This window comes from Kitasatospora sp. P5_F3 (assembly GCF_054049135.1).
In genome coordinates, this window is sequence record NZ_JBFUMY010000037.1 from 1 (window position 1) to 57671 (window position 57671).

At 71.4% G+C, this 57671-nt stretch carries 26 protein-coding genes and 5 pseudogenes; 21 read left to right on the forward strand and 10 right to left on the reverse strand.

What is annotated here, in order from left to right; translation table 11 throughout:
- Window positions 1-303, reverse strand: a pseudogene (locus ACXJMZ_RS22745) (AraC family transcriptional regulator); the annotation flags it as partial.
- Between the two features lie 52 nt (window positions 304-355).
- Between ACXJMZ_RS22745 and ACXJMZ_RS22750 the strand changes: the two are divergent.
- Window positions 356-754 carry a cupin domain-containing protein gene (locus tag ACXJMZ_RS22750; protein WP_457031904.1) on the forward strand — a complete coding sequence of 133 codons (399 nt, stop codon included), beginning with the start codon at window positions 356-358 and terminating at the stop codon, window positions 752-754.
- 53 nt (window positions 755-807) lie between these two features.
- Window positions 808-1872, forward strand: coding sequence for a cobalamin-independent methionine synthase II family protein (locus ACXJMZ_RS22755; protein WP_457031905.1), 1065 nt, complete (start codon window positions 808-810; stop codon window positions 1870-1872).
- Window positions 1873-1926: 54 nt separating this feature from the next.
- Here the strand turns inward: ACXJMZ_RS22755 and ACXJMZ_RS22760 are convergent.
- From ACXJMZ_RS22760 to ACXJMZ_RS22770, 3 genes and pseudogenes are all read right to left on the reverse strand, one after another.
- Window positions 1927-2940 (reverse strand): annotated as a pseudogene (locus ACXJMZ_RS22760) (aminotransferase class I/II-fold pyridoxal phosphate-dependent enzyme); the annotation flags it as partial.
- Window positions 2937-3584 carry a helix-turn-helix transcriptional regulator gene (locus ACXJMZ_RS22765; protein WP_457031906.1) on the reverse strand — a complete coding sequence of 216 codons (648 nt, stop codon included), beginning with the start codon at window positions 3582-3584 and terminating at the stop codon, window positions 2937-2939. The pseudogene ACXJMZ_RS22760 and the gene ACXJMZ_RS22765, both read right to left, overlap by 4 nt.
- The gene (locus ACXJMZ_RS22770) at window positions 3581-4225 is read right to left on the reverse strand and encodes a DUF2306 domain-containing protein (RefSeq protein ID WP_457031907.1); all 645 of its coding nucleotides are present in this window, start codon (window positions 4223-4225) and stop codon (window positions 3581-3583) included. Before ACXJMZ_RS22770 ends, ACXJMZ_RS22765 begins: the two co-directional genes overlap by 4 nt.
- A gap of 110 nt (window positions 4226-4335) precedes the next feature.
- Between ACXJMZ_RS22770 and ACXJMZ_RS22775 the strand changes: the two genes are divergently transcribed.
- Together ACXJMZ_RS22775 and ACXJMZ_RS22780 are read left to right on the forward strand one after the other, a co-directional pair.
- A complete protein-coding gene (locus tag ACXJMZ_RS22775; protein ID WP_457031908.1) occupies window positions 4336-5457 on the forward strand; it encodes a sensor histidine kinase in 1122 nt (373 codons plus the stop codon).
- The gene (locus tag ACXJMZ_RS22780; RefSeq protein ID WP_457031909.1) at window positions 5454-6146 is read left to right on the forward strand and encodes a response regulator; all 693 of its coding nucleotides are present in this window, start codon (window positions 5454-5456) and stop codon (window positions 6144-6146) included. Before ACXJMZ_RS22775 ends, ACXJMZ_RS22780 begins: the two co-directional genes overlap by 4 nt.
- On the opposite strand, the gene ligA is transcribed toward ACXJMZ_RS22780, so the two are convergent.
- Complete coding sequence (gene ligA / locus ACXJMZ_RS22785) at window positions 6143-8164, reverse strand: NAD-dependent DNA ligase LigA (RefSeq protein WP_457031910.1); 2022 nt, start codon at window positions 8162-8164, stop codon at window positions 6143-6145. The genes ACXJMZ_RS22780 and ligA overlap by 4 nt on opposite strands.
- Before the next feature lie 186 nt (window positions 8165-8350).
- Between ligA and ACXJMZ_RS22790 the strand changes: the two genes are divergently transcribed.
- On the forward strand, window positions 8351-8971 hold the full coding sequence (locus ACXJMZ_RS22790) for a TetR/AcrR family transcriptional regulator (RefSeq protein ID WP_057230104.1): 621 nt from the start codon (window positions 8351-8353) through the stop codon (window positions 8969-8971).
- Between the two features lie 120 nt (window positions 8972-9091).
- On the opposite strand, the gene ACXJMZ_RS22795 is transcribed toward ACXJMZ_RS22790, so the two are convergent.
- Entirely contained in the window at window positions 9092-10126 is a 1035-nt protein-coding gene (locus ACXJMZ_RS22795; protein WP_457031911.1) for an SMP-30/gluconolactonase/LRE family protein, read from the reverse strand.
- Between the two features lie 196 nt (window positions 10127-10322).
- Window positions 10323-11600, reverse strand: coding sequence for a cytochrome P450 (locus ACXJMZ_RS22800; protein ID WP_457031912.1), 1278 nt, complete (start codon window positions 11598-11600; stop codon window positions 10323-10325).
- Between the two features lie 297 nt (window positions 11601-11897).
- On the opposite strand from ACXJMZ_RS22800, the gene ACXJMZ_RS22805 reads away from it, so the two are divergent.
- Genes ACXJMZ_RS22805 through ACXJMZ_RS22815 form a run of 3 tightly spaced genes read left to right on the forward strand, consistent with a single transcriptional unit; the run spans window position 11898 to window position 14459 of the window.
- Window positions 11898-13439 carry an acyl-CoA carboxylase subunit beta gene (locus ACXJMZ_RS22805; protein ID WP_457031952.1) on the forward strand — a complete coding sequence of 514 codons (1542 nt, stop codon included), beginning with the start codon at window positions 11898-11900 and terminating at the stop codon, window positions 13437-13439.
- A 2-nt stretch (window positions 13440-13441) separates the two neighbouring features.
- Window positions 13442-13663: an acyl-CoA carboxylase epsilon subunit gene (locus ACXJMZ_RS22810; protein WP_457031913.1), complete on the forward strand. Its 222-nt coding sequence runs from the start codon at window positions 13442-13444 to the stop codon at window positions 13661-13663.
- 46 nt (window positions 13664-13709) lie between these two features.
- Window positions 13710-14459: a thioesterase II family protein gene (locus ACXJMZ_RS22815; RefSeq protein WP_457031914.1), complete on the forward strand. Its 750-nt coding sequence runs from the start codon at window positions 13710-13712 to the stop codon at window positions 14457-14459.
- Here the strand turns inward: ACXJMZ_RS22815 and ACXJMZ_RS22820 are convergent.
- Together ACXJMZ_RS22820 and ACXJMZ_RS22825 are read right to left on the reverse strand one after the other, a co-directional pair.
- Window positions 14399-16081, reverse strand: a complete 1683-nt coding sequence (locus tag ACXJMZ_RS22820; protein ID WP_457031915.1) for an MFS transporter — start codon at window positions 16079-16081, stop codon at window positions 14399-14401. The two genes, ACXJMZ_RS22815 and ACXJMZ_RS22820, sit on opposite strands and share 61 nt — an antisense overlap.
- 179 nt (window positions 16082-16260) lie before the next feature.
- Window positions 16261-17109: a mycofactocin-coupled SDR family oxidoreductase gene (locus ACXJMZ_RS22825; RefSeq protein WP_057230109.1), complete on the reverse strand. Its 849-nt coding sequence runs from the start codon at window positions 17107-17109 to the stop codon at window positions 16261-16263.
- Between the two features lie 435 nt (window positions 17110-17544).
- Here ACXJMZ_RS22825 and ACXJMZ_RS22830 point away from each other — a divergent pair.
- The 12 genes and pseudogenes from ACXJMZ_RS22830 to ACXJMZ_RS22885 all read left to right on the forward strand — a co-directional run.
- A pseudogene (locus tag ACXJMZ_RS22830) lies at window positions 17545-23547 on the forward strand (type I polyketide synthase); the annotation flags it as partial.
- A gap of 264 nt (window positions 23548-23811) precedes the next feature.
- Entirely contained in the window at window positions 23812-25077 is a 1266-nt protein-coding gene (locus tag ACXJMZ_RS22835; protein ID WP_457031916.1) for an LLM class flavin-dependent oxidoreductase, read from the forward strand.
- Between the two features lie 273 nt (window positions 25078-25350).
- Complete coding sequence (locus ACXJMZ_RS22840; RefSeq protein WP_057230111.1) at window positions 25351-25803, forward strand: SRPBCC family protein; 453 nt, start codon at window positions 25351-25353, stop codon at window positions 25801-25803.
- Window positions 25800-27209: an FAD-dependent oxidoreductase gene (locus tag ACXJMZ_RS22845; protein WP_457031917.1), complete on the forward strand. Its 1410-nt coding sequence runs from the start codon at window positions 25800-25802 to the stop codon at window positions 27207-27209. The genes ACXJMZ_RS22840 and ACXJMZ_RS22845 overlap by 4 nt, the downstream gene beginning before the upstream one ends.
- A 96-nt stretch (window positions 27210-27305) precedes the next feature.
- Window positions 27306-30524 (forward strand): annotated as a pseudogene (locus ACXJMZ_RS22850) (type I polyketide synthase); the annotation flags it as partial.
- Window positions 30525-30588: 64 nt separating this feature from the next.
- Entirely contained in the window at window positions 30589-35400 is a 4812-nt protein-coding gene (locus ACXJMZ_RS22855; protein WP_457031918.1) for a type I polyketide synthase, read from the forward strand.
- The gene (locus ACXJMZ_RS22860; RefSeq protein WP_457031919.1) at window positions 35375-47194 is read left to right on the forward strand and encodes an SDR family NAD(P)-dependent oxidoreductase; all 11820 of its coding nucleotides are present in this window, start codon (window positions 35375-35377) and stop codon (window positions 47192-47194) included. Before ACXJMZ_RS22855 ends, ACXJMZ_RS22860 begins: the two co-directional genes overlap by 26 nt.
- Before the next feature lie 61 nt (window positions 47195-47255).
- Window positions 47256-50849 (forward strand): annotated as a pseudogene (locus tag ACXJMZ_RS22865) (SDR family NAD(P)-dependent oxidoreductase); the annotation flags it as partial.
- A 62-nt stretch (window positions 50850-50911) separates the two neighbouring features.
- A complete protein-coding gene (locus ACXJMZ_RS22870) occupies window positions 50912-51811 on the forward strand; it encodes a proline iminopeptidase-family hydrolase (protein ID WP_457031920.1) in 900 nt (299 codons plus the stop codon).
- Between the two features lie 205 nt (window positions 51812-52016).
- Window positions 52017-53336: a KamA family radical SAM protein gene (locus ACXJMZ_RS22875; RefSeq protein WP_457031921.1), complete on the forward strand. Its 1320-nt coding sequence runs from the start codon at window positions 52017-52019 to the stop codon at window positions 53334-53336.
- Window positions 53337-53424: 88 nt separating this feature from the next.
- A complete protein-coding gene (locus ACXJMZ_RS22880; protein WP_457031922.1) occupies window positions 53425-54681 on the forward strand; it encodes a pyridoxal phosphate-dependent aminotransferase in 1257 nt (418 codons plus the stop codon).
- 33 nt (window positions 54682-54714) lie between these two features.
- Window positions 54715-55659 (forward strand): ACP S-malonyltransferase, encoded by a 945-nt coding sequence (locus tag ACXJMZ_RS22885; RefSeq protein WP_457031923.1) that lies wholly within the window; start codon window positions 54715-54717, stop codon window positions 55657-55659.
- A gap of 62 nt (window positions 55660-55721) precedes the next feature.
- On the opposite strand, the gene ACXJMZ_RS22890 is transcribed toward ACXJMZ_RS22885, so the two are convergent.
- Entirely contained in the window at window positions 55722-55970 is a 249-nt protein-coding gene (locus ACXJMZ_RS22890) for an acyl carrier protein (protein WP_057230120.1), read from the reverse strand.
- A gap of 121 nt (window positions 55971-56091) precedes the next feature.
- Here ACXJMZ_RS22890 and ACXJMZ_RS22895 point away from each other — a divergent pair, with 121 nt between their 5' ends.
- Window positions 56092-57669 (forward strand): AMP-binding protein, encoded by a 1578-nt coding sequence (locus tag ACXJMZ_RS22895; RefSeq protein WP_457031924.1) that lies wholly within the window; start codon window positions 56092-56094, stop codon window positions 57667-57669.
- The last annotated feature ends 2 nt before the right edge of the window (window positions 57670-57671 follow it).

Genomic DNA, 57671 nt, shown 5'->3' on the forward strand with positions numbered 1-57671 from the left:
GCGGACGGCGCCGAGCACGGCCGGGCGGCGCGGCGCGTCGGTGTCCGGCCGGTTGGGGACGATCAGGGTGTCCGCCGTCTCGGCGGCCGCCAGGTCGGCCACGCCGGTGAGGGTGAAGAAGCCGTCCCGCATCAGCGTCTCGGGTGCGGGCGAGCAGAGCCTGAACTCGTAGAGGTCGCGCCCGATTTCGGGGCGTCGGAGGCCGAACACCTCGGTGGCGCAGCCGAGCTCGAAGGGGTTGGAGTTCTCGTCCACGATCACGACCACGCGGTGCGGCCCGGTCTGCGGGGATTCTTGCGGCATGTGCGATTCCTAGCACTCACGGTGCCGGTCGGCCAAGGGCCAGGATCAGCTCATGACCGCCACACCGATCGCTCTCGACACCGCGCTGGCCTCCTTCGACGCTCTCTGGAGCCCCCGGATCGTCACCCGCGTCAACGACTACGACGTCCGGATCGCCAAGGTGCACGGCGAGCACATCTGGCACGCCCACGACGACACCGACGAGTTCTTCCTGGTCCTGGAGGGGGAGTTGCACATCTCGCTGCGCGAGCCCGCCGGGGAGCGCACCGTGGTGCTGCCGAAGGGCGCCGTCTTCACCGTCCCCCGGGGCACCGAGCACCGGCCGTCCGCCCCCTCGGGTGCCGCGATCCTGATGTTCGAGCCCAGCGGCACCGCCACGGTCGGCGACCGCCACGACGAGATCCCCGACCATGTGGACGCCACCACGGGACACCCGCTCACGTCCTGGTGAACTTGGCCGTGCGCGGTTGCGCCGAAGTGGTGGCACTTCCTACGGTCGTCACTATGAGTATTCCAACGGAAGCTATCGGTAGCATCCCGCGACCGCGCGCCCTGCAAGAGGCCCTGGCCGATCACGCCGAAGGGCGGCTGAGCGCAGCAGATCTGACGAAGCTGCAGGAGCAGGCGACGGCCGAGACCCTGGCCGCCCTGGAGGAGTTGGGCTGCACCGTCCTGGTGGACGGGGAGCAGGCCAAGCCCAGCTCTGTCACCTATCCCCTGGCGGGGTTGGCCACGCTCGCCCCGGACGGTGCGGTCATCCCGTACGCCGACGGCCACACCCGGCAACTGCCCAAGCTCACCGCCGGGCCGTTCCGCTACCAGGTCCGCGCGGAGAGCTATCTGCGGGACGCCCGGCGGCACACCCGACGTCCGGTCAAGCAGGCGGTGATCGCACCGTCCGCGCTCAGCCTGCTCTACCCCGGCGATCCGATCGACGGCTACCCGCGGGACGCGTTCCTGCGTGATCTGGCGAACGAGGCCGAGGCCGATATCCGCGGCTGCCTGGACGCGGGTGCGCACGCGGTCCAACTGGACTTCACCGAAGGCCGGTTGTCCCTGAAGCTCGACCCGTCCGGATCCGTGCTGGACGACTTCATCGCGCTCAACAACGAGGTGCTCGGCCGGTTCGACGCCGAGCAGCGGTCGCGCCTCGGCGTGCACACCTGCCCGGGCGGTGACCACGACTCCACCCACAGCCTGGACGTCGACTACGCGGGGCTGCTGCCCAAGCTGTTCCAGCTGAAGGTCGGCAACTTCTACGTCCAGCTGGCCAGCGAGTCGGACCCCGACCGGGTACTCGGCATCATCGCCGACCAACTCCGTCCGGGTATTCGGGTATTCGTCGGGGTGACCGACCCGATCGACCCCGTCGTGGAGACTCCGGAGCAGGTCCGTGACCGGGTGCTGACGGCGGCCCGGTACATCCCGGTGGACCAGTTGGGCACCACCGACGACTGCGGCTTCGCGCCGTTCGCCGACGACGTCTCGACCTCGCGCGACCTGGCCTTCGCCAAGATCGCGGCCCGGGTGCGGGGCACGGCGATGGCGGCGCAGAAGCTCGGTCTCTGAACCCTCGGCGGTGGCCTGCCCGAGCGGGCAGGYCAGCTCGGAGCGGTAGATGCTCGCGGGCAGCAGCAGCACCCCTGCCTCCTCGACCAGCCGGGCGCAGAAGGTCTCCACGCCCTCGGCGCCCAGGTAGCGCGGGTAGGCGACGCAACCGCCGTCGGGCGCCTGCCAGTCGAAGAGCTCGGCGAAGTCGGCGAAGAACGCGTCGAAGAGCGGGAGGTTCGCCGCCAGCAGTGCCCGGTTGCGGCCGAGGATGGTGTCACGGGCCTTGAGGGCGATCCGGGCCAATACCTCGCTGGGGGCCGAGTTGCAGATCGTGGTGTAGTGCTTGGCCCGCTCCAGCCGGGACCGCAACTCGCGGTCGCGGCAGGCGATCCAGCCGATCCGCAGACCCGGCAGGCCGAGCGCCTTCGAGGTGACGTTCAGTGAGAGGGCGCCCGGCGAGAGGTCGGCGGCCTGCGGCAGCGTACGGGCGGGGTCGCGCTCCAGGCCGCGGTAGACCTCGTCGCTGAACAGGTGGATGCCGCGCTCCTCGCAGAGCTGCACCAGGGCGGCGAAGTCGGCGGCGTCGATCACCTTGCCGGTGGGGTTGTTGGGGAAGTTGACCGACAGCACCCGGGTGTTCGGGCGTAGCGCGGCCCGCACCCGGTCCAGGTCCAACGCCCAGTCCCGGTCAGGGTCCAGGGCCACGCCGGTGACCTCGCAGAGGGCGAGCGGGATGGTCTCGGCGGCCTGGTAGTTCGGGGTGACCACCACGGCGTGGTCGCCGGGGCCGAGCAGCACGTTCATCGCCAGGTAGAGCGCCTCCTCGGCGCCGGCGAAGCAGATCACGTCGTCCGGCCCTGCCAGCTCGTACGTCGCGGCGATCGCCTCGCGCAGGCCCGGGTCGCCGAAGGTCTCGGTGTAGCCGAGCGGGAGGTGCTCGAAGGCTTCGCGGTCCCCGTCGTCGGCCAGCGCGAGCAGCTCGCCCAGGGTCATGGTCTGGGCGTCGGAGGCGGTGAGATGGTGACGAGCGGTGAACTCCCAGCGGGAGAAGTAGGTTTCGAGCCGGAAGTCGGGCAGTCGGGTCATGGTGCCAGTCCTTCGGAGGGAGTCGCCCTGAGCTCGGTCAGCAGGGCGTAGACGGTGGACCGGGACACCTGCAGGGCCTCGGCGACGGCGGGTGCGGCCCGGCGGACCGCGAACACCCCGGCCTGCTCCAGCTCGGCCAGCACGGCCAGCCGGTCCTGCCGGGTGAGCCGCTCGACCGGGCGGCCGTGCTCGCGGACGTAGCCGCCGACCGCGTGCTGGATGCGCTCGGACCAGTCCTGCTCGAACAGCGGCTCCGGGCGCCGCACGGTCGGCGCCCCGAAGGCGGACAGCACGGCGGCGGCCCGCTCGAGCGGCGTCCGGTCGAGGTTGACGCAGAGCACCGCCGCCGCTCGGCCGTCCCCGTCGCGCAGGACGGCGCTGACCGAGGACAGCCGGCGGCCGTCCGCGAGCAGCTTCTCGTACGGCCCGTAGACGTCCCGGGCTGCCGGGTCCAGCGCGTCCAGCTCACCGAGCAGCGAGGGGTCGCCCGCCCGGCGGGAGGTCAGCGGGTGCCAGATCCGCAGCACCCGGTCGGTGTCTGGATCGTGCAGCACCACCTCGGCGTACGGGCCGAGCAGCAGCGCCACGGCCTCGCACACCGGGCCCCACATCCGCACCCGGGGGTCCTCCGCGCTCTTCGTCATGTCTGGACTGTACGTCCGGATTGGACGGAGAGTCCAGCGGCGCGCCGGGTGATCAGGCGCTCGGCCACCAGCAGGTTGATCAGCCAGGCCGACCAGGCCCCACTGGTGTACGCCTGCTCGAACGGGACCCCGGCCGCCGCCCCGACCGTCAGCCAGAGCCGGAAGGTCACCCCGGTGAAGATCAGCGCGTACGAGCGGATCATCCAGACCTGGTGCCGGGCCACCCGACCTCGCCGGATCGAGCCGAACGCCGCCCCGGTGGTGAGCAGCACGGCGACGCCGAGCGCGGCGAACCCGGCTGGGGCGACCGGACCGAACAGGCCCTTCGGCACCAGCAGCAGCCCGCCGACCGCCGTCGCCAGCGCACTCACCAGGTAGACCCGACCGACGAACCGGTGCACGGCGGGGCGGCGGGCGCGCAGCCGGGGCAGGAACTGCCAGGGCCCCAGCAGCAGGGCCAGCACCGCCCCGCCGACGTGCAGGGTGAGCGGGGCGAGCGAGGCCAGGTAGGTGGCCCGCTGCTCCGGCAGGAAGGTCTCCGGGTCGAGCGTGAGGTAGCGGGCGGACAGCAGGGCGATCGCGGTGGCCAGGAACGTGACGGTGAGCCAGCCGGAACGGCGGAGCAGCGCAGCGGAGTTCATGGCCAGGAGGCTAGGGAGCAGGCGCCGCCCGGGGCGTCCCCCCGGTGAGGTGGACCGAGTACCCCCACAGGGCGATGTGCCGGGCCCGCCGCCTCGCTACCGTTCGGCTCATGACGGCCCTGACCCGAAGGCTCACCCTCGCCGGCAGCTGGCGCAAGCCGACCGCTCCGGTCCTGGACGGCCTGCCGGCGCTCGCCTTCCTGCTCGCGATGCTGACTGAACGGCTGCTCACCACACCGGAGTTGCCTGCCCTGCTGCTGAGCGTAGTGATCGCCGGGGCACTGGCCTGGCGGCGCCGGGCCCCGCTGACGGCGTATCTGCTCGGCACCGCCGCGCTGGCGGTGGAGGCGCAGACCGTGCTGCCGGGTCCGATGTCGCCGTACGCCAACCTGATCGGCCTGTACGCGCTCGGCCGGTACGCGACCCGGAGCCGGGCCCGGTCCGGGCCGGTGATCGTGCTGGTCGGCATGGCCGGGTACTTCGGTGACCTCGTGGTGCCCGCCGGGGTGCTGCTGGTCTGGCTGCTGGCCTGGGCGCTCGGCTATGCCGCCGCGCTGCGGCAGGAGGAGCGCACGGTCGCCCGGCGGCAGCTCCGGCGGCGGGTGGCGGAGGAGGAACGGGCCCGGATCGCCCGGGAGTTGCACGACATCGTCGGCCACACGCTGAACCTGATGCTGGTCCAGGCCGGGGCCGCCCGGCGGGTCCTGCCGCGCGATCCGGAGCAGACGGTCGAGCTGCTGTCGGGTCTTGAGCACACCGGCCGGGAGGCGCTCGACGAACTGGACCGGGTGCTCGGCCTGTTGCGCCGCAACGGGCCGTCGGACGGCCCGAGCCTGCAACCGGGCCTGGCCGATCTGCCCCGGCTGGTCGGGCGGTTGGAGCAGGCCGGGCTCCGGGCCACCGTCCGGATCGACGCCGGGGCCGGCCGACTGCCGCGCACCATCGACGTGTCGGCGTACCGGATCGTGCAGGAGGCGCTGACCAACACGGTCAAGCACGGGCGGGCCGAGACCGTGGAGATCACGGTCGGCCGGAGCTCGGAGGTGCTGGACATCCTGGTGCTGGACGGCGGACGGGGCGCGCCCGGCGGGTACGTCCCGGGCCGGGGGCTGCTGGGCATCGCCGAGCGGGTCGCCATGTTCGGCGGCAGCGTCGAGCACGGCAGCGTGTCGCAGCCCGGTGGGGGTGAAGGGGGCGGGTTCCGGCTGCGGGTGACGCTTCCGGTCGGGTGAGCATCCGGGTGCTGCTGGCCGACGACGACGCCCTGCTGCGGGCCGGGATCGCGCTGGTGCTCGGCACCGAGGACGGTATCGAGGTGGTCGGCCAGGCCGCCGACGGGTTGCAGGCGGTCGAGCTGTGCGCGGCGCTGACCCCGGACGTGGTGCTGATGGACGTCCGGATGCCCGGGATCGACGGCGTCGAGGCGACCCGGCGGATCGTCGCGGCCGGGCTGCCCGTCAGGGTGCTGGTGCTGACGACGTTTCACCATGACGAGTACGTCTGGGGCGCGCTGCTGGCCGGTGCCGACGGGTTCCTGCTCAAACGGGCCTCACCGGAGCGGCTGGTGGACGCCGTGCAGACGGTGGCCGCCGGTCAGGCCCTGCTGGACCCGGCGGTCACCCGGGACCTGGTCGCCCACCTGGTCGCCCGGGCGCCCGCCCCGCCACCGTCGGCTGCCGACCGTCGGCTGGAACGGCTGACCGCCCGGGAGCGGCAGGTGCTGCGGGAGGCGGCCGAGGGACACTCGAACGCGGAGATTGCGGAGCTGCTGGTCCTCGCCGAGTCCACCGTGAAGACCCACATGAAGCGGGTGGTCGCCAAGACCGGCGCCCGGGACCGCGCCCAGGCGGTCGCCATCGCCCACCGGAGCGGGCTGATGGCGACCCCTGGCCCGGACGGCCAATGGCGAGACAGGCCCTAGAGCTGCTCGGCGACCATGGTGGCGAACTCGTCCGGGGTGATGATCCGGATGCCCAGCTCCTCGGCCTTGGTGCGCTTGGAGCCGGCCTTCTCGCCCGCGACCAGCAGGGTGGTGCGCTTGGAGACCGAGGAGGAGGCCTTGCCGCCCGCGCGCTCGATCAGCTCGTTCATCTCGTTGCGGGAGAGCTCGCCCAGGGCGCCGGTCATCGAGCCGGTGACCACCACGGCCTGGCCGGAGAGCGGGCCCTCCTGGACGTCCTCGGTGGAGGTGACGACCGCGGTCGGTTCGGTCTCCGCGATACCGACGTTCTGGGCGATCAACTTGTCCAGCAGCGGCGCCAGTTCGGTGAGCTCGGCGACGATCACCCGGGCCTTCTCGGTGCCGATGCCGGGCACCCCGGCCAGGGTGTCCTGGTCGGCGGCCCGGATGGCGGCCATGCTGCCGAAGTGCGCGGCGATCCGGCGCGACATGGTCCGGCCGGTGCCCCGGACGCCGAGCGCGCAGAACACCCGGCCCAGCGGCTGGTGGCGGGCGGTCTCCAGGGCGGCGAGCAGGTTGTCTGCGCTGGTCTCGCCCATCCGCTCCAGGGTGAGCAGCTGATCCCTGGTCAGGGTGAACAGGTCGGCGAGGTCGGCGACCAGGCCGGAGTCGACCAGCTGGACCGCCCGGGTGCCGCCGAGGCCCGCGATGTCGAGCTGGTCGCGCGCGGCGGCGTACCGGATCGAGGCGACCGCCTGGCAGCCGCGCCCCTGCACGCAGCGCCAGCGCTGCTCGGAGGTGTCGATGTCACCGCCGCAGCGCGGGCAGACCTCCGGGAAGACGATCGGCTGCTCGGCGCCGGTGCGCTGCTCGACCAGCGGCGCCTCCACCCGGGGGATCACGTCGCCGGCCCGGTAGACGAAGACCTGATCGCCCGTCATCAGCCCGCGCCGGGTGATGTCGGCGGGGTTGTGCAGGGTCGCGTAGGTGACCGTGACGCCGTCGATCACGACCGGCTCCAGCACCGCGCGGGGCGCGATGATGCCGGTACGGCCGACGTTCCACTCCACCTCCAGCAGGCGGGTGACCTTGTGCTGGGCGGGCAGCTTGCGGGCCACCGCCCAGCGCGGGGCCCGGGAGCCCGCCCCGGCCTGCTGCTGGTCGGCGGCGGAGTCCGCCTTGACCACCACACCGTCGATGCCGAACGGCAGCACCGGCCGGAGCGCGGCGATCTCGTCGATCCGCTGCTGCACCTCCTCGACCGTGGCGCAGCGCCGGGGCTCGGCCGCCGTACCGGCGGCGGTGTGCGCGCCCAGCTCGGCGATCCGCTCCAGCAGCTCGCTGTGGCCGAGGCCCTCAAGACCGACGGCGTCGTACGCGAACAGCGTCAGCTCGACCCGGTACGGGCGGTCCTTGGCCCGCAGGGTGCCGGCCGCGCCGCTGCGCGGGTGGGCGAACGGGGCGGCGCCGTGTGCGGTGCGGGTCTCGTTGGCCAGCTCGAACTGCTCGTGGGTGAGCAGGACTTCACCGCGCAGCTCCAGATCGACCGGCTCGGTCAGGGTGGCGGGCAGGCCGAGCACGGCGTCGGCGGAGTGCGTGATGTCCTCGCCCGCCAGACCGTCGCCCCGGGTGAGCACCTGGACCAGCCGACCGGCGCGGTACCGGGCGGCAACCGCCAGGCCGTCCAGCTTCGGCTCCACGCACCAGCCGTCCACCGGCCGCCCGAGCCGACGCTCCAGGCCGGCCGCCCAGGCGGTGAACTCCTCGGCCGAGAAGACGTTGTCCAACGAGAGCATCGGCACCGAGTGCGGGACGTCGCCGTCGGCTGCGCCGCCCGCCACCTTGCCGGTCGGGGAGTGCTCCAACACCTCGGCCGGGTGGGCGAGTTCGTACGCCTCGATGGCCCGCACCAGGGCGTCGTACTCGTCGTCACCCAGCGGGGTCGAGCCGTCGTCGTAGTAGGCCGCGGCTGCCCGGACGGCGGTTTCCACGGCGTCGGAGTAGGCGGCAAGGGAGGCGAGAGTGGCTGCGTCCGTCATACCCACATCATCTCGTCCGGCACTGACATCGCCATGGATCCCGGGCCCGCCGCTGGTGACTCTGGGTAGTGAAAGAGGAGGCGGAGCCCCCCTCTTTCGAGTGCTCGGCGAAGTGGAATCCCAGCTATTGGTCAAAGGTCGGTCAAGTGTATTAATGATCCCTTTTTCGTCCGGTACAGTTTCCGTATGGGACATCGTGAGGATCTGCTGGAGGGCGCCAAGCGGTGCCTTATCGAAAAAGGTTACGGCCGTACGACCACCAGAGACATCGTCGCGGCTTCCGGAGCCAACCTGGCGTCCATCGGCTATCACTACGGATCGAAGGAGGCGCTGCTCAACGCCGCCCTCCTGGAGGCACTGGACGACACCGGCGGGGAGTACCAGCCGACCTCGGTCGAGGACCCGCGGCCCGGCGCCGACCCGCTGGAGCGGTTCGAGGCGGCCTGGGCTCAGATCGTCGAGAAGTACACCACTCGCCGACAGTTGCTGCTGGCCAGTTTCGAGGTGTTCGCGCAGGTGGACAGGGTTCCCGAGCTGCGAGCGGCGTTGGCCGACGGGATCCAGCAGGGGCGCGAGTCGATGGCCGAGCTGTTCCAGAGCATCGCCGGCGACAGCGCCGAGCCGCTCGACGAGGAGCGGCAGAACGCGATCGGTTCGTTCTACCAGGCGCTGGCCACCGGAGTGATGGCGCAACTGCTGGTGGACCCGGACCGGGCCCCGACCGCACGTGATCTGACCCTTGCCCTGCGGACGATGGTGAACTGGCAGCCGGCTCTTCTTCCGGAGCCCGAGCCCGTTCAGATCTGACCTGGATCCGACGCGGATCCGGGTTTCGGAAAACAATTCGGAGAATGCCGAAATGACCGGCGGTCGAGGAATTCCTCGACCGCCGGTTCACGTTTTCCGGCGCTGTTCCCAGAGGGTTCGTCAGATACGGTGCAGAACGAAATCGTCGGTGGTCTCACCCTTGAAAAGCAGGTCGGGACGGCCACTCAGCGTGTAGTCGCCGTGCGGGGTGACCAGCACGTCGGTGGGCAGCCGCTCGGGCCACGGCTGGACGCGCTGGATCTCGTGCGCGGCGGACCAGCTGCGGTCGGTCGGGCGGAGCACGATGACCGCGTCCACGCCGGCCGGGTTCGCCAGGTCGTTGCTGACCACGAGCAGGGTGCCGTCCGGGCGCAGCGCGATCGAGTCGCCGCCGACGATCGGACGGTCCAGCGTGACCGGGTGGGCCTGCTCCGGAGCGTCCAGCGGGATCCGGACCAGCTGGCCGGTGCTGTACTGCAGGGTCAGCAGGAAGCCGGCCGGGTGCAGCAGCAGACCGATCACACCGGCGCCGGTGCCCAGCTCCCAGCCGGGAGAGATCACCGAGGTGTCGGCCAGCACCGAGGCCTGACCGTCGGTGGTGACCTTGTAGATCTTGTTGGCGGCGGGGTCGCTGACGTAGGCGGTGCCGTCCTTGTCGATGGCGACCCGGTCGGCGGCGTGCATCGGCTCCTCGCCGAGGCTGAGGTCCACCAGGAACAGCTGACGGCCGGTGCTCAGCTCGAAGACGCCGAGCCCGGACTCCTTGAGGTAGGTCTCCGGGGTGGACCGGGTGCCGAGGCCCAGGTCGTGGTAGCCGAGCAGCAGTCGGTCACGGTGGACGTCGACGGCTATCCCGACGGACGAGACGATCTTCGGGTCGGGGTCGCTGACCAACGGGGTCACCGAGCCGTCGGAGTTCAGGATCGAGGCGGTGCCGTGCCGGGTCGAGCTCAGCAGGATGGCCTTGCGCCGGGGGTCCCAGGTCATGCCCTCCGGGTGCAGGGAGTCGGCGTGGCCGGTGATGACTCCGGGGTAGGGGCAGGACGAGGCCGTCTCGGTGGCGGCCTCGGCCGAGGGTGTCAGACCGGCCGTGGCAGCGGCGGCGACCACTGCGGCCCCGAGCACGCCGCGGCGGCTGATCTCAGTGTCGGTCATGTTCTTCGTCTCCTGGTGGGACAGGCGTGCACGGACCACGAGCGCCCGACGGCGAGACGGGAAACTTGGGCAGGATCGACGACGCCGCCGCACTGGGTTCGTCCGGGAACGGGTGCCCCCAGCATCGAACTTGGCACGAAACTAGTCCCGCGAAGGTTCCGCCCCCACCCCTATCCGCCCCCTGTCCGACCGGCGCCTACCGGACGTGGACCGGGAGCGACTCGACGCCGTACACGATCGACAGCTTGCGGAACGCCAGCTCCTCCGGGGGCACCGCCAGCCGGAGTTCGGGGAACCGCCGGACCAGGGCGGGGAAGGCGGCGCGCAGCTCCATCTTGGCCAGCTCGGCGCCGATGCAGCGGTGCATGCCGTACCCGAAGGCCAGGTGCGAGGGGCCCTGGCGGTCGCCGTCGAAGCTCTCCGGGTCGGCGCCGAAGACGGCGTCCCGGTTGGCGCCGCTGAGCGAGCAGAGCACCACGTCGCCCGCCGCGATCCGGGTGCCGGCGATCTCCATGTCCTCCCGGGCGAAGCGCGGGAAGGCCATCTGAACGACCGTCAGGTAGCGCAGCAGCTCGTCGACGAACGGGGCGGTCGCGGCGTCGTCGTCCCGGATCCTGGCGAAGGCCACCGGGTCCTGCAGCAGCACCAGCGAACCGAGCGCCAGCATGCTCGCGGTGGTCTCGAAGCCACCGGTCAGCACCCCGTCGGCGAGACCGGCCAGCTCCTGGTCGTCGATGTCGTCGCCGTACTCCTTGATCAGCATGCCGAGCAGCCCGTCGCCCGGCTCCACCCGCTGGCGCTGCACGACCTCCTGGAGGTAGGCCAGCGACTCGGTGATCGCGCCGAACGTGCCGCCCGCCCCGGCGAACAGGTCGAACCTGGCGGTGCCGAGCCGCTGGAAGTCCTCGCGGTCCTCGTACGGTATGCCGAGCAGCTCGCAGATGGTCAGCGAGGGGATCGGCAGCGCGTAGTGCTCCACCAGGTCGACCGGGCCGGGTCCGGCGGCGGCCATCTGGTTGAGCTGCTCGGTGACCAGGGCGTCGATCCGGGGGCCGAGCCGGCTGAGCCTGCGCATGGTGAACTCGGGGGTCAGCCGGCGCCGCAGCCGGGTGTGCACCGGCGGGTCGCTGAAGCCCAGGCCCCCCGGGTTCTGACCCTCGGTCAACCCGGCGTTCCCGATCAGGTTGGCGAAGTCGCTGCTGAAACCGGTCGGCCGGCCCAGCACCTGCTTGACCTCCTCGTAGCCGGTCACCAGCCAGGCGTTGAAGCCGAACGGCAGCGGCACCCGGCTGATCGGCGCGGCCGCCCGGGTGGTGGCCATCGCCGGGACCGGGTCCAGTCCGTCCCGTTTGAGTGGCATCAGGACCGATTCGGGCAGGAATGAGATATCGGAGAGGTCGAAGCCGTTCCGTGCGGTCCGGGCGAGGTAGCGGCGCCCGATCCAACTGGTCGCACGTGAACGGAGTTTGGTCATCAGCACTGGGTGCTCCAATCCGGGCAGGAGGCCGACTGGCCATGGGGTCGTCGAGCGGCCGTGCGCGGCGGCGGGCCTCAGCGTATCCAGAGACGGTCGTACGTATGACAGCCGGATGGCCGTTAGGGGTTCCACCGGAGCTCTCAGGGGGGTGAGTCGGCTGGTGACGCCGTCCGGGCCCGATTTGAATGAATCGTTCGACCGCTTTCTGAATCACCCGACCGGTTGGAGAGGTGGAGCGTGACTACTGTTGAGGAGGCCCTGGCGGTGCGGCAGGACGTCGTAGGACGTCCTGACATGCGGGCCAGGGTCGACGAGTTGCTGGCGACCAAGGACGAGGTGGCGCAGGGTGCGCCGCAGGCGACCCTGAACCAGCGGGCCAAGGGGAAGCTGACGGTCCGTGAACGGATCGACCTGCTCTTCGACGAGGGGACCTTCCGCGAGATCGAACAGCTCCGCCGGCACCGGGCGACCGGTTTCGGGCTGGAGAACCGGCGCCCGCACACCGACGGTGTGATCACCGGGTGGGGCAAGGTCTGGGGCCGGACGGTCTTCGTCTACGCCCACGACTTCCGGATCTTCGGCGGCTCGCTCGGCGAGGCGCACGCGGAGAAGATCCACAAGGTGATGGACCTGGCCGAGGCGGCCGGTGCGCCGCTGGTCAGTCTCAGCGACGGGGCCGGGGCCCGGATCCAGGAGGGCGTCACCGCGCTGGCCGGGTACGGCGGTATCTTCCGCCGCAACGTGCTGGCCTCCGGGGTGATCCCCCAGATCTCGGTGATGCTCGGCCCCTGCGCGGGCGGTGCGACCTACTCGCCCGCGCTGACCGACTTCGTCTTCATGGTCCGGGACATCTCGCAGATGTACATCACCGGACCCGACGTGGTGAAGTCCGTGACCGGCGAGACGATCAGTCACGACGGGCTCGGCGGCGCCGAGGTGCACGCGGCGGTCTCCGGCGCGGCCGGCTTCCTGCACGACAACGAGGCCGACTGCATCGAGGACGTCCGGCACCTGCTCTCGCTGCTGCCGTCCAACAACCGTGAACTGCCGCCCGTGGAGCTCTCCGAGGACCCGCCGGACCGGCGCAACGAGGCGCTGCTCGACCTGGTGCCGGCCGACCCCAACCGGGCCTACGACATGCGCAAGGTGATCGAGGAGATCGTCGACGACGCCGACTTCTTCGAGGTGCACGCGTCCTGGGCCACCAACATCCTGTGCGGGCTGGCCCGGCTTGACGGGCATGTGGTCGGCATCGTGGCCAACCAACCCGCTTCGTTCGCCGGGGTGTTGGACATCAACGCGAGCGAGAAGGCCGCGCGCTTCGTGCAGCTCTGCGACGCGTTCAGCATCCCGCTGGTGACCCTGGTCGACGTGCCCGGCTTCCTGCCGGGCCGGGACCAGGAGCACGAGGGCATCATCCGGCACGGCGCCAAGCTGCTCTACGCGTACTGCAACGCGACCGTGCCGCGGATCCAGCTGATCCTGCGCAAGGCCTACGGCGGCGCGTACATCGTGATGGACTCCCGCTCGATCGGCACCGACATCTCCTACGCCTGGCCCACCAACGAGATCGCCGTGATGGGCGCCGAGGGTGCGGCCAACGTGGTGTTCCGCCGGGAGATAGCGGCCGCCGACGATCCCGAGGCGGCCCGGCAGCAGCGGATCAAGGAGTACCAGGAGGAGTTGATGCACCCGTACTACGCGGCCGAGCGCGGCCTGGTCGACGATGTCATCGACCCGGCGCTGACCCGGTCCACCCTGATCGACGCGCTGGCGATGCTGCGCGCCAAGCACACCCGGCTGCCGGCCCGCAAGCACGGAAACCCGCCGGTGTAGTGATGACGCAGACGACACAGGAGTTGTCGCGGATCACCGTGGTCCGGGGTGCCCCGGACCCGGAGGAGCTCGCCGCCGCCGTGGTGGCGCTGCTCGCCCTGGCCCGGCGGCGGKCCTCCGCCSCCGGGCCGGGCGGCCGTCCGCGCCTGGGCGCCGGTTGGGAGCCGGAGGGCTTCGGTGCGCCCGGGGCCTGGAACGGCGGCTCTAGGACCACCCGGCCGTGAGCACGGCAGTTGTCCGCGAAGTTGTGAGAGAGGAAGCTCAACCACCATGTCAGTGACGTCCGTTGAGAGCGGGGCCTGGACCCGAAGGTTCCATCCGGCGCCGGAGGCCCCGACCAGGCTGGTCTGCTTCCCGCACGCCGGCGGGTCGGCCACCTACTACTTCCCCGTCTCCCGGGCGCTGTCGCCCGGTCTTGACGTGGTCTCGATCCAGTACCCCGGCCGGCAGGACCGGCGCCACGAGCCCGGTGTCGACTCGGTGGACCGGCTCGCCGACCTGGTGGTCGAGGAGCTGGGGGACTGGCTGGACCGCCCGCTGGCGCTGTTCGGCCACAGCCTGGGCGCCACGCTGGCGTTCGAGGTGGCCAAGCGGCTCGAGCGGCGCGGCGTGGTGCCGGTGGCGCTGTTCGCGTCCGGCCGCCGGGCGCCGTCCCGGCACCGTCCGGGGCGGGTCCACCTGTACGGGGACGCCGAGTTGATCGCCAACCTGAAGAAGATGAGCGGGACGGACGCCCAGGTGCTGGGCGACGACGAGATGCTGCAGATGATCATGCCCGCGATCCGCAGCGACTACAAGGCCGCCGAGACCTACCAGTACCGCCCGGGGCCGAAGTTGAGCTGCCCGATCATCGCGCTGACCGGCGACGAGGACCCGGAGGTGAACCTGGAGGAGGCCCGGGCGTGGTCCGAGCACACCACGGCCGGCTTCGAGATGCAGGTCTTCCAGGGCGGGCACTTCTACCTCAACCAGCACGCCCCGGCGGTGCTGCGGGCGATCACCACCCAACTGGGCGGCTGACCGCGGGAACAGCAAAGGACGGCGGGCCGGGGTGTGAACCCGGTCGGGGTGCCCTCGCCGTCCTCGCCCTCCACCGGGGCGATGTCCTTCGGCAGCTTGCCGAGGACGACCGCGGAGAGGATCGCGCCGAAGATCATGACGCCACCGGCGGTGATCGCCGCCGCGTGCATGCCGTCGGTGAACGCCACCCGGGCGATCCGGACGACGGTGTCGCGGACATCGGCCGGGAGCTGGTTGGCCACCGCGACGGCGTCGCCCAGCGCCTCCCGGGCGTGCTGCGCGACGTTGGCCGGCAGGTCGGCCGGCAGCTTGTCGGCCAGGTTGCCGCGGTAGACGGCGAAGCCGACGCTGCCCAGGACTGCCATACCGGCAGCACCACCGAACTGCTGGGTGGTCTCCAGCATGGCGGACGCCGAGCCGGACTTGGCCTTCGGAACGGTGGACAGCGCCAGGTCACCGACCAGGACCATGGCCATCATCAGACCGACGTTCGCCACGCCGACACCGGTGAGCAGCACCCACAGCGGGGAGTCGTACTCGGCGGTCAGGACGAAGGCGTAGCCGAAGATGGAGACCGTGAAGCCGGCGCTGATGACGTAGGCGCGGTGCATCTTCTGGGACAGCACGGCCGCGACCGGGCCGGCCACCGCGACCGCGAAGGACGGGATCAGGCACCACAGACCGGCGCTCAGCGCGCTGAGCCCGAGCACCGACTGCAGGTACTGGGTGGAGAAGATGCCGAAGCCGACGATCGCGAACATCGCCGTGGTGTTGATCGCCGCCGAGCCGCCGAAGCCGCGGCTGAGCAGCAGCTTGGTGTCGATCATCGGGGTCTCGAGGGCGCGCTGACGGCAGATGAACAGCACACCGACCACGATGCCGGCCCCGAGCGCGATGCCCGAGCCCAGGTTGAACTTGTCGGCGGCCAGCGTCTGCATGGCGTAGATGACCGGGAGGATGGCGCCGAGCGAGAGGACCGCGCTGGGCAGGTCGAAGCGGCCCGGGTTGGGGTCCTTGGACTCCGGCAGCAGGATCGGTGCCAGCACCAGCATCAGGATCATCGCCGGGATGTTGAGCAGGAAGACCGAGCCCCACCAGAAGTGGTCCAGCAGCAGGCCGCTGACCACCGGGCCGATGGCGACGCCGAGGCCGGTACCGGCGGTCCAGATGCCCACCGCGGCGGTGCGCTCCTTCTCGTCCCGGAAGATGTTCAGGATCAGGGCCCGGGTCGAGGGCATCAGGGTCGCGCCGCCGATGCCCAACAGGGCTCGGGCGATGATGAGTTCGTTGGCGGTGCCGGCGTAGGCGGCGCCCACCGAGGCGAGACCGAAGCCGAGGATGCCGATGATCAGCAGCTTGCGGCGGCCGATCCGGTCGGCCAGCGAGCCCATGGTGACCAGCAGGCCCGCCAGGATGAAGCCGTAGATGTCGAAGATCCACAGCTGCTGGTCGGTGGTCGGAAGCAGGTCGGCACTGAGGAAGGGCACCGCGAAGTACAACACCGAGGTGTCCATCGAGACGATGACCAGGGGCAGCACAAGCACGCCGAGGCCGAGCCACTCCTTCGCGCCGGCCTTGGGCGCCGCGTGGGCGCCGGAGGTGGTGCTCTGTTGGTTCGTCATTTCTAGGCTCTCTCCAGCCTTGTGGTGATTCGGTCGGACCAGTGGGTCGGACTAGGGGTCAGGTGGTTCGGACTAGTTGTGTCCTGGCCATGTCATGTCTTGGACAGTCGGGTCGGCCCCGGGACGGGCTTGCTGCGCCCGCCCCCGGGCCGTGCGTACTGCGGTCTGGTCAGTGCTGCTTACTTGCCGGCTTTGACGACGGCGCCGCCGTCGACCTTGAGCTGAAGGCCGGTCACGTAACGGGACTCGTCGGAGGCCAGGTAGGTGACCGCGTGCGAGACGTCGAGCGGCTCCACGTACGGGATCGGCATGCCCTGGACCACCGGGAACGCCAGCTCGGCGTCCTCGCGGGTCGGCTGCTCGACGTCCGGGCGGAAGACCTTGTACATCGCCTGGTTGTGCAGCATGACGGTGTTGGCGTTGGTCGGGTGAACCACGTTGAGGCGTCGGCCGGTCGGCGCCAGGTACGGCGCGAACCAGTTGACGTAGTCGTTCAGGACGGTCTTGGCGAAGGAGTAGCCGATGCCGCCGGGGCCCATCGGACCCGGGGCGCCCGCCTCGGCTATGTAGGCCGCGGCCGAGCCGATCAGGATGATCGACGCGCCCTCGCCCAGGTGCGGCAGTGCGGCGTGCACGGTGTTGAGCGCGCCGCTCAGGTTGACGTCCACCGCGTCGGTGAACGCGTTCAGCGGACGGTCGGCACCGACCGGGCCGATGGCCGCGTTGGCGACCACGACGTCCAGCCGGCCCAGCTCGGCCACGCCCTCGTCGATCGCGGCCTTGAGTGCGGCGCGGTCGCGGACGTCGGCCACCTTGGTGACGATGCGTCGGCCGGTCTTCTCGACCAGTCTGGCGGTCTCCTGGAGTTCCTCGGCGGTGGCCAGGGGGTACTCGACGACGTCGATGTCCTCGCAGATGTCGATCGCGATGATGTCGGCGCCCTCCTCGGCAAGTCGTATCGCGTGGCTGCGGCCCTGACCGCGACCCGCACCGGTGATGACGACGACCTTGCCTTCAACGCGGCCCATAAGGCCCTCCCGATCATGTGTCGTTGAATTATTTATACCCAAGGAAACCTCCCCTCCGATGGGCTCGGTACCCCCTAATCGCCCCTGCCGAAACAGGACAGGGGTGGCACTAGGGGTGGGTAAGGGGCTTGACAGGACAGGGCAGTTGGGGCCGTCGTCGTTCACCTTGAGACTACCGGGACCCCCTGACAACGCGTCAGGGTAGCGGGTGGCGCGCGAGCCCGCTAAGGGGTTTTCTAGGGGTTCCGTGCGAGCGCCGTCTCATTACGGTGGAGGAGCCTGGGCCGGGTGTCCAGCAAAAACGTCGCGCGCATATGCGAATACGGGACGGGGGTTCGGTGGCGACCCGCCATTTCACATTCCCCGCCTCCCGATTCCTCGTCCGAAATCGTCGGCGCTCACACGGGAAGCGGGATCACTGAAATGGCCAACCTCAACTCCGACGAACGGCTTGTCGAAGCACTTCGGGCGTCGCTGAAGGAGACCGAGCGGCTGCGCGGGCAGAACCGGAAGCTCTCGGCGGCCATCCGGGAACCCATCGCGATCGTGGGGATGGCCTGCCGATACCCCGGTGGCGTGACCTCGCCGGAGGACCTGTGGCGGTTGGTGGCCGGTGGGGTCGATGCGGTGTCCGAGTTCCCGGACAACCGTGGTTGGGATCTCGAAGGCGTGTACGACCCGACCGGCGAGCGGCCCAACACCACCTACACCCGGGAGGGCGGATTCCTGCACGACGCGGGGGAGTTCGATCCCGCGTTCTTCGGAATCGCACCCAATGACACGCCGTACGTCGACCCGCAGCAGCGGCTGCTGCTGGAGGTCAGCTGGGAGGCGTTCGAGCGGGCCGGGATCGACCCGGCCACCCTGAAGGGAAGCTCGACCGGCGTGTTCGCCGGACTGATGTACCACGACTACCCGTTCAGCAGCGCGGCCGGCTCGATCGTCTCCGGGCGGGTGTCCTACACCCTGGGCCTGGAGGGCCCGGCCGTGACGGTGGACACCGCCTGCTCCTCCTCGCTGGTCGCGCTCAACCTGGCTGTCCAGGCGCTCCGTTCGGGCGAGTGCTCGCTGGCACTGGCGGGCGGAGTGGCCGTGATGGCCACCCCCGAGACCCTGGTGGAGTTCAGCCGGCAGAAGGGTCTGGCCAGGGACGGGCGCTGCAAGGCGTTCGGCGCCGGCGCCGACGGCACCGGCTGGTCGGAAGGGGCAGGCGTCCTGCTGGTCGAGCGCCTGTCGGACGCGCGGCGCAACGGCCACCCGGTGCTGGCCATCGTGCGCGGTACCGCGATCAACCAGGACGGCGCGTCGAACGGTCTGACGGCGCCCAACGGACCGGCCCAACAGCGGGTCATCCGAGCCGCGTTGGCCAATGCCCAGCTGACTCCCGCGGACGTGGACGCGGTCGAGGCGCACGGGACCGGTACGACGCTGGGTGACCCGATCGAGGCGCAGGCCCTGCTCAACACCTACGGCCAGGGCCGGGCGGAGGCCGGGCCGCTCTGGCTGGGCTCGCTGAAGTCGAACCTGGGGCACACCCAGGCGGCGGCGGGTGTCGGCGGCATCATCAAGATGGTGATGGCGATGCAGCACGGTGTGCTGCCGCGTACGTTGCACGTCGAGCAGCCGTCCGCGCAGATCGACTGGGAGGCCGGTGCGGTCGAGCTCCTGACGGAGGCTCGGGACTGGCCGGAGACGGGACGGGTGCGGCGGGCGGCCGTCTCCTCCTTCGGCATCAGCGGCACCAACGCGCACGTGATCATCGAGCAGGCCCCGGCGGAGGCGGAGCAGCCCCCGGCGGCTGTCACCGGACTGCCGGTGGTGCCGTTGGTGGTCTCGGCGAAGAGCGCGGAGGCGCTGCGGGCGCAGGCGGCCGTGCTGCTCGAACGGCTCTCCGGTGAGGGTGAGTTGGAGCCGGTCGACGTCGGGTACTCGTTGGCCACCACGCGGGCGGTGCTGGAGCACCGGGGCGTGGCGGTCGGAGCGGACCGTGCGGAGCTGGTGGCGGGGCTGCGGGCGTTGGCCGAGGGCGGGGGTGTGTCCGGTCAGGCGAAGGGGGGCCGGACGGCGTTCCTGTTCACGGGGCAGGGGTCGCAGCGGTTGGGGATGGGGCGTGAGCTGCACGGTGCGTTCCCGGTGTTCGCGGCTGTCTTCGACGAGGTGTTGGCGGAGCTGGGCGGGTCGCTGCGGGACGTGGTGTGGGGTGAGGACGCCGATGAACTGAACCGCACAGTGAATACCCAGAGTGCGCTGTTCGCATTCGAGGTGGCGCTGTTCCGGTTGGTGGAGTCGTGGGGTGTGCGGCCGGACTTCCTGGCCGGGCACTCGGTGGGTGAGATCGCGGCTGCGCACGTGGCGGGGGTGTTGTCGCTGGCGGACGCGGCGAAGCTGGTGTCGGCGCGTGGGCGTCTGATGCAGGAACTGCCCGCCGGTGGTGCCATGGTGGCGATCGAGGCCACTGAGGCGGAGGTTCTGCCGCTGCTGACCGCTGAGGTGAGCATCGCGGCGGTGAACGGCCCGCGCTCGGTGGTGGTGTCGGGTGACGAGGCGACGGTGCTGGCGATTGCTTCAGGGTTCGAGCGGACGAAGCGGCTGAGCGTGTCGCACGCGTTCCACTCCCCGCTGATGGACCCGATGCTGGATGAATTCCGTGCAGTGGTCCGGAAGTTGACCTTTGCGGAGCCGTCGATCGCGGTGGTGGCGTCGGGTTCGTTCACCGACCCCGAGTACTGGGTGCGGCACGTCCGGGACGCGGTCCGGTTTGCCGACAACGTACGGGAGTTGGAGTCCTCGGGTGTCTCGCGGTTCCTGGAGATCGGCCCCGACGGCATCCTGACCGGGCTGGCCCAGCAGAGCGTCGAGTCCGAGGATGCCGTCCTCGTGGCGACGGTGCGCCGGGACCGCCCGGAGGCTGCCACGCTGGTGGCCGCGCTGGGCCGACTGCACGTCGTCGGTGGCGCGGTGAAGTGGCCGGCGTTCTTCGCCGACTCGGGTGCGCGGCGGGTGGACCTGCCGACCTACGCCTTCCAGCGGAAGCACTACTGGCTCGATGCCGCGTCGGTCACCGGCGGGGATGCGTCGAGCATCGGCCTGCTGCCCGCCGACCACCCCCTGCTCGGTGCCGTCGTGGTGTCCCCGGACGGCGAGGGTGTGGTGCTGACCGGCCGGCTGGCCCTCGGTACGCAGCGCTGGATCGCCGACCACGGTGTGCTGGGCAACGTCCTGCTGCCGGGCACCGCGTTCGTGGAGCTGGCGGTGCGGGCGGGTGACCAGGTCGGGTGCGATGTGCTGGAGGAGCTGACGCTCCAGGCGCCGCTGATCCTGCCGCCCGGCGGCTCGGTGCAGGTCCAGGTCACGGTGGGTGAGGCGGACGGTGAGGGCGACCGGCCGGTCACCGTGCACTCGCGCCCCGAGGGCGACGAGGGCGGCGCCTGGACGCTGCACGCGGACGGCGTGCTGACGTCCGGAGCTGCGGCACCGTCGTTCGACCTCGCGCAGTGGCCGCCGACCGGCGCCACCGAACTGAAGCTGGACGGCGTCTACGACCGGCTGCTCGCTCAGGGCTATGGCTACGGGCCGGTGTTCCAGGGCCTGAAGGCCGCGTGGAAGCGTGGTGACGACCTGTTCGCCGAGGTGGCGCTGCCCGAGGTGGCCCATGCGGAGGCGGCCCGGTTCGGGCTGCACCCTGCCCTGCTGGACGCCGCGATGCACGTGGCCCTGGTGGACGACGGCGAGGGCAAGGACGGCGAGCCGGTCCTGCCGTTCGTCTGGAGTGGTGTCACGCTGCACGCGGCCGGCGCCTCGTCCCTGCGGGTCCGCATCTCGCCCGACGGGCCGGAGAGCGTGAACGTCGTGGTGGCCGATGGTGTGGGTGTGCCGGTGCTGTCGGTGCGGTCGGTGGTGGGTCGGCCGGTGTCGTCGGAGCAGTTGTCGGCGGGTCGTGGTGTGGAGTCGTTGTTCCGGGTGGAGTGGCCGGTGGTTTCCGTGGGCTCCGGGGCGGGTGCGCTGCCCGGGTGGGAGACGCTCTCAGCTGACGGTGTGGTGCCTGAGGCGGTGGTGTTGGAGTGTGTGACGCCTTTGGGTGAGGTCCCGGGAGCTGTGCGGGAGTTGGCCGGGCGGGTGCTGGGCGTGGTGGGGGAGTGGCTCGGTGATGAGCGGTTCGAGGCGTCGCGGTTGGTGGTGCTGACGCGCGGTGGCGTGGTGGCGGCTGACGGTGATGTGGTGGATGTGGTGCAGGCTCCGGTGTGGGGTCTGTTGCGGGCCGCGATAGCGGAGAATCCGGGCCGGTTCGTGGTGGTGGACTGGGACGGTCTGCCGGAGTCGCGTGCGGTGCTGGGTGCGGTGGTGGCGTCGGGTGAGGTCGAGGCCGCGGTCCGGGCCGGTGTGGTGCGGGTGCCGCGCCTGGCGAAGGTCGGTGCGGTCGAGGGCACGGTGCCGGCAGTTGACGGCACGGTCCTGGTGACGGGTGGCACGGGTGGTCTGGGTGCGGTGGTGGCCCGGCATCTGGTGGTGGAGCACGGTGTCACGAGTCTGGTGCTGACGAGCCGTCGGGGTCTTGGGGCCCCGGGGGCTGCGGAGTTGGTGGCCGAGCTCGAGGCGTTGGGTGCGAGCGCCCGGGTGGTGGCGTGTGATGTGGCGGATCGTGAGGCGGTGCGGGAGCTCCTGTCGTCGCTGGAGCGTCCGTTGGTGGGTGTGGTGCATGTCGCCGGTGTGATGGACAACGGCGTGATCACGTCGGTGACGCCGGAGCGCCTGGACGCGGTGCTGGCGCCGAAGGTGGACGCGGCCTGGCACCTGCACGAGCTGACCTCTGACAGTGAGTTGGCGTTCTTCGTGATGTTCTCCTCGGCCGGTGGCATGGTGCTGGCGGCGGGTCAGGCGAACTACGCGGCGGCGAACGTCTTCCTGGACGCGCTCGCGGTCCAGCGGCGGGCGGCCGGTCTGCCGGCCACCTCGATGGCCTTCGGTCTCTGGGGTGTCACCACCGGCATGACGCAGCAGACCCACTCCCTGGCGGAGGCGGAGCAGCGGATGGCCCGCCTCGGCCTCCCCGCGCTGCCGCAGGCCGAGGCACTGGCCCTCTTCGATGCCTCGATAGCAACGGGCGAAGCGGTCCTGGTGCCGATCCGGATCGACCCCAAGGCCCTGCGCACGCAAGGCGATTCACTGCCCGCACTGCTGCGCGGACAGGTGACCGTCCGACGCCGGGCGGCGGTCGGCAAGGCCGAGGCGGACTCGCTGCGGCAGCGGCTGGCCGGGCTGGACGAGAGCGAGCGGGAGCGGGCGCTGCTCGCCGTGGTGCTCGGGTACGCGGCCAACCTTCTCGGCCACAGCGGACCGGAGGCGGTGGAGCCCGAACGGGACTTCCTGGAGGCCGGGTTCGACTCCCTGAGCGCGATGGAGCTGCGCAATCTGCTCAACAAGGCGACCGGTCTCCGCCTGCCCCCGCTGGTGGTCTTCGACAGCAAGACCCCGGCCGCGCTGGCCCGGTTGATGCGGACGGAGCTCACCCTGGAGCCGGCCTCCGCGGCCCCCGGCGGCGAGGTGTCACCGGGTACCGGCGGTCAACTGTCGGTCCCGGACGACGAGATCGGCCGCGACACGCTCAGCCAGCTGTTCCGGGAGGCCGTGCTGTCCGGCCCGATGGCGCAGGCGTTCGGTCTGCTCGGTGCGGTCGCCCGGACCAGGCCGAGCTACTCCTCGCTGGCCGATCTCGGCGCGGTCCCGCAGCCGGTGCGGCTGGCGGACGGTCCCGGCCGTCCCCGGCTGATCTGCGTGAGCACCCCGATGGCGACCGGCGGTGCGTACCAACTCGCCCGGCTGGCCTCGCACTTCGGTGACGTACGGCCGGTCTCGGCGGTGCCGCTGTCCGGGTTCGTGCCCGGCGAGAAGCTGGCCGAGTCGGCGGAGGCCGCGATCGAGGTGCTGGCGGCGAGTGTGCTGGAGGCCGCCGAGGGTGAGCCGTTCGTGCTGGTCGGCTACTCGGCGGGCGGTCTGCTGGCCCATGTGACGGCCGGCTACCTGGAGTCGGTGCTCGGGATCGGCGCGGAGGGCCTGGTGCTGCTGGACACCTACCGCTCGGACAGCGAGAGCCGGGACGACGTGGACCGCGGCATGGTGCTCAGCATGCTGGAGAAGGAGCGGATGTTCGGCCGCTTCGACAGTGCCCGGCTGGCGACCATGGGCCGCTACGTCGAGCTGGTGCCCAAGATCGTGCCCGGCAGGATCGAGGCGCCGGTGCTGTTCGTGCAGTGCCTGGAGGAGTTCTCGGGCCCGGGCCAGACGCCGGCTCAGGTGACGGAGTCGGACGACTGGATGGCCCACCCGTGGGACTCCACGCAGGACGTCCGACAGGTCCGGGCCAACCACTTCAGCATGCTGGAGTCCGAGGCGGCCGCGACCGCCGGGGCGATCGAGGACTGGCTCGCCGAGCGCGGCTGATCCACTGCTGACCCACCGTCACCAGATGCGGCCGGCGCCGTGTACGGACTCCGTGCACGGCGTCGGCCGTACTCCGTGCACGGGGAAGGCTGATGGGGGCTGCTAAGGGCGCGGATAGGGGCTCGTAGGGGATCCTGCGAACACCCGTTCCTCCTAGGGTTGATTTTGGCTGATACGGCAGCGAATTGACGGTCAGTCACCACAATCCCTGAACTTCTCAGTCTCCGGCAGCGGCGAGCCACCTGCCGATGAAAAGGAGCGAGCATGCGCTTCGGACTGCTCTACCTGCAGCAAGTTCCCCGGCCGTGGGCCGAGGACAGCGAGGAGAACGTCCTGCACGAGGCACTGGAGCAGATCGAACTGGCCGACCGGCTGGGCTTCGACTACGTCTGGGCCTCCGAGCACCACTTCCTCGACGAGTACTCCCACTCCTCCGCCCCCGAGGTGTTCCTGGCCGCTGCGGCCGCCCGTACGAAGCGCATTCGGCTCGCGCACGGCATCGTCTCGCTGCCGCCGGCCGTCAACCACCCGGCGCGCGTTGCCGAGCGGCTGGCGACCCTGGACCTGATCTCCAAGGGCCGGGTCGACTTCGGCTCGGGCCAGGGCAGCACGCAGCACGAGCTGGGTGCCTTCAACATCGACCGGACGACCAAGCGCGAGCAGTGGCGCGAGGCCATCGGTGTGATCACCCGGATGCTCACCGAGGTCCCGTTCACCGGCCACAAGGGCCAGTGGATCGACGTGCCGCCGCGCAACGTGCTGCCGAAGCCGAACCAGAAGCCGCACCCGCCGCTCTGGGTCGCCTGCAGCTCGCCGGAGACCGTCGAGACCGCCGCCCGCAACGGTGTCGGTGCGCTCTCCTTCGCCTTCATGACCGAGGACGAGGCCAAGGAGCGGGTCGCCGCCTACTACGACCTGATCGGTTCCGAGGAGTGCGTGCCGGTCGGCAAGGCCGTCAACGCCAACTTCGCGGTTGCCCTTCCCTTCCTCTGTCACGAGGACGAGGAGACCGCCTACGAGCGGGCCATGGGCGGCGTGAACTTCTACGTCAACTCGTTCATGCACTTCTACCTGCAGGGTGAGCACCGCCCCGGCACCACCGTGCTGTCGGAGGAGTTCGGCAAGAAGGCCCCGCTGCCCAAGGAGAACCAGGACCGGATGGACCTGGTGGTCCGCCGCGGCATCGGCACCCCCGAGAAGCTGCGGGAGATGATCCGGGCCCAGGAGGCGGCCGGCGTCGACCAGATCATCTTCCAGGTGCAGCTGGGTGCCAACAAGCACGAGCACATCCTGGAGTCCCTGGAGCTGTTCGCCCGCGAGGTCATGCCGGAGTTCGTCGAGCGCCGCGAGGCGCAGGACCTGGCCAAGGCCGAGCGCCTCGCCGTCCCGGTCAAGGAGGCCCTGGGCCGGATCGAGACCAGCACGGTGGACGTCTCCGACTACCTGATCCGCACCGACATGGAGCTCTTCGGTCCTCCTCAGCAGCCGGCCCCCGACGCCACCCCCACAGCGGCGGAGAACGGCAGCTGATTCCCCCGGTCCCCGACGGCCGCCGCTCAACGGCGCGCGGCGGCCGTCGGGGACGCACCATCGGCCTCAGGGCCTGTCYGGCMATTCCCGTCGGGTCCGGCCCGCCCGGCACGCACGMTCGCCGCACGGCCGAAACGCCCAAGTAGCTCCGCTACGAGGGCGTCCCGGCCGCACGCCGATCGCACGCACCGAACGACCCGGCCTGATCCGACGCGAATGGCCAGACAGGCCCTCGGGCCGCCCCTGCGCCACTCACAGCTGAGAGGTATTCAGATGTTGCACGCCTTCGACGAGTCGGCGACCATAGCCGGCGATCTCGACGCGATCTGGCGGACGGTGTCCGACGTCGCAGGATGGTCCACCTGGGATCCGCACGTCCTGGAGAGCGGCACCGACACGCCGTTCGAGGTCGGCGGCGGTGGCTGGACCATCTCGCGCATCGTGAAGGGCCGTCGTAGCTACTTCAAGCTGGTCGAGGTCGACCCCGGCCGCGGCTACACCACCGAGTCCCCGATGCCGCTCGGCAAGATGCTGATCATCAACAAGTACGAGCAGGCCGGCCCCGGCCTGGTGAAGCTCAGCCGTCGGGTCGAGGTGCACGGCGGCTTCGCGCCGGTCTACGGCTTCTTCTGGGCGAAGGCGTTCCAGGCCGACACCCGCGCCACCTTCGAGGAGCTGGGCCGCGAGATCAAGCTGCGTGCCACCCGAGCGGAGACGAGCCGATGACCAGAGCGATAGTGATCGGCGGCGGCCTCTCGGGCGTGCTCGCCGCCACGGCCCTCTCCCACCACGTGGACGAGGTCACCGTCATCGAGAGCGACAGGTACCCGGAGCAGCCCGCCCCCCGGCGCGGTATGCCGCAGGGCCGGCAGAACCACATGCTGACCGCGGGCGGCGCGCACGCCCTGGACCAGCTGCTGCCCGGCACCACCGACCTGCTGTTCGCGGCCGGTGCGCACAAGCTGGCGATGGGCCGCAACATCCTCACGCTGTCCTCCGAGGGCTGGTTCCGCCGGGTCGACGACGACGCCTTCTTCATCGCCTGCAGCCGCAACCTGCTGGACCACATCGTCCGTCAGCAGGCGCTCACCAACCCGGTCATCACGGTTCTTCAGGAGACCAAGGCCACCGGCCTGGTCGGCACCGCGAGCCGGGTCACCGGCATCCGGTACGAGCAGGGCACCGAGCCCGAGCAGACCCTCACCGCCGACCTCGTGGTCGATGCCACCGGCAGCCGCTCCAAGACCCCGCAGTGGCTCGCCGAGCTCGGTGTCGCCGAGCTGTACGAGGAGTTCCTGGACGCCGGTCTGGCCTACGCGGGCCGCCTGTACGAGGCCCCCGCCGATGCCGCCGCTGACTTCCCCGGCGTGCTGATCCAGACCGTCCCGAACACCGGTAAGCCCGGTGCCGGTGCGGCCTTCATGCCGCAGGAGGACGGCCGTTGGATCGTCTCCCTGATCGGCACCGCCGGCGGCCAGCCGCCGACCGGTGAGGAAGGCTTCATGGAGTTCGCCCGCAGCGTGGGCAACCCGATCGTCGGCGAGCTGATGGCCCGCGCCACCCCGATCGGCGAGATCAAGGGCTCGCGCGGACTGGCCAACCGCCGCCGCTACTTCGAGCGCCTGACCCTCCCCGAGGGTTTCCTGGCGCTCGGTGACGCGGTCACCGTGCTCAGCCCGAACTACGCCTCCGGCATGTCGATGGCCGCCTTCGGTGCGCTCGCGCTGCGCAACCAGCTCAAGTCGCACGGCCTGGAGCCGGGCCTGGGCAAGAAGGTCCAGCTGGACATCGCCAACAAGGTGGCCGGGCCCTGGAAGTCGGCCACCAGCACCGACCGTTGGTTCCCGGGTGTCCGGACCAACATCAAGCTCGGCAAGGGCACGGTCGAGCAGAAGCTCGCCGTCCGCTGGTCGAGGGTGGCCGCCGAGCACCCCGGCCTGCTGAAGGCCACCTACCAGGTCGCCACCCTGCAGACGCCGCAGAACAAGGTGATGACCCTGCCGCTGATGGGCGCCCTGCTGCGCGGACCGCAGCAGGCCCCGCTCACCCCGGCCGAGGCGCTCGCGCAGTTCCCGCAGATCGGGAAGCTGCTCAGCTCCGCGCCGGCCGACCTCTCCAAGGTCGAGCACTGACGGAGCGTCCCCTCGGACCCTCCGCTTCGCACCACCCGGCTGCACAGATCTTCCGACCACGGACCGCACTAAAGGGGATGGCCTTCGGTGAGCACGAGCAACGAGCAGAGGCTTGTCGAGTACCTCAAGCGAACCCTTGCCGAGCTCCGCGATGCCCGTCGGTGCCTCGACGAGGCGGCGCGCAAGCCCGACGACGAGTCGATCGCGATCGTCGGCATGGGATGCCGGTACCCCGGTGGCGTGACGTCGCCCGAGGGACTGTGGCAGCTGGTGTCAGAAGGGGTCGACGCGGTGTCGGAGTTCCCGGCCGACCGTGGCTGGGACCTCGACGTGTACGACCCGGAGCCCGGAAAGCCGGGGAAGACCTACTCGCGTGAGGGTGGATTCCTCCACGACGCGGGCGAGTTCGACCCCGGCTTCTTCGGGATCTCCCCGAACGAGGCCCTCGCGATGGACTCCCAGCAGCGGCTGCTGCTGGAAGCCTCGTGGGAGGCGATCGAGAGCGCAGGCGTCGACCCGCTGTCGCTGAAGGGCACCCGGACGGGCGTCTTCGGCGGCGTGATGTACCACGACTACGCGCAGGGCCGGGAGCCCGGGACCTCGGCCGCGGGCAGCCTGGTGACCGGCCGGGTGTCCTACACCCTCGGCCTGGAGGGCCCGTCCCTCTCGGTGGACACAGCGTGCTCGTCCTCGCTGGTGGCGCTGCACCTCGCGGTGCAGGCGCTGCGGCGCGGTGACTGCACGCTGGCGCTGGCCGGTGGCGTGACGGTGATGTCCAACCCGGAGATGTTCGTCTTCTTCAGCACTCAGGGCGGCCTGTCGAAGGACGGCCGCTGCCGGTCCTTCGCCGAGGCCACCAACGGCATGACCTGCTCCGAGGGCGCCGGCGTGCTCTTCCTGGAGCGGCTGTCTGACGCCCGGCGCAACGGCCACCCGGTGCTGGCCATCGTGCGCGGCTCGGCCGTCAACCAGGACGGCGCCTCCAGCGGCTTCAGCGCCCCGAACGGCCCCGCGCAGCAGCGGGTGATCCGGCAGGCACTGTCCGGCTCCGGCCTCACCTCCGCCGACGTGGACGTGGTCGAGGGCCACGGCACCGGCACCGTGCTGGGTGACCCGATCGAGGCGCAGGCGCTGCTGGAGACGTACGGCCAGGGCCGGGCGGAGAACCTGCCGCTGTGGCTCGGCTCGCTCAAGTCCAACATGGGCCACACCCAGGCGGCGGCCGGGGTCGGCGGCATCATCAAGATGGTCATGGCGATGAAGCACGGTGTGCTGCCGCGCACCCTGCACGTCGACCGGCCGACCACCAAGGTCGACTGGACCTCGGGCGCGGTCCGGCTGCTGACGGAGGCTCAGGAGTGGCCGGACGCCGGGCGGGTTCGGCGGGCCGGGATCTCCTCGTTCGGGCTGAGCGGCACCAACGCGCACGTCATCATCGAGCAGGTTCCCGAGCCCGACCCGGAGCCGTCGGAGACCGAGCCCGTGCCGCTGCCGGCCGTGCCGGTGGTGGTCACCGCGAAGACCGCCGGTGCACTGCGGGCCCAGGCGGCCCGGCTGGTGCAGCACCTGGAGGCGCGGCCCGAGATCGCGGTGCCTGACCTCGGACTGTCGCTGCTGACGACGCGTTCGGTGCTGGAGCACCGGGGGCTGGTGGTCGCGGCGGACCGTGCGGAGCTGCTGGACGGACTGCGGGCGCTGGCCGAGGGCGGGGGTGTCTCCGGCCAGGCGAAGGACGGCCGGACGGCGTTCCTGTTCACTGGGCAGGGGGCGCAACGGTTGGGGATGGGGCGTGAACTGCACGCCGCCTTCCCGGTGTTCGCCACTGCTTTTGACGAGGTGTCGGCGGCACTTGGTGGTTCGTTGCGGGACGTGGTCTGGGGCGACGACGCTGATGAGCTGAACCGCACGGTGAACACGCAGCGTGCACTGTTTGCCTTTGAGGTGGCGTTGTTCAGGCTGGTGGAGTCGTGGGGTGTGCGGCCGGACTTCCTGGCCGGGCATTCGGTGGGCGAGATCGCTGCTGCGCACGTCGCCGGGGTGCTGTCGCTGGCGGATGCGGCGACGTTGGTGTCGGCGCGTGGTCGCCTGATGCAGGAACTGCCCGCCGGTGGTGCGATGGTGGCGATCGAGGCGACCGAGGACGAGGTGCTGCCGCTGCTGACCGACCTGGTGAGCATCGCGGCGGTGAACGGGCCGCGTTCGGTGGTGGTCTCGGGTGACGAGGCGACGGTGCTGCGGATCGCGGAGGGCTTCGAGCGGACGAAGCGGCTGAGCGTCTCGCACGCGTTCCACTCCCCGCTGATGGACCCGATGCTGGATGAATTCCGCGCTGTCGTCGGCAAGTTGACCTTCGCGGAGCCGTCGATTCCGGTGGTGGCGTCGGGTTCGTTCACCGACCCCGAGTACTGGGTGCGGCACGTCCGTGACGCGGTCCGGTTTGCCGACGCGGTAAGGGAGTTGGAGTCCTCGGGTGTCTCGCGGTTCGTGGAGATCGGTCCGGACGGGATTCTGACCGGGCTGGCTCAGCAGAGCGTCGAGTCCGAGGACGCGGTCCTCATCGCGACGCTGCGCCGGGACCGCCCGGAGGCCGCCACGCTGGTGGCCGCGCTGGGCCAACTGCACGTCTCCGGTGGGGCCGTGAAGTGGCCGGCGTTCTTCGCCGACTCTGGTGCGCGGCGGGTGGATCTGCCGACGTACGCCTTCCAGCACAAGCGCTACTGGCTGGAGGCCACCACCGGGGCCAGTGACTTCTCCGGCCGCGAGGTGGAGCCGGAGGAGGACCCGTTCGAGGTTCTGATCCTGCGGCAGCGGCTCGACGGCCTGCCGGAGGGTGACCGGGAGCGGGTGCTGCTGGAGGAGGTCCGCATTCATGTGGCGGCGGTCCTCGGGCATGCCTCGCACGAGGAGATCGGGCCCGACCTGGCGTTCCAGGAACTCGGCTTCGACTCGCTGGCGGCGGTGGAGCTGCGAAAGCGGCTGAGCCGGGTCACCGGCGTCCCGCTGCCCGCCACGCTGGTCTTCGACTACCCGAACTCCCGGGCGGTGGCGGAGTTCGTCAACGCCGAGATCGACCCGGCCGGCGGCGCCGCGGTGGCTCCGCTGCTGGGCGAGCTGGACCGCCTCTCGGAGGCGCTCTCGGTGGTCGCCCCGGCGGCCGGTGAGCGCGCCAGGATCACCGCACGTCTGGAAGCCATCCTCCGCAAGTGGAACGACACGCAGGGCAGTTCGGTCGCCGACGAGGCCGACGACCTGCTGGACGCAGCCACCGATGACGAGTTGTTCGCGGTCCTGGACAGCGAACTCGGGATCTCCTGACCCGCACACACGCACGCACGACAGCCGGCCGGTTCACGAACAGCTTGAGACCGATTGAGGGCAGATGGGTACCGACGAGAAGCTCCGTGAATATCTGAAGCGCGCCACCGCAGACCTGCAGCAGACCAAGCGGCACCTGCGCGAGGTGGAGGCCAAGCAGCACGAGCCGATCGCCATCGTGGCGATGAGCTGCCGCTACCCGGGCGGGATCAGCTCGCCCGAGCAGCTGTGGGACCTGGTGGCCTCGGGCACCGACGGGATCTCGCTGTTCCCGACCAACCGTGGCTGGAACACCGACGAGCTCTACCACCCGGACCCGGCCACGCCGGGCAAGACGTACTGCCGGGAGGGCGGATTCCTGCACGACGCGGGGGAGTTCGACGCCGACTTCTTCCGGATCAGCCCGCGCGAGGCCCGCGAGACGGACCCGCAGCAGCGCCTGATGCTGGAGACCGCCTGGGAGGCCTTCGAGCGCGCGGGCATCGACCCGCTCTCCCTGAAGGGCAGCCGGACCGGCGTCTTCGCCGGGGTGGTCTACCACGACTACTCGGCGGACAGCGGCACCGGCGGCCTCGCCAGCGTCGCCTCCGGCCGGGTCGCGTACGTGCTCGGCCTGGAGGGCCCGGCGATCACCGTCGACACCGCCTGCTCCTCCTCGCTGATCGCCCTGCACTTCGCCATCCAGTCGCTCCGCAACGGCGACTGCACGATGGCGCTCGCGGGCGGGGTCACCGTGATGGCCACGCCGGTCTCCTTCGTCGGCTTCAGCCAGGACCGGGGCCTGGCCCCGGACGGTCGCTGCAAGTCCTTCGCCGGTGCCGCCGACGGCACCACCTGGTCGGAGGGCGTCGGAATGCTGCTGGTCGAGCGGCTGTCGGACGCCCGGCGCAACGGGCACCCGGTGCTCGCGGTGATCCGGGGCTCGGCGGTCAACTCGGACGGTGCCTCGAACGGCCTGACCGCGCCAAACGGCCCGTCCCAGCAGCGCGTCATCCGCGCCGCCCTCGCCGACGCCCAGCTCTCGGCCGACGAGGTCGACACCGTCGAGGCGCACGGCACCGGTACGACGCTCGGCGACCCGATCGAGGCGCAGGCGCTGCTGGCCACCTACGGGCAGGGCCGTCCGGCCGAACGGCCGCTCTGGCTCGGCTCGTTCAAGTCGAACATCGGCCACACCCAGGCGGCGTCCGGGGTCGGCGGCGTCATCAAGATGGTCGAGGCGATGCAGCACGGCATCCTGCCGAAGACCCTGCACGTCGACCAGCCGTCGCCGAACGTCGACTGGTCGGCCGGCAACATCGAACTGCTCACCGAGGCCCGGGCCTGGCCGGACCACGGCCACCCCCGCCGGGCGGGCATCTCCTCCTTCGGGCTCAGCGGCACCAACGCGCACGTCATCGTGGAGGAGCCCCCGGCTGCCGCCGAGAGCGAGCCGGCGGCCCCCGAGGCGGTGCTGCCGACCGGGCTGGTACCGGTGCGGGTCTCCGGCCGCAGTGCGCAGGCGCTGCGCGGCCAGGCCGCCCGGCTGGTGGAGCACCTGGAGGCCCGGCCCGAGGCGGGCCTGCTGGACCTCGGCTACTCCCTCGCCACCTCGCGGGCCGCCCTGGAGCACCGGGGCGTGGTGATCGCGGCGGACCGTACGGAGCTGCTGGCCGGGCTGCGGGCGCTGGCCGAGGGCGAGAAGCCGGCGGGTGTCGTGCAGGGCGTTGCGCAGACCGATGGCCGGACGGCGTTCCTGTTCACGGGTCAGGGGTCGCAGCGGTTGGGGATGGGGCGTGAACTGCACGCTGCTTTCCCGGTGTTCGCGTCGGCGTTTGACGAGGTTTTGGCTGAGCTGGGCGGGTCGCTGCGGGAGGTGGTGTGGGGCTCTGATGCTGATGAGCTGAACCGCACCGTGAACACCCAGAGTGCGCTGTTCGCCTTCGAGGTCGCGCTGTTCCGTCTGGTGCAGTCGTGGGGGGTGCGGCCGGACTTCCTGGCCGGGCACTCGGTGGGCGAGATCGCGGCTGCGCACGTGGCCGGGGTGTTGTCGCTCGCGGATGCGGTGAAGCTGGTGTCGGCGCGTGGGCGGCTGATGCAGGAACTGCCTTCGGGTGGTGCGATGGTGGCGATTCAGGCGACCGAGGAGGAGATCCTTCCGCTGCTGACCGACCAGGTGAGCATTGCGGCCGTCAACGGCCCGCGTTCGGTGGTGGTTTCGGGTGACGAGGCCACGGTGCTGGAGATCGCCTCGGGTTTCGAGCGGACGAAGCGGCTGAGCGTCTCGCACGCGTTCCACTCGCCGTTGATGGATCCGATGCTGGACGAGTTCCGCACGGTGGTCGGTGGGTTGACGTTCAGTGAGCCGAAGATCGCGGTGGTGGCGTCGGGTTCGTTCACCGACCCCGAGTACTGGGTGAGCCACGTCCGCGACGCGGTGCGCTTCGCCGACAACATCGGCCAGTTGGAGTCGCGCGGCGTCACCACCTTCGTGGAGATCGGCCCCGACGCCGTCCTCACCGCAGCCGGCGCTGACTGCGTCGGCGAGGGCTCCGAGGCGGTGTTCGTCTCGACGCTGCGCCGCGAGCGAGGCGAGGAGCGTGAGCTGCTGACCGGTCTGTCCCGCGCCCACGCGCAGGGTGTGGCCGTCGACTGGGCGGCGTACTTCGCCGGTCGGGGTGCCGCGCGGATCGACCTGCCGACATACGCCTTCCAGCGCCGTCACTACTGGGCCGACAGCCAGCCCGCCGAGTCCGCTGCCCCGGCCAGGGCTGCGGACCCGCTGGAGTCGGCGTTCTGGGATGCCGTCGAAGGCAGGGAACTGCCGGTCTTCGCCGACCAGTTGGGCATCGACTCGGCGGATCTCGGCAAGGTGCTGCCCGCGATGGCCGCCTGGCGCCGGAGCCACCGGGAGCAGGCGCAGGTCGACTCCTGGCGGTACCGGGTGGAGTGGCAGCCGGTCGGCGAGCTGTCGGGCGGACCGCTGTTCGGTGCCTGGATGGTGGCCGTCCCGGCGGGCCGGCTGACGGACGACCTGGTGGTCGGTGTGCTGGCCGCGATCGGCGAACGCGGCGCCCACGCCGTGCCGTTCGAGGTCGCCGACGAGGACCGGGCGGCGCTGGCCGGACGACTGGCCGGCGGTGAGCCGGTGCTCGGGGTGCTCTCCCTGCTCGCGCTGGACGACGCCCCGCACGCCGTACACCCCGAGCTCTCCCGTGGTCTGGTCGCGAGCATCACGTTCGCTCAGGCGCTCGGCGACGCGGCGCTCGGTGTGCCGCTCTGGGCGGTCACGGCCGGTGCCGTCGCGGTGGACGGTGCGCTGGAGGCCGCGGCGCCGTCACAGACGGCGGTCTGGGGTCTCGGCGCCAGCCTCTCGCTCGACCACCCGGACACCTGGGGCGGTCTGGTGGACCTGTCGCCTACCGCCGATCAGCACTCGTTCTCCCAGCTGCTGGACGCCGTCACGGCGACCGGTGGCGAGGACCAGCTGGCGATCCGTCAGGGCAAGGTGCTCGGCCGCCGGATGGTCCGTTCGCCGCTCGACGACCAGCCGGCCGGGCAGGAGGTCTGGCAGCCGCACGGCACGGTCCTGATCACGGGTGGCACCGGTGGTCTCGGTGCCCATGTGGCACGGGAGTTGGCGGCCGAGGGGGCCGAGCACCTGGTGCTCACCAGCCGTCGCGGCCGGGAGGCCGCCGGGGTGGAGCAGTTGGTCGGTGAACTGACCGTGCTCGGCGCCGAGGTGACGGTGGCGGCCTGCGACGTGGCCGACCGGGCCGCGCTCGCCGCCCTACTGGCCGCGATCCCCGAGGACCGGCCGCTGACCGCCGTGGTGCACGCCGCCGGGGTTGCTCAGCGGATCGCCCCACTGGGCGAGTTGACCGTGGCGGAGTTCGCCGAGGTCGGCCGGGCCAAGGTGCTCGGCGCCGTGCATCTGGACGAGCTGCTGGGCGACCGGAAGCTCGATGCCTTTGTGCTCTTCTCCTCGGGCTCCGCCGTCTGGGGTAGCGGCAACCAGGCCGCGTACGGCAGCGCCAACGCCTTCCTGGACGGCCTGGCCCAGCGACGCACCGCTCAGGGCCGCCCGGCCACCGCGATCGCCTGGGGCTCCTGGGACGGCGGCATGGTCGATGCGGAGCTCAGCTCCCTGATGCGCCGGATCGGCGCGCCCGCGATGGCGCCGGAGCTGGCGATCACCGCGCTGCGGCGTGCGGTCGCCCAGAACGAGAGCAATGTCGTGGTGGCCGACTTCGACTGGTCGCGGTTCGCCCCGACCTTCGCGATCGCGCGGCCCCGTCCGCTGCTGGACGCCATCCCGGAGGTCCGCACCGCGCTGGCCGGTCCGGAGGAGACCGGCGACCAGGCGGGCGGCACGTCGGGCCTGGTGGAGCAGCTCGGCGCGCTGTCCGAGCCGGAGCAGAGCCGGACCCTGCTCGACCTGGTCCGAAAGCACGTCGGCGGCCTGCTCGGCTACGACGACCCGGCGACGCTGGAGGCCGGGCGTTCCTTCGAGGACCTCGGCTTCGACTCGGTCGCGGCGGTCGACCTGCGGGAGTCGCTCAGCGCGGCCACCGGCCGGAAGCTGCCCACCTCGATGGTGTTCGACCACTCGACGCCGCTGGCACTCGCCGAGTACCTGCGCAAGGAGCTCTGCCCGGTCGGCGGGACCCCCGCGGTGCCGCTGCTGGCCGAACTCGACCGCTTCGAGGAGGTCGTGAACGGCCTCTCCGGCGAGGAGATCGAGGCCAGCCGCCTCACCTCCCGGCTGCAGGCCCTGCTCACCCGGCTGAACGAGAGCCTCGGGGCCGGCCACGGACCGGACGTCGGCGGGCAGTTGGAGAGCGCCTCCGCCGACGACGTATTCGACTTCATTGACAAGGAACTCGGCCTCGCCTGAGCGGGCAACGGGCTTTAGGACCAAAGGACTCGGTGGGACTGAGATGGCGAACGACGACAAGCTCCTCGATTACCTCAAGCGCGTCACTGCCGATCTGCACCAGACCCGGCAGCGGCTCCAGCAGATCGAGAGCGAGGACCTGGAGCCGATCGCGATCGTCGCGATGAGCTGCCGGTACCCCGGTGGGGTGACCTCGCCGGAGGAGCTCTGGCAGCTGGTCTCGGAGGGCCGGGACGCGGTGACGCAGTTCCCGGCCGACCGTGGCTGGGTCATCGACCACGACACCGACGCCGACCGGTCCGGGACCAGCTACGTCCGCGAGGGCGGGTTCGTCCACGACGTCGCCGACTTCGACCCCGGCTTCTTCGGCATCAGCCCGCGCGAGGCCCTGACCATGGACCCGCAGCAGCGCCTGATGCTGGAGATCAGCTGGGAGGCGTTCGAGCGCGCGGGTATCAGCCCGGACAGCGTGCGCGGTGCGGGTGTGGGTGTCTTCACCGGTTCGGGCATCCAGGACTACGAGGACCTGCTGGACGCCGCGCCCGAGGTGGCCGAGGCCTACATGACCACGGCCAGCGCGTCGTCGGTGATCTCGGGCCGGGTCTCCTACGTGCTCGGCCTGGAGGGCCCGTCCCTCTCGGTCGACACGGCCTGCTCCTCCTCGCTGATCGCCCTGCACCTGGCCGCCGAGGCGCTGCGCCGCAAGGAGTGCACGCTCGCGCTGGCCGGTGGCGTGATGGTGATGTCCACGCCGTCGCCGTTCATCGCCTTCAGCCGCCAGCGCGGCCTGGCCCCCGACGGCCGCTGCAAGGCGTTCTCGGAGTCGGCCGACGGCACCGGCTGGTCCGAGGGCGCCGGCGTGCTGCTGCTGGAGCGGCTGTCGGACGCGCGGCGCAACGGGCACCCGGTGCTCGCGGTGATCCGTGGTTCGGCGATCAACCAGGACGGTGCCTCGAACGGGCTGACCGCGCCCAACGGCCTTGCCCAGCAGCGGGTGATCCGGCAGGCGCTGGCCAACGCCCGGGTGCCCGCCGGTCAGGTCGACCTGGTCGAGGGCCACGGCACCGGGACCACGCTCGGCGACCCGATCGAGGCGCAGGCGCTGCTCGCCACGTACGGCCAGGCCCGGCCCGAGGACCGGCCGCTCTGGCTCGGCTCGATCAAGTCCAACATCGGCCACGCCCAGGCGGCAGCCGGTGTCGGCGGTGTGATGAAGATGGTCATGGCGATCCGGCACGGCCTGATGCCCGAGACCCTGCACGTCACCGAGCCGTCCTCGCACGTGGACTGGTCGGCGGGCAACGTCAAGCTGCTGACGGAGGCCCAGGAGTGGCCGGACCACGGCTACCCGCGCCGGGCCGGCGTCTCGGCCTTCGGCGTGAGCGGTACCAACGCGCACGTCATCATCGAGCAGGCTCCCGAGGCGGAGCCCGCCGCCGAGCCGGTGCTGCGCCCCGAGCCGACGGCCGGCGTCCCGGTGCCCTGGCTGCTGTCCGCGCGCAGCGCCGACGCGCTGCGGGCACAGGCGGCCCGGCTGACCGAACACCTCGGTGCGGCGGACGAGTTCGACCCGCGTGACGTGGCGTACTCGCTGGCCACCTCGCGCGCGGCGCTCGAGCACCGCGCGGTGGTCCTCGCGGGCGACGCTGCGGCGGCGCTGCGCGGACTGGCCGCCGTCGCGGAGGGCGGGCCGGGCGCCGGTGTCGTCAAGGGCTTCGCCGGGGACGGCCGGACGGCGTTCCTGTTCACGGGGCAGGGGTCGCAGCGGTTGGGGATGGGGCGTGAACTGCACGCTGCCTTCCCGGTGTTCGCCGCTGCTTTCGACGAGGTGTTGGCCGAGCTGGGCGGGTCACTTCGTGAGGTGATCTGGGGCGACGATGCCGATGAGCTGAACCGCACGGTGAACACGCAGAGTGCGCTGTTCGCCTTCGAGGTCGCCCTGTTCCGGCTGGTGGAGTCGTGGGGCGTGCGGCCGGAGCTGCTGGCCGGGCACTCGGTGGGCGAGATCGCGGCTGCGCACGTCGCCGGGGTGCTGTCGCTCGCGGATGCGGCGAAGCTGGTGTCGGCACGTGGGCGGCTGATGCAGGAACTGCCTTCGGGTGGTGCCATGGTGGCGATCGAGGCCACCGAGGCGGAGATCCTGCCGCTGCTGACCGACCTGGTGAGCATCGCGGCGGTGAACGGCCCGCGCTCGGTGGTGGTCTCGGGTGACGAGGCCACCGTGCTGGAGATCGCCTCCGGCTTCGAGCGGACCAAGCGGCTGAGCGTCTCGCACGCGTTCCACTCGCCGCTGATGGACCCGATGCTGGACGAATTCCGCGCTGTGGTGCGCACGTTGATGTTCACCGAGCCGTCGATCCCGGTCGTGGCCAGTGGCAGCGTCACCGATCCCGAGTACTGGGTGAGCCATGTCCGCGACGCGGTCCGGTTCTCCGAGAGCGTCCAGTACCTGGAGTCGGTCGGGGTCTCGCGGTTCGTCGAGATCGGCCCCGACGGGATCCTGACCGGGGTGGCCCCGCAGTCCACCCAGGCCGAGAGCGCGGTGTTCGTGGCGCTGTCGCGCCGGGACCGCTCCGAGGCCGACTCGCTGCTGACCGGGCTGGCCCGGCTGCACACCGCCGGTGTCGGCATCAACTGGTCGGCGTACTTCGCCGGTTCCGGCGCCGAGCGGATCGACCTGCCGACCTACGCCTTCCAGCACGCCCGCTACTGGATCGACGCCCAGCCCACCCTGGGCGACGTGACCTCGGCGGGCCTGGACTCGGCCGACCACCCGCTGCTCGGCGCGGCCGTGACATTGGCCGACAGCGACGGTGTGGTGCTGACCGGCCGGCTCTCGGTGGGCTCGCAGAAGTGGCTGGCCGACCACGTGGTCGGCGGCTCGGTGCTGTTCCCCGGCACCGGCTTCGTCGAGCTCGCGATCCGGGCCGGTGACCAGGTCAACTGCGACCTGCTGGACGAGCTGACGCTGGAGGCGCCGCTGGTGCTGCCCGAGAGCGGCGCCGTGCAGGTGCAGGTGGTGGTCGGCGCCGCCGACGACACCGAGGCCCGCAGCGTGACCTTCCACTCGCGCCGACAGGGCGCGGAGGCCGATCTGCCGTGGACCCGGCACGCGACCGGGGTGCTGGTCCCCGGCGCCCGGCGGTCCGGCGAGGAGCTGACGCAGTGGCCGCCGACCGGAGCCGTTCCGGTCGAACTGGCCGGTCTGTACGAGGGGTTCACGGCGGCCGGGATGGCCTACGGGCCGGTGTTCCAGGGCCTGAGGGCCGTCTGGAAGGCCGGCGACCAGGTGTTCGCCGAGGTCGCCCTGCCCGAGCAGGCGAAGTCCGACGCCGAGCGGCTGGCGCTGCACCCGGCACTGCTGGACGCCTGCCTGCACGCGGCCGTGTTCACCGGTGCGATCGGTGAACAGGGCGCGCTGCCGTTCGCCTGGTCCGGCGTCTCGCTGCACGCGGCCGGAGCCGCAGTGGCGCGGGTCCGGCTGACCCCGACCGGCACCGGTGGCGGCCTCGCGCTCGCCGTCGCGGACGGCGAGGGCCGCCCGGTCGCGTCCGTCGACTCGCTGGTGCTGCGGCCGATCTCCGGCGAGCAGCTGGCTGCCGCCAGGACCGGAGCGCAGGACTCGCTGTTCCGCCAGGACTGGGCGCCGGTCACCCTGGACGGCCCGGCCGCGCCGGTGGAGTACGCCGCCTGGGAGCGGGTGGTCGACGGCGGTGCGGTCGCCCCGGTGGTGACCCTGGAGATCACGGGTGGTTCGGACGCCGAGGCGGTCCGCACCGCCACGTACCGGACCCTCGAGGTGGTGCAGCGCTGGCTCGCCGAGGACCGCTTCGCGGACGCCCGCCTGCTGGTGGTCACCCGAGGCGCCGTCGCCCTGGCGGGCGAGGACGTCACCGATCTGGCCGCCGCCGCAGCCGCGGGCCTGGTGCGCTCGGCCCAGTCCGAGAGCCCCGAGCGCATCCAGCTCGCGGACCTGGACGGGCCGTTGGACGCGGCGACGGTCGCCGCGATCGCCGCAAGCAACGAGCCGCAGGTCGTGGTGCGCCAGGGCGTGCTGCGTGCGGCCCGGCTGGCCCGGGTCACCTCGGCCGCCGACCGGAGTGTCGCACTGGACGGTGAGGGCACGGTCCTGGTCAGCGGCGCCACCGGCGCGCTGGGCGGACTATTCGTCCGGCACCTGGCCGCCGAGTACGGCGTGCGCAGGCTGCTGCTGGTCAGCCGACGTGGGGCCGACGCCCCGGGTGCGGCCGAACTTCGCTCCGAGCTCAACGAGTTGGGTGCCGAGGTCGAGTACGCCGCAGTGGACCTGGCGGACCGTCAGGCCACCGCCGAGCTGCTGCGGGACGTCCCGCTGATCGCGGTGGTGCACATCGCCGGTGTGCTGGACGACGGTGTGGTCGGCTCGCTCACCCCCGAGCGGATCGACGCCGTACTGCGCCCCAAGGTGGACGCCGCACTCAACCTCCACGAGCTCACGGCAGACCGGGAGTTGGCCGCATTCGTGCTGTTCTCCTCGGCCGCCGGTCTGCTCGGCGCACCTGGCCAGGGCAACTACGCGGCCGCCAACTCCTTCCTGGACGCGCTGGCCGCCCACCGCCGAGCGAACGGTCTCAACGCCCACTCGCTTGCCTGGGGTCTGTGGGACCAGGCCGGAGGCATGGCCGGGAAGCTGGCCAGTGCGGACCGCTCCCGGATCTCCCAGGGCGGGATGTTCGCCCTGTCGGCGGAGGAGGGCGTGCAGGCCTTCGACGCCGCGCTGCTCACCGACGAGGCGATCACCGTCCCCACACGCTTCGACCTGGCCTCGCTGCGTGCACAGGGCGAGAACCTCGCCGAGGTCTTCCGGGGCCTGGCCCCGGCGACCCGGCGCCGCAAGGCCGGTGCGAAGGCCGAGACCGGCGCGCTGCAGCGCAAGCTGGCCGCCCTGCCGGAGGACAAGTGGCCGGCGGCGCTGCTCGACCTGGTGCTCGGTCAGGCGGCCTCCGTACTCGGCCACCCCGACGCCAAGGCGGTCGACCCGGACCGGCACTTCCAAGACCTCGGCTTCGACTCGCTGACCGCCGTGGAGTTCCGCAACAGCCTGAGCGACGCCGTCGGTCGACGGCTGCCGGCCACCCTGGTCTTCGACTACCCGACGCCGGTCGCGCTGGCGGCCTACCTGCTGGGCGCGGTGCAGGGAGCAAAGACCGAGATCGCCGCCGTCGCCGCCACGGCGTCGGCGACGGACGACGAGCCGATCGTCATCGTCGGCATGGCCTGCCGCTTCCCGGGTGGCGTGGAGTCGCCCGAGGACCTGTGGCGGCTGGTGGCCGACGGGGTCGACGCGGTGTCGGACTTCCCGGTCAACCGTGGCTGGGACACCGCGCAGGTCTACGACCCGACCGGCGAGCGGGCCAACACCACGTACACCCGCGAGGGCGGGTTCCTGCACGCCGCCGACGAGTTCGACCCCGCGTTCTTCGGCATCGCGCCGAACGAGGCGCTCTACATGGACCCGCAGCAGCGCCTGCTGCTGGAGACCTCGTGGGAGGCGTTCGAGCGGGCCGGGATCGACCCGGCCACGTTGAAGGGCAGTTCAACCGGTGTGTTCGCCGGAATGATGTACCACGACTACGCGGCCAACAACAGCACGGGCGCGATCGCCTCCGGCCGGGTGTCCTACGTCTTCGGCCTGGAGGGCCCGGCCGTCACGATCGACACCGCCTGCTCCTCCTCGCTGGTCGCGCTGCACCTGGCGGCCCAGGCGCTGCGCTCGGGCGAGTGCTCGCTGGCGCTGGCCGGTGGTGTCGCCGTGATGTCCACCCCCGAGGTGTTCGTCGAGTTCAGCCGGCAGAAGGGCCTGGCCAAGGACGGCCGGTGCAAGTCCTTCGCGGACGCCACCGACGGCACGGGCTGGTCGGAGGGCGTCGGCATGCTGCTCGTCGAGCGGCTCTCGGACGCGCGACGGAACGGGCACCCGGTGCTCGCGGTGGTGCGCAGTACGGCGATCAACCAGGACGGTGCGTCGAACGGGCTGACGGCGCCGAACGGTCCCTCGCAGCAGCGGGTGATCCGGCAGGCGCTGGCGAACGCGGGTCTGACCACCGCCGACGTGGACGCGGTGGAGGCGCACGGTACGGGTACCACGCTGGGTGACCCGATCGAGGCGCAGGCGCTGCTGGCGACGTACGGTCAGGACCGGCCGGCGGACCAGCCGCTCTGGCTCGGTTCGATCAAGTCCAACCTGGGCCACACCCAGGCGGCGGCGGGTGCCGGTGGCATCATCAAGATGGTCGAGGCGATCCGGAACGGCGTGCTGCCGAAGACGCTGCACGTCGATGCACCGACGACCAAGGTGGACTGGACCGAGGGCAACGTCCAGCTGCTGACGGAGAATCGGGACTGGCCGGAGACCGGCCGTCCGCGCCGGGCCGGCATCTCCTCCTTCGGGCTGAGCGGCACCAACGCGCACGTGATCATCGAGCAGGCCCCGGCGGAGGTGGAGCAGCCCTCGGCCGCCACCACCGGACTGCCGGTGCTGCCGCTGGTGGTCTCGGCGAAGAACCCGGAGGCACTGCGGGCGCAGGCCGCCCGGCTCGCCGAACACCTCGACGCGGGCGCGGAGTTGGACCCGATCGACGTCGGCTACTCGCTGGCGGCGACGCGTTCGGTGCTGGAGCACCGGGGCGTGGTGGTCGGCACGGACCGGGACGAGCTGCTCGCCGGGCTGTGGGCGCTGGCGGACGGGCGGACCAGCCCGGGTGTGGTGAGTGGCTCGGGACGGGCGCGTGGTCGGACGGCGTTCCTGTTCACGGGKCAGGGGTCGCAGCGGCTCGGGATGGGGCGTGAACTGCACGCTGCCTTCCCGGTGTTCGCKGCSGCSTTCGACGAGGTGYTGGCTGARCTGGRCGGKTCGCTGCGTGAGGTGRTCTGGGGCGACGATGCCGACGAGCTGAACCGGACCGTCAACACGCAGAGTGCGCTGTTCGCCTTCGAGGTGGCACTGTTCCGGCTGGTGCAGTCGTGGGGCGTGCAGGCGGACTTCCTGGCGGGTCACTCGGTGGGCGAGATCGCGGCTGCACACGTGGCCGGGGTGCTGTCGCTGGCGGATGCGGCGAAGCTGGTGTCGGCGCGTGGGCGGCTGATGCAGGAACTGCCTTCGGGCGGTGCGATGGTGGCGATCGAGGCCGCTGAGGAGGATGTCCTGCCGCTGCTGACCGATCTGGTGAGCATTGCGGCGGTGAACGGCCCGCGTTCGGTGGTGGTGTCGGGTGACGAGGCCACGGTGCTGGAGATCGCCGCTCGTTTCGAGCGGACCAAGCGGCTGAGCGTCTCGCACGCCTTCCACTCCCCGCTGATGGACCCGATGCTCGATGAGTTCCGCACGGTGGTCAGCGGACTGACCTTCGCTGAGCCGGAGATTCCGGTGGTGGCCTCTGGGTCGTTCACCGACCCCGAGTACTGGGTGGGTCACGTCCGGGATGCGGTCCGGTTTGTCGACGCGGTACGGGAGTTGGAGTCCTCGGGTGTCTCGCGGTTCCTGGAGATCGGCCCGGACGGCATCCTGACCGGGCTGGCCCAGCAGAGCGTCGAGTCCGAGGACGCCGTCCTGGTCCCCGCGCAGCGCCGGGACCGTTCGGAGGCGGCGACCTTCGTGACGGCGCTCGGGCGGCTGTTCGCCGGCGGCGTCGAGCTGGACTGGGCCGCCTACTTCGCGGGCACCGGTGCCCGCCGGGTGGACCTGCCGACGTACGCCTTCCAGCGTCAGCGCTTCTGGGTCGACACCAACGAGTACCTGGCGGACTCCTGGTTCGGCGGTGACACCACCAACATCTCGTCGGCCGGCCTGCGTTCGGCCGAGCACCCGCTGCTCGGCGCGGTGGTCACGCTGCCGGACTCCGGCGGCGCGGTGCTGACCGGGCGGCTGTCGATCGACACCCACGCCTGGATCGCCGACCACGACGTGCTGGGCAACGTCCTGCTGCCGGGCACCGGCTTCGTCGAACTCGCGATCCGGGCGGGTGACCAGGTCGGGTGCGATGTGCTGGAGGAGCTGACGCTCCAGGCGCCGCTGATCCTGCCGCCGGGCGCTTCGGTGCAGGTCCAGGTCGCGGTCGGTGAGGCGGACGGTTCGGGGGCCCGGACCGTCACGGTGCACTCGCGCATCGAGGGCGACGACGGCGGGGACTGGACCCTGCACGCCGAGGGTGTGCTGACCTCGGGTGCTGCGGCACCGTCGTTCGACTTCTCGGAGTGGCCGCCGGCCGGTGCCACGGCGGTGGCCACCGGTGACGCGTACGACCTGCTGCTGGCTCAGGGGTACGCCTACGGGCCGGTGTTCCAGGGCCTGAAGGCCGCCTGGCAGCGCGGTGACGACCTGTTCGCCGAGGTGGCACTGCCTGCCGAGGCACACGCGGAGGCGGCCCGGTTCGGGCTGCACCCCGCGCTGCTGGATGCAGCGATGCACGCGATCCTGCTCGACGCCGGTGACCGTCCCGACGGCGAGCCCGTCCTCCCGTTCTCCTGGAACGGCGTCACCCTGCACGCCGCCGGAGCCAACGAGGTCCGGGTGCGGATCTCCCAGGTCGGCCCGGAGCACAACATCGCCCTTGCCGTCGCCGACGGTGTGGGTGCGCCGGTGCTGTCGGTGCGGTCGGTGGTGGGTAGGCCGGTGTCGTCCGAGCAGTTGTCGGCCGGGCGTGGTGTGGAGTCGCTGTTCCGGGTGGAGTGGCCGGTGGTTTCGGTCGGTTCCGGTTCGGGTGCGCTGCCCGCTTGGGATTCGCTCACTGAGGGCGCGGTGCCCGAGGCGGTGGTGTTGGAGTGTGTGACGCCGTCTGGTGAAGTCCCGAGTGCAGTAAGGGAGTTGGCCGGGCGTGTGCTGGGTGTGGTGGGGGAGTGGCTCGGTGACGAGCGGTTCGCCGATTCGCGCTTGGTGGTGCTGACCCGCGATGCGGTGGTTACGGCTGACGGCGATGCGGTGGATGTGGTGCAGGCCCCGGTGTGGGGTCTGTTGCGGGCCGCCATCGCGGAGAACCCGGGCCGGTTCGTGCTGGTGGACTGGGACGGTGCGGCGGAGTCGGGCGCGGCACTGAGTGCGGTGGTTGCCTCAGGTGAGGTGGAGGCCGCAGTCCGGGCCGGTGTGGTCCGGGTGCCGAGGTTCGCGAAGGTCGGCGCGGTCGAGGGCGCGGTGCCGTCGGTGGTCGATGGCACGGTCCTGGTGACCGGCGGCACCGGTGGTCTCGGTGCGCTGGTGGCCCGCCACCTGGTGGTCGAGCACGGCGCTACCAGTCTGCTACTGACGAGCCGTCGGGGTCTGGAGGCCCCGGGGGCACGGGAGTTGGTGGCCGAGCTGGCGACGCTGGGCGCAGCGGTGGAGGTCGCGGCGTGTGATGTGGCGGATCGTGAGGCGGTGCGGGAGCTGCTGGCCTCGCTGGACCGTCCGCTGGCGGGCGTGGTGCACGTCGCGGGTGTGATGGACAACGGTGTGGTCACCTCGGTGACGCCGGAGCGGCTGGACGCGGTGTTGGCGCCGAAGGTGGACGCGGCCTGGCACCTTCACGAGCTGACTGCCGACAGTGAGTTGGCGTTCTTCGTGATGTTCTCCTCGGCCGGTGGCATGGTGCTGGCGGCGGGTCAGGCGAACTACGCGGCTGCCAACACCTTCTTGGACGCGCTCGCGGTCCAGCGGCGGGCGGCCGGTCTGCCGGCCACCTCGATGGCGTTCGGTCTCTGGGGCGTCACCACCGGCATGAGCGGTGCGCACTCGCTGGACGAGGCCGAGCAGCGGATGGCCAAGCTGGGCCTCCCCGCGCTGCCGCAGGCCGAGGGCCTGGCGCTATTCGATGCCTCGATCGCGACCGGCGAAGCGGTCCTGGTGCCGCTCCGGATCGACCCCAAGGCCCTGCGCACGCAAGGCGATTCGCTCCACAGCCTGCTGCGCGGACTGGTCCGGGTCCCGTCCCGGCAGACCGCGCGGTCGGGCGCCGGCGGCGGATCGGCGGTCGGGCAGCAGCTCGCCCGCCTGGACGCCGCCGAGCGCGGACGGGCCCTGCTGGAGCTGGTGCGGACCGAGGTGGCCTCGGTCCTGGGGCACGCCTCGATCGACGCGGTGGAGCCGGACCGGGCGTTCAAGGAGCTGGGCTTCGACTCGCTCAGCGCGGTCGAACTGCGCAACCGCCTGAACACGGTGATCGGCATCCGGCTCTCCGCCACCCTGGTCTTCGACTACCCGAGCGCCCAGGCGGTCGCCGACCACATCGGCGAGACCCTGGCCGGTACCGAGACCGAGTCCACCGCACCGGTCGCGGTGGTGACGCCGCTGACCGACGACCCGATCGTCATCGTCGGTATGGCCTGCCGCTACCCGGGTGGGGTGGAGTCGCCGGGGGACCTCTGGCAGCTGGTGCTCGACGGGGTGGACGCGGTGTCGGACTTCCCGACCGACCGTGGCTGGGACCTCGACGCGCTCTACGATCCGGAGCCGGGAAAGCCGGGGCGCACGTACACCCGTACCGGTGGATTCCTGTACGACGCCGCCGACTTCGACGCCGACTTCTTCGGGATCTCGCCGAACGAGGCGGTCACCATCGACCCCCAGCAGCGCCTGCTGCTGGAGGCGTCCTGGGAGGCGATCGAGAACGCGGGTATCGACCCGCTCACGCTGAAGGGCAGCCGGACCGGCGTGTTCGGCGGCGTGATGTACCACGACTACGGCCTCGGCCCGGAGGCCGCCACGACCAGCGGCGGCAGCCTGGTGACCGGCCGGGTCGCCTACACCCTGGGCCTGGAGGGCCCGGCCGTCACGGTCGACACCGCCTGCTCCTCCTCGTTGGTCGCTCTGCACATGGCGGTCCAGGCGCTCCGTTCGGGCGAGGTGTCGCTCGCGCTGGCCGGTGGTGTCGCCGTGATGTCCACCCCGGGCATGTTCATCGACTTCAGCCGTCAGCGCGGGATGGCCAAGGACGGGCGCTGCAAGTCGTTCGCCGAGGCGACCGACGGCACGGGCTGGTCGGAGGGAGTTGGCGTCCTGCTGGTCGAGCGGCTGTCGGACGCGCAGCGCAACGGGCACCCGGTGCTCGCGGTGGTGCGGGGCAGCGCGATCAACCAGGACGGCGCGTCGAACGGTCTGACCGCGCCGAACGGTCCCTCGCAGCAGCGGGTGATCCGGCAGGCGCTGGCGAACGCGGGTCTGACCACCGCCGAGGTCGACGCGGTGGAGGCGCACGGTACGGGGACCACGCTGGGTGACCCGATCGAGGCGCAGGCGCTGCTGGCGACGTACGGTCAGGACCGGCCGGCGGACCAGCCGCTCTGGCTGGGCTCGATCAAGTCCAACCTGGCGCACGCCCAGGCGGCGGCCGGTGTCAGCGGCATCATCAAGATGGTCGAGGCGATCCGGAACGGCGTGCTGCCGAAGACGCTGCACGTGGACGCGCCGACCTCGAAGGTGGACTGGACCGAGGGCAATGTCCAGCTGCTGACGGAGCGTCGGGACTGGCCGGAGACCGGCCGTCCGCGTCGGGCCGGTATCTCCTCCTTCGGGCTGAGCGGTACCAACGCGCACATCATCATCGAGCAGGCCCCGGCCGCCGAGGAGCAGCCGGCCACCGAGGTGGCCCAGCTGCCCGCGGTGCCCTGGACGGTCTCGGCGAAGAGCGTGGACGCGATCCCCGCCCAGGCGGCCCGGCTCGCCGAGTACGTCGAGGCCCGGCCCGAACTGGCCCCGGCCGACCTGGGGTTCTCGCTCGCGACCTCACGTTCCGCGCTGGACCACCGGGCGGTGGCGGGCAGCGCCGCCCCCCCGGGGCGGGGCTGAACTGGACGGGTCGCTGCGTGAGGTGGTCTGGGGTGACGACGCAGAGCTTCTGAACCGCACGGTGAACACGCAGAGTGCGCTGTTCGCCTTCGAGGTCGCCCTGTTCCGCCTGGTGCAGTCGTGGGGTGTGCGGCCGGACTTCCTGGCCGGGCACTCCGTCGGTGAGATCGCCGCCGCGCACGTCGCCGGGGTGTTCTCGCTCGCGGATGCGGCGAAGCTGGTCTCGGCACGTGGCCGGTTGATGCAGGAACTGGCGGCGGGCGGTGCCATGGTGGCGATCGAGGCCACCGAGGAGGAGATCCTCCCGCTGCTGACCGCTGACGTCAGCATCGCGGCGGTCAACGGCCCCCGCTCGGTGGTGGTCTCAGGTGACGAGGCCACGGTGCTGCGGATCGCCGAGGGCTTCGAGCGGACCAAGCGGCTGAGCGTCTCGCACGCCTTCCACTCCCCGCTGATGGACCCGATGCTGGACGAGTTCCGTGCCGTGGTCAGCGGGTTGACCTTCACCGAGCCGAAGACCCCGATGGTGACCACCGGCAACGTCACGGACCCGGAGTACTGGGTGAGTCACGTCCGTGACGCGGTCCGATTCGCTGACAACGTCCGGGAGTTGGAGTCGCGCGGAGTCTCCCGGTTCGTGGAGATCGGCCCCGACGGCATCCTCACCGGGCTGGCCCAGCAGAGCGTCGAGTCCGACCGCGCACTGTTCGTCGCGGCGGTCCGCAGGGACCGTCCGGAGCCGGCCACGCTGGTGACCGCGCTCGGCCGACTGCACGCCGCCGGTGTGGCGGTCGACTGGCCCGCGTTCTTCGCGGCCTCCGGTGCCCGCCGGGTGGATCTGCCGACGTACGCCTTCCAGCGGACCCGCTACTGGGTGGACGCGCTGGCCGGGGTGAACGACGTCGCCTCCGTCGGTCAGGACGCCGTCGAGCACCCGCTGCTCGGTGCATCCGTCGAACTGCCGGACGGTGCAGGCCTGGTGCTCACCGGCAGGCTGGCCACCGGTGCCCAGTCCTGGCTGGCCGATCACGTGGTGGGGGAGACGACACTCTTCCCCGGCACCGGCTTCGTCGAGCTGGCGATCCGGGCCGGTGACCAGCTCGGCTGCGGGGTGCTGGAGGAGCTGACGCTCCAGGCGCCGTTGGTGCTGCCGGAGCGCGGGGGCGTCCAGCTCCAGGTCGCGGTCGGTGCGGCGGACGGGACGGGTGCCCGGCCGGTCACCGTCCACTCCCGGCCGGAGGGCGACGAGGGTGCGGGCTGGACCCTGCACGCCGAGGGTCTGCTGACCGACGAGGCCCAGGCCCCGTCGTTCGACCTGACCGCTTGGCCGCCGAGCGGTGCGACGGCGGTGGACATCGAGGACGGGTACCAGCGGCTGCTGGCCATGGGCTTCGGCTACGGTCCGGCGTTCCAGGGCCTGCGGGCGGTCTGGCAGGACGGTGAGTCGATCCTCGCGGAGGTCTCGCTGCCGGCCGAGGCGCACACCGAGGCGGCCCGCTTCGGGCTTCACCCGGCGCTGCTGGACGCCTGCCTGCACGCGGCGATCCTGGCCAACGACGCCTCGGAGGGTGACGGCGGCCGGGTGCTGCCGTTCTCCTGGTCCGGTGTCGAGCTCTTCGCGGCCGGTGCGGCCGCCGTCCGGGTCCGGATCTCGCCGTCGGGCGAGAACACCGTGGCGCTGGCTCTCGCCGACGCCGTCGGCAAGCCGCTGGCCGCCGTACGCTCGCTGGTGTCCCGCCCGGTCACTGACGAGCAGCTGGCGGCGGGCCGGACGGCCTTCCATGACAGCCTGTTCACCCTGGACTGGATGCCGGTGACCCCGGCAGGACCGGTCGTGCCGGTCTCCGCCGTGGACTGGGAGACGGTCGCGGCCGCCGAGGCCGCGGTGCCCGAGCTGGTGGTGCTGCGGGTCGAGGGCGGCAACGACGCCGAGGCGGTCCGTACCGCCACCCACCGGGTGCTCGCGGTGCTCCAGGCCTGGTCGCAGGAGGAGCGCTTCGGTGCCGCCACGCTGGCGGTGCTCACCCGGGGTGCGATCGCGCTGCCGGGGGAGGACGTCACCGACCTGGCCGGTGCGGCGGTCTGGGGCCTGGTCAGGGCCGCCCAACTGAGCAACCCCGAGGGCATCGTGCTCGCCGACCTCGACCCCGGCCTGGACACCGGCCGGGCCGGGGAGGCCGAGGCGCTCGCCGCCGTACTGGCCACCGCCGAACCGCAGTTGGTAGTGAGGGGCGGCACGGTCCTGGCGGGCCGGCTGGCCCGGGTGCCGGTCGACAGCCAGGTGACAACGCCCGCCACCCGCTTCGACCGGGCGGCCACCGACCCGGTGCTGGTCACCGGTGCGACCGGTCTGCTGGGCCGCCTGGTGGCCCGCCGCCTGGTCACCGAGCACGGGGTCCGCAGCCTGCTGCTGGTCAGCCGGCGCGGCGCCGCCGCCGACGGGATGTCCGACCTGCGAGCCGAACTGGCCGGGCTGGGTGCCGAGGTGGAGCTGGCCGCCTGCGACGTGTCCGACCGGGAGTCGGTGGCCAAGCTGCTGACCGGCCGTCAACTCTCCGGTGTGGTGCACCTGGCAGGTGTCCTGGACGACGGTGCGATCGGCTCGCTGACGCCCGAGCGGATGGACCGGGTGCTGCGCCCGAAGGTGGATGCGGCGCTCAACCTGCACGAGCTGACCAGCGGGATGGACCTGACCGCCTTCGTGCTCTTCTCCTCGGCGGCCGGCACGCTCGGCAACGCGGGGCAGGGCAACTACGCGGCGGCGAACGCCTTCCTGGACGGGCTGGCCGCACACCGGCGGGCCCACGGTCTGCCCGCCCAGTCGCTGGCCTGGGGCCTGTGGGCCGACGGCGGTATGGCCGGTGAGCTGGCCGAGGCCGACGTCCGGCGGATGGGCCGGGTCGGCATCGGGGCGATCCCGACCGAGCGGGGCCTCGAACTGTTCGACGTGGCAGGCACCTTGGCGAGTCCGGCGGTGCTGCCGATCCGGCTCGACCTGCGGACGCTGGCCGAGGCGGGCGAGGATCTGCCGCCGGTCTTCCGGGGCCTGGTCCGGAGCCGGCCGCGCCGGGCGGCCGCGGCCGCCGCCGGAGCGGTCTCCGCCGGAGCGGTCTCCGCCGAGGGCCTGCTGGCCCGGCTGAACGGCCTCCCGGCAGCCGACCGGGCCGAGGTGCTGCTGGAGCTGGTGCAGACCCAGGCGGCCGTGATCCTCGGTCACGCGGGCGGTCACGCGGTCGAACCCGACCGTGCCTTCAAGGAGTTGGGCTTCGACTCGCTGTCGGCGGTCGAGTTCCGCAACCAGGTCAACGCGGCCACCGGCCTTCGGCTGCCGGCCACGCTGGTCTTCGACTACCCGAACGCCCGGGCGCTGGCCCTGCACCTGGGTGAGGTGCTGGTCCCGGAGCCCGGGGCCGACCAGGGCGGAGCGGTCGGCACCGAGGAGGACCGGATCCGCCGCATCCTGCGGGAGATCCCGATCGACCGGCTGCGGATCGCCGGCCTGCTGGACGAACTGCTGGAGCTGGGCGGCGAGTCGGCCGTCGGCGACGGCGGAGCGGACCAGGACGGCCCGGCGGACCAGGAGGGCTCGATCGACGGGCTCGACGCCGACAGCCTGATCAGCATGGCCTTCGAGGGCCTCTCCATCGACGACTGAGCGACCGGCGGCCGAACAGTCGGCCGCCGGGCGCACGAACAGCGAAAGGAATCGGGGTAGCGATGGCTCTGGCGCCCAGTGCCAAGGGAAGCGTGCCGTTCCGTGAACACAAGACCTGGTACCGGGTGACCGGAGACCTGAAATCGGGAAAGCCGGTCGTGGTCGCGGTGCACGGCGGTCCCGGCAGTACCCACGACTATCTGCTGAATCTCGCCGAACTCTCGGCGCAGGGCTGGCCGGTGGTGCACTACGACCAGATCGGAAACGGCGGTTCGACCCATCTCCCGGACCGCGGTGCGGATTTCTGGACGGTCGAGCTCTTCCTCGACGAACTGGACAACCTGCTCGGCGCGTTGGGGATATCCGACAACTACGTGCTGTTCGGCCAGTCCTGGGGCGGGTTGCTGGCGGCGAAGCACGCCGCCGGCCGCCCGGCCGGTCTGCGCGGCCTGGTGGTGGCGAACGCCCCGGCGTCGTACCCGCTCTGGCTGCAGGAGGCCAAGGTGCTGCGCGACGCGCTGCCGCCCGAGGTGAACGAGACCCTGCACAGGCACGAGGCGGCCGGGACCACCGACAGCCAGGAGTACTTCAACGCGATGATGCCGTTCTACCTGCGGCACGTCTGCCGGCTGGACCCCTGGCCGAGGGACTTCATGGCCTCGTTCATGGAGGTCTACAACGACCCCACGGTCTACCGGACCATGAACGGGCCGAGCGAGTTCCACGTCATCGGCACCTTGAAGGACTGGGGTGTGACGGACTGCATCGAGAACATCGCGGTGCCCACCCTGCTGATCTCCGGCGCCTACGACGAGGCGACCCCGGCCACCGTCCAGCCGTACGCCGACCTCATCCCGGACGTGAGCTGGGAGATCCTCGAGAACTCCAGCCACATGCCGCACCTTGAGGAGCCGGAGAAGTTCCTCGAGGTGCTGAGCAGCTATCTGAGCCGGATTCACTGACCGGCCGTCCAGGGGTCGGCGGGCGGGCTAGGGGACCGAACAGGGGGGTCGGCAATTACGGCCCCCGACTAGTCTCCGAACTACCGCGAGTCAAGTCCCCGAGCCGTCACTGGATTCGCCGGGTTCAAGGTAGTCAGGCCGCGTTGCACACCTATGCCGGGGCCCACTCCCACAGGCGGGCCCATGAGACCGGAGGAATGTCCGAATGTCCCTGCTGACCCTCGAATTTCCCACCACGGAACGATTCAAAGCGTTCGGCCCAAGACACATCGACGAGATCGCCAGCCGTTACGGACTTCCTGCGCACCTCCAGGAGACCGTCCGGATGATCTCGCAGGTCCTGCCGTTCCGGGTCAACGAGTACGTGCTCTCCTCGCTGATCGACTGGACCAACATCCCGAACGACCCGATCTTCCAGCTGGTCTTCCCGCAGCCGGGGATGCTGTCGATCGAGGACGAGAAGCGGCTCAGCGTGCTGTCCGGTGACCCGGCGAACAAGCTCCAGCTCCGGGAGACCGTGCAGGACATCCGCTCGCGGCTGAACCCGCACCCGTCCGGGCAGAAGGAGCTCAACGTCCCCCGGCTGGACGGCGTCGAACTGGCCGGCATGCAGCACAAGTACCGCGAGACGGTGCTCTACTTCCCCGGCCAGGGGCAGACCTGCCACGCGTACTGCACCTACTGCTTCCGCTGGGCGCAGTTCGTCGGTGACGCCGACCTCAAGTTCGCCGCGCCGGACCCGAGTCAGCTGGTCGAGTACCTGAAGGCGCACCCGCAGGTGACCGACGTGCTGGTCACCGGTGGCGACCCGATGGTGATGTCGACCGAGCGGCTGCGCAGCCACCTGGAGCCGCTGCTGGCGATCGACAGCGTCCGGACCATCCGGATCGGCACCAAGTCGGTCGCGTACTGGCCGCAGCGGTTCGTCACCGACCAGGACGCCGACGAGGTGCTCTGGCTGTTCGAGAAGATCGTGGACTCGGGCCGCAACCTCGCGGTGATGGGCCACTTCAGCCACCCGCGGGAGCTGGAGACCGACATCGCCCGCCGGGCGCTGCAGCGGATCCGCTCCACCGGCGCGCTGGTCTACGGCCAGGCCCCGCTGATCGGCAAGGTCAACGACGACGCCGACGCCTGGGCCGAGTTGTGGCGCCGGGAGCTCGGTGCCGGTGTGGTGCCGTACTACATGTTCGTGGAGCGGGACACCGGCCCGCACGACTACTTCAAGGTGCCGCTGGCCCAGGCGGTCGGCATCTTCCAGGCCGCCTACCGTCAACTGCCGGGCCTGGCCCGGACGGTGCGCGGTCCGGTGATGTCCGCCAAGCCGGGCAAGGTCGCGGTGGACGGGATCGAGGACACCCCGCAGGGCAAGTACTTCCAGCTGCGGCTGCTCCAGGCCCGGGACCCCGAGCTGGTCGGCCGCCCGTTCAAGGCGCACTTCTCGGAGACCGCCTCCTGGGTGGACGAGCTCGAGCTGGCGGAGACCACCCCGGCCGACATCAGGGCAGCGGTGCAGGGGGTCTGAGCACCCCCGGAGAGGCGGCGGGACTCTCCTCCCGGCCCGGGGCGCAAGGTCTGGGCGCAACGGCAGAAAACAGTGGAAGGAGCTGGCGATGGCCGGCCGGAAAGTGTCACCGAACCTGGACCTCAACAACGACGTGGCGGAGCGCCGGACGAGGGGCGAGTCGATCGTCCATCTGGCCTTCGGCGAGGCGCGGTTGCCGGTCCACCCGGCGCTGAAGGGGCAGTTGGCTGCCAGCTCCGGGGAGAACGCCTACGGGGCGGTGCCCGGCGGCCGGGCGGTCCGGCGGGAGGCGGCGGGCTACTTCAGCCGCCGCAACCTGCCGACCGAGCCCGAGCAGGTCGTGGTCGCTCCGGGCAGCAAGCCGCTGCTGATGGCGGTTCAGTTCGTCGTCCCCGGCGACCTGGTGATCCCCAAGCCCGCCTGGAACACCTACAAGCCGCAGGGCCTGCTGGCCGGCAAGCAGGTGTACGAGGTGGACATCCCGGCCGAGTGCGGCGGTGTGCCGGACCCGGTCAAGCTGCGGGAGACCGTCCGGGCCGCGCGCGCGGCCGGCGGCAACCCGCGGCTGGTGGTGCTCACCCTCCCGGACAACCCGACCGGCACCGTGGTCTCCCCCGAACTGGTCCGGGAGATCTGCGCGGTGGCGGAGGAGGAGGACCTCTACCTGATCTCCGACGAGATCTACCGGGACGTGGTGCACGACCCGGCCACCCCGGTGCTCAGCCCCGCCGAGGTGCTGCCGGAGCGCACCATCGTCACCAACGGTCTGAGCAAGACGCTGGCGCTCGGCGGCTGGCGGATCGGCGTGGCCCGGTTCCCCGACAACACCTGGGGCAACAGCGTCCGGGACGGTGTCATCTCGCTGGCCAGCGAGGTCTGGTCGACGCTGGCCATCCCGATGCAGGAGGTCGCGGCGTACGCCTTCTCCGAGCCGCCGGAGGTGCGTGACCGGTTCGCCAGGAGCGCCCGGCTGCACGGGGCGGTGGCCCGCGCGGTGTACCGGATCATGATCGGGGCCGGCGCCACCTGCCGCCCGCCGACCGGCGGGTTCTACGTCTACCCGGACTTCGAGCCGAAGCGCGCGGTGCTGGAGGCCAAGGGCATCACCGACGCCCAGTCGCTCTTCCGGTACCTGTTCGACGAGTTCGGGATCGTGGTGCTGGCGGGCGACAACCTGGGCGACGACTCCGGGGCGCTCCGCTTCAAGGCCGCCACCAGCCTGCTGTACGGCCACACCCGGGAGGAGCAGCAGCTCGCCCTGGACGCCGAGGACCCGCTGTCGCTCCCGCACATCCGGGACGTGCTGACCCGGATCGAGGAAGCCTTCACCAAGCTCGTCGGCTGACCGATCCACCAACTCTGAAGGGAACAACCCGAGATGAAGGCCGAAGACCGGCCCGGCACCGCGATCATCTTCCCCGGCATGGGGCCGTCGCAGTTCGCGGACGTGGCGAAGTTCATGCTGCTCAACCCGTTCGCCCGGAAGCTGGTGGCGACCGCCGGGGAGACCCTCGGATACGACCTGCTGGCACGCTACCGGGCCAGTGAGAGCGACTACTCGGAGTACGCCCAGGTCGCCTTCCTGGTGAACTGCGTCGCGCTCGCCCAGTGGGCCGAGGCGGAGCTGGACGGCCGCCCCGAGCTGATCGCCGGGCCGAGCTTCGGCAGCAAGGCGGCCGCCGTGCACTCGGGGTCGCTGGACTTCGCCGAGGCGGTCTGGGCGACCGCCCAGATGGCCCGCTGCGAGGACGAGTACTTCGCGGTCGAGCACCGGGACATCGTCACCCACTCGTTCACCCGCACCCCGCAGGCCCGACTGGCCGAGGTACTGGCCGAGTTGGACGAGCAGGGGGAGTGGTACGACATCTCCTGCTACATCGACGAGGACTTCTACATGCTCTCGCTGCGGGAGGGCCGGGTGGACTGGCTGCAGGACCGGCTGCGGGCGATGGGCGGCCTGCCGCTGTACACGATGAACCCGCCGATGCACTCCTCGGCCTTCGGCGCGCTGCGCGACCGGGTCGAGGCGGAGGTGGTGGACCGGCTGACCTTCGCCGACCCGGTGCTGCCGATCGTGGCGGACCAGGACGGCTCGGTGCTCACCACCGGCGCGGGCGTCCGGACGATGATCCTGGACGGCTACGTGAAGCCGGTGCGCTGGCCGGCCGTGGTGGAGACCTTCCGGCGGCTGGGCATCGGCACCGTCCAGGTGTCGGGCCCGGACGGCCTGTTCGGCCGGGTGGGTGCCACCACCCGGAACTTCGAGGTGGTCCCGGTCAACCCGCGGACCGCGATGCAACCGCGCCGCCGGGTCCCTGCATAAAGGAAATTCCCTCCGGAATCACCAGGATTCCGGAGGGAATTTCGGGCCGACGTCTGTGACGGTCAGACAGCCGGAGCACCGAGCTTCGAGATCGCGTTCCACAGCGTCTCCGCCGTGGAGAAGGTCTCGGAGTTCAGGAAATCGTGGATGAACTCGACACCGTACGTCTCCTCGAGTGAGGCGAGCAGGTCCACGGTGCCCATCGAGTCCAGGCCCAGTTCGCGGAGACTGACGTCGGGCCGCAGTTCGTCACCGGCCTCCAGATACGGCAGGTGCCGACGGATCGTGTTCTCGAACTTCTTGTCCCACATGCTGACTCCGAATGTCGATTCCCGACCTGGGCGGGATTTCCAGGATGTCTTGCGCGTTCGACGATACCCGCGCCGGGAGTGCGGGCCGCAACCCCTTACCACCCCTCTCCTGGAGGCAAGAATGAACCTGACCGACGGGCCTGCGCTGCACGCCCGATTCCTGCGTGGACTGGCCGTCTCACCCGACCGCCTGGCGGTCCGGCTGGGTGCCGAGTCGCTGACCTACACCGAGGTGCACCGCCGTGCGCTGAGCTGGGCGGGCGCCCTGCTGGCCGGCCCCGGTGAGCCGCCCGAGGTGATCGGGGTGCTGGCCGGCAAGGGGGTCGAGGCGTACGTCGCGATCCTGGCCGGGCTCTACACCGGCCGCACGGTGGTGCCGCTGCGCTCGGACTTCCCGGTCGCCCGGACCCGCCGGATGCTCGAGGTGGCCGGGGTCCAGGCGGTGGTGGCCGACCGGTTCGGCCTGGCCAACCTGGTCGAGATGGCGGCCGAGGGTCTCGACCTGCCGGTGCTCGCCCCCGGCCACGGGCTGGACGAGGAAGGGAAGTTGCGCGGCCTGCCGCTGCGCGGGATCGCCCTGGACGAGCGGGACGCGCTCACCGAACCCCGCCCGGTCAGCGCCACCGACCGGGCGTACGTGCTGTTCACCTCGGGCTCGACCGGCACCCCCAAGGGCGTGCCGATCAGCCACGGCTCCACCCACCACTACTTCGAACTGCTCGACCAGCGCTACGACTTCAACGCCGATGACATCTTCTCGCAGACCTTCGACGTCAACTTCGACTGCGCGGTCTTCGACATGTTCTGCGCCTGGGGCGCCGGTGCCACCCTGCTGGCGCTCCCCAACGAGGCGTACCACGACCTGCCCGGCTACCTCACCCAGCAGGGTGTGACGGTCTGGTTCTCCACGCCGAGCGCGATCTCGCTGGTGCGCCGCACCCGGGGGCTGAAGCCGGACTCGATGCCCGGCCTGCGCTGGAGCCTGTTCGCGGGCGAGGCGCTACGGGCCGCGGACGCCACCGACTGGCAGGACGCCGCGCCGAACTCCACCCTGGAGAACATCTACGGCCCGACCGAACTGACCGTCACCGTCACCGGCTACCGCTGGGACCGGGACACCTCGCCGGTGCTCTGCGTGAACGGCCTCACCCCGATCGGCCTGGTGCACGAGGGGCACGACTTCGTGCTGATCGCCCCGAACGGCGTGCCCTCGCTGACCGAGGGCGAACTCTGCATCACCGGGCCGCAGATGACCACCGGTTACCTCGATCCGACGGACGACCAGGGCCGGTTCCTGGAGCACGAGGGCCGCCGCTGGTACCGCACCGGAGACCGGGTGCGGCAGCACGGAAACGGGGTGCTGGTCTACCTCGGCCGGCTGGACGCCCAGGTGCAGGTGCAGGGCTGGCGGGTCGAGCTGGCCGAGATCGACCACGCCCTGCGGGTCTGCGCCGGGGTGCAGGACGCGGTGGCGGTGGCCAGGGAGGGCGCGAACGGCACCGAGCTGGTGGTCTTCTACGTTGGCGAGAAGTCGCCGCCGGCCGAACTGGCCCGCCAGCTGCGCGAGGTGCTGCCGCACAGCATGGTGCCCCGGCACTACCGGCACGTCGAGGACTTCCCGCTGAACGCCAACCGCAAGGTGGACCGCGGCCTGCTGGCCAGGCAGGCGGCCGCCGAGCTGGAGGCCGTACTGGCCTGAGC

Coding starts and splice junctions, on each gene's coding strand:
- ACXJMZ_RS22875 (WP_457031921.1), top strand. CDS start 52,017: ATGTCCCTGCTGACCCTCGAATTTCCCACCACGGAACGATTCAAAGCG.
- ACXJMZ_RS22820 (WP_457031915.1), bottom strand. CDS start 16,081: ATGACGAACCAACAGAGCACCACCTCCGGCGCCCACGCGGCGCCCAAG.
- ACXJMZ_RS22800 (WP_457031912.1), bottom strand. CDS start 11,600: ATGACCAAACTCCGTTCACGTGCGACCAGTTGGATCGGGCGCCGCTAC.
- ACXJMZ_RS22775 (WP_457031908.1), top strand. CDS start 4,336: ATGACGGCCCTGACCCGAAGGCTCACCCTCGCCGGCAGCTGGCGCAAG.
- ACXJMZ_RS22770 (WP_457031907.1), bottom strand. CDS start 4,225: ATGAACTCCGCTGCGCTGCTCCGCCGTTCCGGCTGGCTCACCGTCACG.
- ACXJMZ_RS22765 (WP_457031906.1), bottom strand. CDS start 3,584: ATGACGAAGAGCGCGGAGGACCCCCGGGTGCGGATGTGGGGCCCGGTG.
- ligA (WP_457031910.1), bottom strand. CDS start 8,164: ATGACGGACGCAGCCACTCTCGCCTCCCTTGCCGCCTACTCCGACGCC.
- ACXJMZ_RS22845 (WP_457031917.1), top strand. CDS start 25,800: ATGACCAGAGCGATAGTGATCGGCGGCGGCCTCTCGGGCGTGCTCGCC.
- ACXJMZ_RS22755 (WP_457031905.1), top strand. CDS start 808: ATGAGTATTCCAACGGAAGCTATCGGTAGCATCCCGCGACCGCGCGCC.
- ACXJMZ_RS22885 (WP_457031923.1), top strand. CDS start 54,715: ATGAAGGCCGAAGACCGGCCCGGCACCGCGATCATCTTCCCCGGCATG.
- ACXJMZ_RS22750 (WP_457031904.1), top strand. CDS start 356: ATGACCGCCACACCGATCGCTCTCGACACCGCGCTGGCCTCCTTCGAC.
- ACXJMZ_RS22895 (WP_457031924.1), top strand. CDS start 56,092: ATGAACCTGACCGACGGGCCTGCGCTGCACGCCCGATTCCTGCGTGGA.
- ACXJMZ_RS22835 (WP_457031916.1), top strand. CDS start 23,812: ATGCGCTTCGGACTGCTCTACCTGCAGCAAGTTCCCCGGCCGTGGGCC.
- ACXJMZ_RS22890 (WP_057230120.1), bottom strand. CDS start 55,970: ATGTGGGACAAGAAGTTCGAGAACACGATCCGTCGGCACCTGCCGTAT.
- ACXJMZ_RS22790 (WP_057230104.1), top strand. CDS start 8,351: ATGGGACATCGTGAGGATCTGCTGGAGGGCGCCAAGCGGTGCCTTATC.
- ACXJMZ_RS22880 (WP_457031922.1), top strand. CDS start 53,425: ATGGCCGGCCGGAAAGTGTCACCGAACCTGGACCTCAACAACGACGTG.
- ACXJMZ_RS22815 (WP_457031914.1), top strand. CDS start 13,710: ATGTCAGTGACGTCCGTTGAGAGCGGGGCCTGGACCCGAAGGTTCCAT.
- ACXJMZ_RS22795 (WP_457031911.1), bottom strand. CDS start 10,126: ATGACCGACACTGAGATCAGCCGCCGCGGCGTGCTCGGGGCCGCAGTG.
- ACXJMZ_RS22870 (WP_457031920.1), top strand. CDS start 50,912: ATGGCTCTGGCGCCCAGTGCCAAGGGAAGCGTGCCGTTCCGTGAACAC.
- ACXJMZ_RS22805 (WP_457031952.1), top strand. CDS start 11,898: ATGCGGGCCAGGGTCGACGAGTTGCTGGCGACCAAGGACGAGGTGGCG.
- ACXJMZ_RS22840 (WP_057230111.1), top strand. CDS start 25,351: ATGTTGCACGCCTTCGACGAGTCGGCGACCATAGCCGGCGATCTCGAC.
- ACXJMZ_RS22855 (WP_457031918.1), top strand. CDS start 30,589: ATGGGTACCGACGAGAAGCTCCGTGAATATCTGAAGCGCGCCACCGCA.
- ACXJMZ_RS22825 (WP_057230109.1), bottom strand. CDS start 17,109: ATGGGCCGCGTTGAAGGCAAGGTCGTCGTCATCACCGGTGCGGGTCGC.